The organism is Acinetobacter sp. A22 (assembly GCF_030913345.1).
Taxonomy (GTDB): Bacteria; Pseudomonadota; Gammaproteobacteria; order Pseudomonadales; family Moraxellaceae; genus Acinetobacter; species Acinetobacter junii.
This window is the reverse complement of the sequence record NZ_CP133162.1, coordinates 634,031-691,701: the sequence shown is the minus strand read 5'-3', so window position 1 is coordinate 691,701 and position 57,671 is coordinate 634,031. Positions and strand designations below refer to the sequence as shown.

The following is a 57,671-nucleotide window of genomic DNA, read 5'->3' as shown; positions in this document are numbered from 1 at the left end:
TAAATTTTCTGATTCCAGAACTGATTGAAACGATTCAATATCATAAAGGTGCAACATCAATTGATGATGGTGATTTCGCTTCGGCTGGTACTGCGAAAATTTCAAGTATTCATTCATTAGATCGTTCCTATGTACAAATGACGCTAGGAAAAAATGATTTACTTAGAGTTTTAGGTGTCGGCAATCTGCAACTGCAGAATGGTGAAATTATTGCTGCAATTGAAAATTTCAATAACGATGGTCCATGGATAAATCCTGAGAATTTATCCAAACAGAATATATTTCTAAAATACTTTAGCGGAGACCACAGTAAAAATAAGTCCATCGCTTTTCAACATTACCAGTCTAAATGGGATGCAACTGATCAAATCCCCGAGCGTTTAATTGACAGTGGGGAGATTGATCGATTTGGCAGCCTAAATACTAGCGACGGTGGAAAATCCTCAAGAACTGCACTTTGGTACAATTCGAAGAATCATGATGAAAAAATATTCTCTGAACTTTCATCATATGCCGTCTATAACAAGCTGAACTTATTTTCTGATTTTAGTTATTTTCTTAATGATCCAATACGAGGGGATCAATTTGAACAAGCGGAGGAACGCACAACGCTTGGTGCAAAGTATCAGAAAGGTTGGGCTACGGTTTGGCAAGATAGAGACGTTTTAAATACATATGGCAGCTCTTTTAGATATGACTACATCGCGGATATCGGGCTTTATCAAACTGAAAACCGTCAACGCTTCTACACAATTCGCCAAGATGATATTCAAGAGTTTTCTTTTGGTATTTGGGGTCAAAATCAAACCAGTTGGCAACCTTGGTTAAAGACTATTTTCGGTGTACGTGGAGATTTTTATTCTTTTGATATTAATTCAGATCGCAAAGAAAATACGGGCAATGAAACTGACCACATTCTTAGCCCTAAACTGAGCATGGTTTTAGGTCCTTGGAAAAATGTTGAATATTATCTGAATTATGCTTATGGATTTCATAGCAATGATGCGAGAGGCACCACAACTCGCTTAAATATCGATCCAAGAGACAGTAACTATTTAAGTAAAATTGATTCTGTTTCGCCGTTAGTCAGAACCATCAATTCTGAAATTGGACTCAGAGCTAATTTTATTCCAGAACTGACGAGTACGATTGCTTTATGGCAACTTGATTCTGATTCAGAACTGGTATTTATTGGCGATGCAGGTACAACGGAGGCTAGTCGACCAAGTAAACGCCAAGGGATTGAAATTTCACAGTTCTATCAACCTACTGATGCGTGGATCATCGATTTAGATGCGGCATGGTCAAAAGCAAGATTTAAAAATCATAGTATTGAAGGAAACCACATACCAGGTGCGATCGAAAAGACTGTCGCTACTGGTTTTACATACCATTTTAATGACCAATTAAACTTTGGTGGTCGTTTACGTTATTTTGGTTCACGCCCACTGATTGAGGATAATTCAGTTCGTTCAGACTCTTCAACTTTGGTGAACTTGCAAGGCAGTTATCAATTTAATAAGAACTTCCAAGCACAACTTGAATTGTTCAACGTATTTGATCAAAAAATTAATGATATTGAATACTACTATGCTTCATGCGCTCGACAGGATTTAGGAGATTCGGCATGTTCGCCTAGCTCAACTGAACGCGAAGGTATTCTTGATAAACATGTCCATCCAACTGAGGGAAGAAACCTCAGAATGACCTTGCGATATTTATTCTGATTGATCAGATAAATGCTAAGGAGGAAAAATATGTGGACTCCAATAAAACTGAATGTTTCACAGAGCGCATTTCTCTTTAGCATCATCGCGCATGTTGTGATCCTCATCGTGCTCTTAAAACCTGATGCTGAAAATAGCTCTGATATTAGATCGACTATGAAAGTAACTTTTGTTTCGGCATCAGTTAAAACAAATAATGATACAGTACGAATATCTTCTGAGCCCTCCCCATCAACGGTCAATCAACTTCAGACTCAGAATTCAAAAAGATTGGATGCCTCCTCGACTGACAGCACCAATTTAGCAAATCAAGTCTCCGATTTTTTTGATCTCTCTCAAGATACACAAATGATAGAGGCTAATAACTTATATGATCCATTATTAGATGCACAAAACAGAGCAAAAAAAGCCATCAAAGATGCAAAGGATGTGTCTAATCTGTATCAAGCAAATATCAAACCGATGGATTCAAATTTTTTGGAAGATTATCAATTACCCATCTCGAAGTCTGAAACCGAATCATTGGGGTTATACAAGGTCGATGTCATTGATGATCCTAAAGATTTAGAGCTTTACTCTACTTTGATTGAGCTTAGTATGACATCGCCTTCAAAAGATGATGAATTACAAATAAATCAACTCACTCAACAAATCACAAAACTTTTACATGAAAATGATTTGAGTCTTATCAAAACGAAACCAACAACGATTGAATTTATGATAGATCCCGTCAATCTGATTGTGCTTATTAAACTTTCTGCTGACTCAATCAAAACACATCACAACCTCAAAACATTATTAGAAAACATGTCATTTGACGCGATTTTTATAAATAGCAATCTGAACGAAAGACCTTATTCTTTTACGGTCGAAGTTTAAAAACTTAAATGCTCAACGATCTGAATTTGATTAAAAAATAATAACCACACGAAAATGGTGAAAGTATTAAGAAATTTTCAAAAAGCGCTTAACTAAAGTCGAAACCCATAGAAAGAGCAAAGCGACTATTTTTAAATTAATAACCGCTTTTCCACCAATATTATCTTGATGTGTGCTGATAAAAATGGATTAGATTTTAAAACACCGAATCAAATGGCAGAGAACTTTTACAAATTATTTGCATAGAAACTTCCAAGTGAAAGTTTCCTGTAGTTTCGATACACATCATCAATTACGAAGCACATTACAGATTCCTTGTACTGCAAGAAATCGTTAAATTCAACGAGTATCTGAACCTTTTTGAATTATTCTTATTTAGATTTTTACAATCCAAAATTTTATGTGGGGTAAGTTGAGGGGTAAACGCATAGATAAAAAAAAGCCCTTGTAAAAACAAGGGTTTTTAGATATTTGGCGGAAGCGGTGAGATTCGAACTCACGGAGGACTCACACCCTCGTCGGTTTTCAAGACCGGTGCATTAAACCGCTCTGCCACGCTTCCATGTGCGTAAGAATACAAAGCTTGATTCTTTTATTCAAGAAAAATTTAACTGCAATGTATTCAAATGCATAATGTTTCATCAATTATCAAAGTTTTGCTGCTAATTCAGCACCATCACGAATCGCACGTTTTGCATCAAGCTCAGCAGCGAGCTTTGCACCACCAATAATATGATAATTGGCAAAGGTATTCTCACCTTCTTTTGGCATCAAATCTTTTACAGATTCTTGACCAGCACACACCACGATCGTATCAACACGCAATAACTGATCATGACCATTGTGCTCGATCCACAATCCTTCATCAGTCACAGATTTATATTGAACGCCCCTTAACATACGTACTGCATGTTTTTTGAGTTGTGCTCGATGAACCCAACCAGATGTTTTACCTAAACCAATACCAAGAGGTGTCGTTTTACGTTGTAATAAATAAATTTGGCGAACTGGCATTTCCACTTCAGGACGTTGAGTTCCACCTTCAGAAATATAGTCTGGATTTGGATCAACACCCCATTCACGCTGCCATTCAGCTAAAGGTTGTGGTTGAGGCTGATGCGGTGGTTTTAACAAAAATTCAGACACATCGAAACCAATACCACCCGCGCCGATAACTGCGACTTTATGCCCAACTTCAGCGCCTCTTAAAACTTCAGCATAAGATAAAACTTGTGGAGCAGTACTGCCCTGAATTTTTAAAGCACGAGGAACAACACCTGTTGCCACGATAACTTCATCAAAACCTTCACGTTCAAGTTGTTCACGATTTACGCGAGTGTTCAAACGTAAATCAACTCCAGTTTGTTTAAGTTGAACTTTAAAGTAACGAATCGTCTCATGGAATTCTTCTTTTCCTGGGACAACTTTCGCTAAGTTAAATTGACCACCAACGTCATCACTTGCTTCAAACAGTGTCACTGCATGACCACGACTTGCAGCAACTGTAGCCGCTGACATTCCAGCAACACCACCACCTACAACAGCAATACGTTTTGGTTTTTTAGTCTTGATATAAACCAATTCAGTTTCATAACACGCTTGTGGGTTAACTAAACAACTCACACGTTGATTTTTAAACGCATGATCTAAACATGCTTGGTTACACGCGATACAGGTATTAATCTCATCTACACGATTGGTTGCAGTTTTATTTACCCAGTATGGATCAGCTAAAAATGGTCTTGCCATTTGCACCATATCTGCTTTACCTGAAGCAATAATTTCTTCTGCAACATCAGGCATATTAATACGGTTTGAAGCAATGATTGGAACAGAAACATGCTGTTTAACATGAGCTGTATAGTCTACAAATGCAGCGCGAGGCACAGAAGTGACAATCGTTGGGATACGTGCTTCATGCCAGCCAATCCCCGTGTTTAATAAAGTCACGCCTGCTTTTTCAAGTGCCTTTGCTACTACAATCACTTCCTGCATTGTATTTCCGTCATGCACGAGATCCAGCATGGATAAACGGAAGCAGATAATGAACTTCTCACCCACTTTGGCACGGATTGCTTTTACAATTTCCACAGGAAAACGCATACGGTTTTCAATATCACCACCCCAGCGATCTGTGCGCTTGTTCACGTGGCTGCTAAGGAATTGATTGATTAAATATCCCTCTGAACCCATGATTTCAACACCGTCATACCCTGCTTTTTTAGCTAGGCTTGCACAGCGTGCATAGTCATCAATTGTAGCCAGAATTTGTGAATCTGACATTTGTCGTGGTTTAAATGGGTTAATTGGTGCTTGAATTGGCGAAGAAGAAACTGAAAATGGATGATATCCATAACGACCAGAATGCAAAATCTGCATAAGAATTTTTGAACCATGCTTATGCACAGCGTGAGTAACAAGACGGTGATGAGGAATATCCACCAAACTATTCATCGTACCACCCGCTGGCAATAACCAACCTTGACGGTTTGGAGAAATACCACCAGTGATAATAAGACCTACGCCCCCTTTTGCGCGCTCACCAAAATAAGCTGCAAGTTTAGGATAATTAAAAAAACGGTCTTCTAAACCAGAGTGCATTGAACCCATCACAACACGGTTTTTAATGGTCGTAAAACCCAAATGTAATGGTTTTAAGATATTTGCATAGCTAGTCATGGTATTCCTTCTATATTTATTGGCTTTGCAACTTGTTGCATAGTACTTTAACTGAATTTTTATACGTGTTTATGACTTTTTTTAAGAAAATGCTGACACTAAAGTCAAAACAAATGTAACCGTTATGATTTACATCTTAAAAATTCAATATTCCACATGAAAGCACACATAATTTTTCTGCTTAGTTTTTCTTTGAGGAAAACAAGCTCAATGAAAAGTGTTACAATAGCTCCGATTTTTTATTCTCAAGACCACCTATTCGGGGTCTTTACTAATAAACGTTAGGACAAGCAATGACTGATAATGCAACTATCTTGCAGCACGTACCTGTAGGCAAAAAAGTTGGGATTGCCTTTTCTGGTGGTCTCGATACTTCAGCAGCTTTATTGTGGATGAAGCAAAAAGGTGCGGAACCTTATGCTTATACAGCAAACTTAGGTCAACCTGATGAAGATGACTATGATGCTATTCCAAAGAAAGCTGAACAATACGGTGCAGTCAAAGCTCGATTAATCGATTGTCGTTTACAACTTGCTCTTGAAGGTATTGCTGCAATTCAATGTGGTGCCTTTCATATTAGCACTGGCGGTGTACCTTATTTCAACACAACACCTTTAGGTCGTGCAGTAACAGGTACTATGCTTGTGACAGCAATGAAAGAAGATGATGCGAACATCTGGGGTGATGGTTCTACTTATAAAGGTAACGATATTGAACGTTTCTATCGTTATGGCTTATTGACCAATCCAGCTCTAAAAATCTACAAACCGTGGTTAGACCAAACCTTTATTGATGAGTTAGGCGGTCGTGCGGAAATGTCACAGTTCCTCATCGACAACGGTTTTGACTATAAAATGTCAAAGGAAAAAGCGTATTCAACTGACTCTAATATGTTGGGTGCTACTCACGAAGCTAAGGATTTAGAATATCTCGATGCAGGTATTAAAATCGTAGACCCAATTATGGGCGTTGCTTTCTGGAAAGAAGATGTAAAAATTGATGCAGAAGAAGTATCAATTACTTTTGAAGAAGGTTTCCCTGTTGCATTAAATGGTCAACGTATCGAAGATCCTGTTGAGCTGATCTTAGAAGCTAACCGTATCGGTGGTCGTCATGGTCTTGGTATGTCTGACCAAATTGAAAACCGTATCATCGAAGCAAAATCTCGTGGTATTTATGAAGCGCCTGGTATGGCTCTATTACATATCGCTTATGAGCGCTTAGTTACAGGTATTCATAACGAAGACACGATTGAACAATATCGTATCAACGGTTTACGTTTAGGCCGTCTACTTTACCAAGGTCGTTGGTTCGATTCTCAAGCGCTTATGCTTCGTGAAACAGCACAACGTTGGGTAGCTAAAGCGATTACTGGTACTGTCACTTTAGAATTACGTCGTGGTAATGATTATACGATTATGAATACCGAATCTCCTAACCTCACTTATGAAGCTGAGCGTTTAACAATGGAGAAAGGTGATTCAATGTTTACACCAATGGATCGTATCGGTCAGTTAACGATGCGTAACCTCGACATTACGGATACACGTGCAAAACTTGGTATCTACACTGAAACAGGTTTACTTGCTGTTGGTCAAGGTTCTGCAATTCCTCAATTGGAAAGCAAATCAAAGTAAGCGATTGATAAGTAAATTATCTTACAGAAAAGGCTGAATATATATTCAGCCTTTTTTAATATCTTAATAAGAGTCCATGGTAAACAATCATTCCACAAATAGAACAATATGTCGCAATTAAAGACTATTTATAACCATTATGAATCGATATTATTACTATCAAGCAAAACATAAGAATTAGGAGATGAAAGATGAATGCTTATCTACATCGTAGTGAAAATCGCGGTCATGTAAAAGCTGGCTGGTTAGATACTTACCATAGTTTCTCATTTGGTAGCTGGTACAATCCGAAATACATGGGTGTGAGTGCATTACGTGTAATTAATGACGATACGATTGCAGCACATAATGGTTTTGGTACGCATCCGCATGACAATATGGAAATTCTAACCTGTGTACTAGATGGCACCATTTCTCATAAAGATAGTATGGGTAATGAAGGTCAAATTAATGCAGGTGAATGGCAATTAATGAGTGCGGGTACAGGTGTAACCCATAGTGAAATGAATAAGCATGATAAAGCAGTACATCTATTACAGATTTGGATTCAACCAAATGTTCAAGATGCTGCACCGACTTATCAGCAAATTCAGCTCAACCCAAAGGATCATCCTAACCAATGGCATCTAATCGCAGGCGATGAATCTGCACCAATGTTGATTCGTCAAAATGCTGAAGTAAAAACAGCTGTACTTGAGAAAGATCAACAATTAGAAATCACAGCAACGAAAAAAGTGAACTATGTTCACGTGGTTTCTGGTGAAGTTATGATTGCTGATCATCATGTAAAAGCTGGCGATGCTTTACTGTTTGATGAGAGTGCAACAATCAAGGGTCTTGAAGATGCCCAAATGATTTGGTTTGACCTACCATAAGTCGAAGTTTAACTCGTATCTCTCCCTCTGAGGTACGAGTTTTTTTAATCATGGTTACTACTATCACAACTGTTAGTATCCGAATTTGATTCATCACTAGAACGACATTCATCAGAATGCCTATCGTCATGTTCCTGATATGAATTAGATGCGGAAGTTGTCGAAGAATATGAATGACTATAATCAGCATTGTCCTGTATAGACTTAACTTTCTTCGCTAATAAGATTAATAAAACCAAACCAATGGTAAAGACTAAAATAATCAATATCAGCACCACAATCCCCTATTCCTACTCTAATTTTTGTTCCTAAATATAGCTTAGATTTTCTTTTAAAAATTGACATTAAAAAAGCCCGATTAACGGGCTTTTCTACAACCTTGAACATTTTTAAAAACAATCAAAATTGTTTCGTTCGTTGTTAGCTGTGTATACAGGTTGTCATATCTTTGTTCATTTAGGAAAGATTTCTCTTAAATCCTAAATAGTATATGACTTCCTTGTTGATTAAATTATCACCAATACCAATCTCGGTCAAGTAGCATAAAATGACAAAATCTAGGGTTAAATGCTTTGCAATTTTAACTAAGCGTAATCATAGTTATTTTCAATTAATAGATTAAATGGCATGTTCTTTGAATCTATAAAATATTTTATCTTTTATAACTTTATATTTGCGATTGAGATATAGTTCAAAAGCTTTACACAGATGTTCTACCTACTCATCCTTCTTTGTATTTAAAATAATAATTATTTCCAAGTATATGATTTTTAAAATAAATTCAATTTTTATTTTTTCAACCCAAGAAGAATATTGAAACTTACAGAGTTTCAGACTCTAGAATTGCTAAGCTTTTTAGCAAAGTATCACTCTGCCCTGAATTACAACTCCAAACGTTGAAGAACATCTGATTATTCACATTTTCTATACCAGTTGGTTGCTATTTATAAATAGATAAACAGCACTATCAATTGACTTGAGGGTATATTGGAAACCGTAAAATTTTGGAAATTTCCCATAAAATTTTTTAAGACAGGAAACTTCATGATTACATTACATCACTTAGACCAATCACGCTCTTTCCGCATTTTGTGGTTACTTGAAGAAATCAAACAACCGTATGAATTGCAACGCTATTACCGTGACAAAGTTACTCATTTGGCACCTGAGTCACTAAAAAACATGCATCCTCTAGGAAAATCTCCTGTGATTGAATGGCAAGGTAAAGTTATTGCGGAATCAGGAGCTATCGTAGAGTTACTGATTCAAAGACTTGCACCACATCTAGCACCAGATACAAATGAAGCTAATTATGCAGATTACCTACAATGGATTCATTTCGCAGAAAGCTCTGCGATGGTGCCATTTTTATTAAAAACGTTTAATCAGATAGAAACTAAACACGGCACAAAATTAGTATTTCTAAAAAACTATACTCAAATCGAGTTTGATAAAGTTTTTGGTTATTTAAATGATTATTTAAAAGATAAATTATTTTTGGTGGGCGATCGTTTAACTGGCGCCGATTTTATGATGGGATTTGCCCTTCACGGATTAATTCACCATATGAAACAAGGTGAAAAATTCCCACATATCAGAAGCTATGTCGAACTAAAAGATGTCTACAAAATTAGTGGCTATTCAGATTGCTGGTATCTCAATAGCGACAAAGAGTCTAATATCTTGCCCAAAAATCACCTTATCGTATTTCCATGCTAAATAACTACGTTTAAACAAGTTAATCAGAGTTTGTTTTAAGGTATCTTTTTAGTCCATCGAAATACCCAAAGGTTATGCTCAGGCATTAGCTGGTCATGCGACTGAAAAAATGACGGATCACTACCTACAAGGGCATGAAGAATCGAAGCCGCAACGTGTCAGTTTTAGGTGATTTTTTAAGTTCAAAATACGGCGATTTATTGTACTTATTCACATTAAAACCGAACGGAGTTCCCCGAAAAGTCCCCTAAAATAAAAAGCCCACTTTTGAGTGGGCTTTAATATACTGATTTAACATAGAATCTTGGTAGGTATATCCAGACTCGAACTGGAGACCTCTACGATGTCAACGTAGCGCTCTAACCAACTGAGCTATACACCTAGAATGAAAAGCATGATATTCATTTTTTATAAGCTTCACAAGTTTTTTTGAACCTGTTTTAGTGTAATCGCACAGTCTTTAAGCAAACGCTTAAAGAGCATGAGATTATTTTCATCCTTTTGTTCCTTAAAAATAATTTTTTGATATAACACAATAAGTTGTTCAAATGATTGATGACCATTAGCCTGTTCAGATAAACGATGAATCCACATCTGAAATGTCTCAGAATGTCTTTTTCGCAAATGAATGGGCAACTTTTTCTGAAACTTTTGTATTTCACGGTCGTAAGACGTTTGTTTGGATCTTTGCACCCACCAATAATAAGCCGCATACAAAATTAGAATTGATCCAAATCCTCCGATTAAAATAATCACATAGGCATAACTTGAATTTAATCCTAAACGTGATAACCAATTCTTTTGCTTTTCTACATCATATCCAACGACTTTACTCTGCCATTGATAACTTAAATAATCACTCCAAATTCGCATGTTTTTTAGCATTTTAAATTGCTGTAAACGCCAAGCTTCTGATTGCTGATCACCCCAGATTGTTTCATCTTGAGCTAAATAATTTTGCATGCCTGTGTCAATTCTTTGCGGCGCAATCATCGCTGTTGGATCAATTCTTTGCCATTTACCATTTAGATAAACTTCACTCCATGCATGTGCATCTAATTGTCTTACTTCCCAACTCTGATTATCAGGTCCTAGTTGCCCCCCCTGATAACCTGTTACCACACGGGCAGGAATACCTGCATAACGCATTAACATTACAAAACTAGATGCATAGTGCTCACAAAACCCTTTACGACTTGAAAATAAAAACTGGTCTATGCGGTTTCCACCCAAAGTTCCAGGAGTTAATGTGTATACAAAACCATTTTTGCGATACCAAGCTAAGACACTTCGGATATATTGGTTCAGTTGATGCTGGCTTTGATCCAATAATGTTTCTGCGAGTTTCTGTGCTTTTGGATCTAATCCTTCAATATACCGAGTGTTTATTTCTATTTGTTTTGTATTCAACACTTCTGATTGGGCAGTTATTCTGCCTAACCACAACATTTGTATTGGTTGATTTCGCTTTAACAATTTTGATGGGCGAATACTATCATCCTGATAAACCTGTAAATATCGTTCTTGAGGAACTGAATATTCAAGCCCCATGATCCAATTGGATTGTTCATCAGCTGATAAATATTGGTATTTAACTTGTTTTTGAGTAGCGTAATCCACTCGCTTCAAACTTTGATTTGAATAATGACTGGTCCAAGTTGAACCATCATACATATCCAATACCAATGCTCTCCAATATAAATCATTTCGACTCGGCAACTGATTCATATTTGCCACAATACGAAATGCTAGAGCTGATGATTGCGACAGCTCCGCAATATCACCAGGAGACATACGATCACTAATCCCCGTCGTCGCACGATCTTGTTGAATTGGAATCGCCCACAATGGGGGTAAACGCGGGAAGAAAATAAATAATAAAATAAAAAATGGGGCCGCTACTGCTACAAATTTAAATATCTGCTTTAAATCACGTCTGAACTGGTTTGATGCTGTTTTTTGCTGAAAAAGTGCGGTTTGAATGCGATATAACCCAACCATACACATGATAAATGCAGAAAATACAACTAGCGCCATCCAGAATGCTTGACTGTGCAATAACAGACTAGCACTGACAAATAATGCGAAGTTAAATACAACCAATAGATCTCGAGTATTTTTAACTTCCATTGTCTTTGCAATTAAACAGGTACAAAGAAATGCAACTCCTGCCTCCACACCAAACAAGCTTCGGTATTGTAGTAAGATCAAGGCAATAGAAACTATCGTAAATGGAACAAGGATCCAATTCGAAAATGCTGTGATTTTGTTCTTTAAATATTGCCAAACCAAAACCAACAACACGACAGCCCATAGACCACTCAAAGTAAATGGAATAAACGGGATTTGTCCAATTAGTATTAAGACTAGCGCAACTAAAATACAGAAATAAATTTGTTTATTCATCATCAAGCCTGCGCCAGCAAAAGTTTAGCCTTGATTAACTGTGATTGACCTTGTCCACTTTCTAATCGTGCATGAGGCAATATCACAGCATAGTCATCGCCCAATAGTTCGCATTGCTCAATTAAACCCATCATAAAACTCAGTTTTTGTTCATGCCCTTGTGCAGGTATTTGTTGATAATCTATTTCTAAATATTGATGATTGGCTTGAGTTTCGAACATTTTAATAAAAAATCCTTGTCCTCTTGCAACCTGTTTCCAAGCTACATTTTGATAGGAATCACCATGTTGAAATGCTCTTAGCTCTTTAAACTCATCTAAGCTGTCTTGAGCATTGGTAGGTTGGCTTTTATGTTCTTTTTGCCAATCGTGAGCTTTGGGAGCAATCCACACCTTATACTTAGGATATAAATAAGTCCATGCACGCACTAAACCGAATGGGTAAGTAGAATATATTTTTATGGGTGAAAAATCGTATTGTCCTCGAGCATTTGGATAAAATGGCAACTCAAAAATTTGTTGAGTATGCTCAAAGCAGAAAAAATGTTCTTTCTCTTCACTAATAATTCTGAGATATCGAGTAAAAATACTTTTTTGTTTAAACATTATTTTTAGTGTAAATGAGTTATCCACTTGCCCTATTTCAGGAAAGACAAGCTCTATATCCAGCCGATGTAACTGCTTAAAAGTAAGATAAAAACTAATCCATAAAATTGCACTAATTAAAAAACAAAAACCTAGAATTAAGTTATTTGCGTAGTTAATACCTGCAATAAACGTAATCAAAATTAGCACAAGATATAGAAAACCTTGCCTATATAAAAAGATCAAAATATCTTTTTGTGTAAGTCGCTTCTTTTCATCAATTTGGAATCGTTTTGCAATCCAGTTTTGTAGTGGATGCTTGAATAATTTTTGCATATCCCACTCTCAACTAGAATGCCTCTACCGATTCTAAAATTTTTCTTACTTCATTTTCACCCAAACTGAGACGATGTGAAACTACAGATATAAACACCATCTGCACGTCGTCTGTCGTTACAAAAGCTCGCCCTTCTACTAATGCATAAGCTTGGGATGCAGCTTTTAATGCCAATACTCCACGTGTTGATAAACCATGACGTTGCTTACGTGTTTCAGCGGCCAAATCTAAAATATAGTTAAGTACAGCATCACTTAAAAAAACTTGTTTAGCGAGTTCACGTAAATGCAAAATATCCGCTTGATTAAATACAGAATCCAATTGATGAATAAGAAGCTGACGTGAACTTTGTTGAAGTAAAAGTTTTTCAGCTTGGCGAGATGGATAGCCCAAAGACAAACGCATTAAAAAACGATCTAGTTGAGACTCAGGCAAAGCATAGGTTCCACTTTGAAAGAGTGGGTTTTGCGTAGCCAGTACCCAAAAAGGCTGAGGTAATTCATAGTGAATACCATCAACTGTGACAGCCCCTTCTTCCATTGCTTCGAGCAACGCGCTTTGCGTTTTAGGGCTACAACGATTAATTTCATCCGCAAGTAAAATTTGAGTAAAGACAGGGCCTTTTTTAAATTCAAAAATATGTTCTTTTTGATTAAAAATATTGATACCAATCACATCACTCGCCAGCATATCATTGGTAAATTGGATTCGTTGAAAATGCAGTCCCGCCAAACGAGCTAAAGCACTGGCTAATGTTGTTTTACCCAAGCCTGGTAAATCTTCAAATAGCACATGACCGCCAGCCAACAAACAAGTCAGCGCAAGTTTAGTTTGTTGCGGCTTATCTAAGATCAGCTCATTAACTTGGATAAGGAAACTTTCTATTTTATGGCTAAAGCTTTTAATATCTTGTTCTAGTTGCTGATTTTGTATTTTTTTTTCTTGAACAGAAGCTTTTTCCATGCCCCACATAATTCTATCCCCAAAATCAAAACAGTGTATGCATCAACATACACTGTTTTGATTTTTTTTCAAAGAAATCAAATGACTTCTAGCAAGGACATTTTTTCATATTCCCGCCTGACGATGGATAACGCGCATCGACACAGTGACGATAAAAAGTCTTCGCATCCATCGGTGTCAAATCTGGATGATGCTGTTGCATATGTCTGAGATAGTTTTCGTAATCTGGTACTCCAACCATTAAACGGAAACTTTTTTGCAAGTTCTGCCATAGAAGTGCGATACGAGACCAATTTCTTGGTGAAAAAATCAGGTGTTTTTGCGACATAATAGTGAATTTAATAATCTTCACGATTAAGGAACCACCTTCTTTCGCAATTTTGAAATCCATGCTTATTCTCCCTTCACGCTATTCGCAGTCATCGGTACATCTGAATAAACAGCAGGTGCCTCATTCACAGTAGGCGTTGAACTTGCTAATGCTTTGCGAATTGCTCCAATAGATGCAATTACCATTACGATAGCAACAATCATAAAGAATCCACACAACACCGCGTTGATTTGATTGGACATCACAATTGTTTGCATCTCTGCTACTGTTTTCGCCGGAGCGAGTAGCTCCCCACGTGCAATCGCATCAGAAAAACGGTTCGCTTGAGCAAGGAAACCAATCTTCGGATTCTCATGGAAGATTTTTTGCCAACCTGCAGTCATAGAAGTGATAAATAAGAAAACTGTTGGGACGATTGTGACCCATACATATTTCTCTTTCTTCATCTTGAATAAAATCACCGTACCCAAGATTAATGCCATTGATGCAAGAATTTGGTTACCAATACCAAAGAGTGGCCATAACGAATTAATGCCACCTAGAGGATCAACGACACCTTGATAAACGAAGAAGCCCCAGCCAGCAACCGCAACAAAAGTTCCAACTAAGTTTCCAAAAAAAGAGCTAGATTGTTTAACCGCAGGTACAACTATCCCGACCGTATCTTGCACCATAAAACGACAAGCACGTGTTCCTGCATCCACCGCGGTTAAAATAAATAATGCTTCAAACAGGATCGCGAAGTGATACCAAAAAGCCATCATTGAACGACTATTGAAAATTTCAGAAATGATATGTGCCATACCAATCGCAAAAGTCGGTGCACCTCCTGTGCGAGATAAAATAGAGCTCTCACCCACTTCTTGTGCGAGTACAGTTAACATTTCTGGTGTAACGATAAAACCTAAATTACGAACAGCTTCAGCAGCTGTATCAACAGTTGTACCCAGCACTGCTGCAGGAGCATTGATCGCAAAATAGATTCCTGGATCAAGTACAGTCGCACAAATCATTGCCATAATGCCGACAAAAGATTCCATCAACATTCCACCATAACCGATCATACGAATATTTACTTCGTTATCGACGAGCTTAGGTGTTGTACCAGAAGAAACTAGCGCATGGAAACCAGAAATGGCACCACAAGCAATCGTAATAAATAGAAATGGAAATAATGTCCCTGCGAAAACAGGTCCTGTACCATCCACAAAATGCGTTACCGCAGGCATTTTCAAATCAGGCATTGCAAAGACAATACCGATTGCTAAGCCAGCAATAACACCAATTTTAAGAAATGTTGATAAATAATCACGTGGTGCTAACAGTAACCAAACTGGTAAGACTGATGCAATAAATCCATAAATGATTAATGCCCATGTCAATTGCGTTCCACTTAAGGTAAATAACTGTCCCCAATACGGATCTTTTGCGACATCACCACCAAAAAAAATCGCGGCCATCATTAAGACGAAACCAATGATAGAGACTTCTGCAATTTTACCTGGGCGAAGATAACGCATGTACACGCCCATAAATAATGCAATAGGAATCGTTGCAGCAATACTAAATACACCCCAAGGGCTATGAGCTAATGCTTTAACCACAACCAGAGCAAGTACCGCAAGAATAATGACCATCACGCCCAATGTACCGAGCATGACGATAACACCAGCAAAAGTACCCAATTCCTGCTTTGCCATTTCACCTAATGAACGACCATCACGACGTGTGGAGATAAACAGCACAAGAAAATCTTGAACTGCACCTGCAATCACAACACCGACGAGCAACCAAATTGTTCCAGGTAAATAACCCATCTGAGCCGCTAGAATTGGTCCCACTAAAGGACCAGCACCAGCAATCGCCGCAAAATGATGCCCAAATAATACGTATTTATTGGTAGGAACATAATCCAAACCATCGTTTAAACGATGAGCTGGGGTTAATCGCCTTGGGTTTAATTCAAAAACCTTGTTTGCGATAAATAAACTGTAGAACCGATATGCAATGCTATATACACAGACAGCAGCGAGAACCAACCAAACTGCATTTACATGCTCACCGCGACTCACCGCCAATATCCCAAAAGAAATTGCCCCGATAATGGCAACTAAACTCCATAGAATCTTAGAGGAAAGCGATGTTTTTGCTTGTGTTATCTCCATTCAAAACCTCTCAAATATTTCACTTTTGGTGATTTGGATTTCCATTCCTATATTTTCTTTAGAAAATATCTTCGTGAGTTTATCGTTTATTAAAATAGATTTATCTAATACTTTGGCATAAAAAAAGGGATGATTCTTTATCATCCCTTCGATAATCGTATACTTTATGTTTAACGATTACGCACGCTCTAGGTAGTCACCAGTACGAGTATCTACACGAACGCTTTCTTCTTGCTGAACAAATAATGGAACACGTACCACAGCACCTGTTTCAAGTTTCGCTGGCTTACCGCCACCGCCAGAAGTATCACCACGTACACCTGGATCAGTCTCAACGATTTTGAGCACAACAAAGTTAGGTGGGCTTACAGTTAAAGGTACACCATTAAATAACATGATTGTACATTTTTCATTTGAATCATCTTTTAACCATTTTGCAGCGTCGCCCATTGCTGTTTTATCAGCAGCGATTTGTTCAAAAGTTACTGGATCCATAAAGTTCCACATTTCGCCATCGTTGTAGAGGTATTCCATTTCTACTTCTACGATATCAGCAGCTTCTAAAGAATCACCTGATTTGAATGTTTTTTCTAATACTTTACCAGAGCGAAGGTTACGTAATTTTACGCGGTTAAACGCCTGACCCTTACCTGGTTTTACATATTCATTTTCCATGATTGAACATGGGTTACCATCCAGCATGACCTTAAGGCCAGCTTTAAAATCATTTGTAGAATAATAGGCCATGAAAGGCGCACTCCAACTTAAAACTCAAATCTATTAATGCTAGACTAGGCCAATAGCCTTTAGGCTAACACTATTTTAACGTATGGCATGATAAACTATTTACATCAAGAGAAAAACTGGCAATCACAACTCAGTGATCTAATTACTGATCCTTTAGAGTTGTTAAATCTGCTTGAGTTATCCACTGAACAGTTATTATCAGGGGCAATCCTTGCCTCTGAACAGTTCAAATTACGTGTTCCACGCGCATTCGTCGGAAAAATGAGCATTGGAGATCCTTTTGATCCCTTATTGCTACAAGTTTTACCCCATCATTTAGAACTTGAAGACCATCCAGAATTTGTTACTGACCCACTTGGTGAAGAAGCAGCTAATCAAATGGCTGGAGTTCTACATAAATATCAATCACGTTTTTTACTGACTTTAACGGGTGCATGTGCGATTCATTGTCGTTATTGTTTCCGTCGCCATTTCCCCTATCAAGAAAACCTACCCAAAAATGATGATTGGATTAATATCAAACAGTATATTGAGCAAAATCCTCAAATTAATGAAGTAATTTTGAGTGGCGGAGATCCTCTAACTTTATCAAATCGAAAATTAGCACTTTGGTTGGAACGTCTAGCATCTCTCCCTCAGATTAAGATTCTGAGAATTCATTCACGTGTTCCCGTCGTTATTCCAAATCGAATCGATGAAGAGCTGATTTCTATATTAAAAAACAGTAGGCTACGCATTGTAGTAGTGATACACTCAAATCACGCAGCTGAACTTGACGACTTTACTTGCTCAAAGTTATTACAGTTATCAGAACACCATATTACAGTGCTAAATCAAGCAGTTTTACTCAAAGGTGTGAATGATTCTGCAGAAATTTTGAATAATTTAAGTTTGCGTTTATTTGACGCGCGTGTAATGCCTTATTATCTTCATGTATTAGATAAAGTAAAAGGCGCTCAACATTTTGATTTAAGGTCTTCAGAGATAGATCATATATATACTGATGTTTTAGCGAGTTTACCTGGATATCTTGTCCCTAAACTCGTAAGGGAAATTGCGGGCGAAAAAAATAAAACACCGCTTTTTGGGGTTCAAACGTTCTGAGATTGATTACAATGATGGATAATGCATTTTCGGATATTTTTCAAATTCCCACTGTTTTAAGAAGGGATAAACTCAGTTTTTGTGATTCAAACACTAAAAGCTTGAACGAATGGATTTCAACACTTGCCATAATGCAATTGGGTGATACCTCTAGAGCATTATTCTCAGCTTTACTTGAGCTAAGTGAATTAGAATGCTCAGAAACTTTGCGTTTTGATTTAATACAGACACTACACCCTACCATCGAAAATGTTTTAGGTAGTCTAGAAAAGAATTTTTTTAATCAAGGTGTCATCACCTCTGATCGTAATGAACACATTATAGAACTAGCAATGCTTTTGCGTTGTTACTTCGCAGCGATTTATATCAATATTGTTCGCCGAAGTAGCGATCAACTTGAGCATCAAAAATTCTCTTTTTTTGCATTAAATCAAAAGAAAAATCTCCAGACTGCAAGAACCTTAGCGACTTTCCAAGCATTGCAACAACTCACTCAACTCCTGTATCAGCAACATATGCTTTATAGTGAACCTGTTGCAGGACAATGGCTGATTGCTCACCAATTGTATGATGCAGCTGTAACTCATAAATATCATCACACCACTTTGGAACAACCAGCAGGCAAACCAAGTCTCAATAATGTTGCTCAAGCTTATGCGCAACTTATCCTAATGGATATTTTTAACACCAATCAAATTCGCCAATCTGAAATTCAAGCTTTATTCCAATGCAGCTTTGACTGGGCGAAAATGCTGCAACTATTACCAAAAGAAACTGAGTTAACCAAATATGTAGTTGATACCAGTAAAGATCACCCACCTATTTATAACAAGAAACAGAGTTCAGGATTTAATCCAAATATTTTCATCAGCACCAATAGTCTTTTAGATCATGTCACTGCAACACTTCACAAAAATGCAGAATATATTTCTAAAAATGAAAAAATCTATTTAACACCTGCGCTGAAGTTTCATGTTCAAACTATTCTTGGCACCACTGCAGAACGACGTCACGAGCGTTATGAGTACTCTGCGCAGTTGCATATTTGTTTTGGATTACTCACTGCTCACTTCTATCTATCTAAAGCAAAGAACTTCGCTGAAACTCTTCAACTTGAACATAGTTATGGATTACAAAGCGAATCTCGCTTTTTGTCATCGTGGGATAAAAAAGAATCTTCTGACAATCAAGAATCTTCCATCCAACGTTTAAGCCGTGAAAGTAAAGCAGTTTATCAAGCAGATATTCTTGATATTAGCGTAAATGGATATCGTATTAAATGGACGACTGAAGCACCTAAAAACCTTCGGACTGGCGAATATATCTTGGTGAAAGAAACCTCACATGGTCATTGGCGAGGAGGTGTTATTCGTTGGCTTAAACAATCTAGTGAAAAAAGCCTTGAACTCGGTTTAGAGGTTTTAGCACAAGATATTTTCCCATGTGCAGTACGTATTCAATCTGACCGCCATGTGAGTAATTACCACCCTGCACTTATTTTAAAAAATCAGAATCTGGATGAAACAAAAACAACAATCATATTGCCAGGTTCGCAAATTTTCAGAGAACAGCAAGCTGTTCATTTACGATTGGGGAAAGAGGAAGTAAAAGTGTACTTATTAACAGCACAGTTAATTACCCAAAGTTTTGTCCAGTTTGATTTCGAATTGCTCAATGAAGAAGATGAACCTAGTCTTCAAAAATTTATGGCACAAAAGAATATGGATACAAATGATCAAGATTTATGGGAAGCATTGAAGTGAGAAATTCTTTACTCTCTAAAAAGTTAAAACGTACTGAAACACGCTTATTAATTATTGATGATAACCAACTTCGTTATAATCAAATTTTGCAATTATTTTCTGCACAAGAACATCAAGTCCAAGCTTGTCTATTGGATGATTTTAAAACATTTGAAAAGCAACTGAATCTACCTTGGGATATGGTGATTTTCGGTCGAGCTTATGATTTAAAAATCGAACAAACTCTCTCTTTGATTCAAGCATCATCACAACCTAATTTGCCCGTTTTATTGCTTGAACCAGAAGACTTCGATGCGCAACAGTATCAAAACTATATTCATAAAGGCATCTATGATGTTCTTAGTTTAAAATCCCCTGATCATTTTTATATCAGCATCATTCGTGCATTATCATATAGCCGATTGGTACAAGCTGAACATCGTCTATTGAATGAATTAGAAGCCGCACAAACACAAGCACAATCTTTAGTTGCAGAAACTCATAAAGCGGTCGCAGTATTACAAGAAGGAATTCATTTCAGTGCCAACAAAGAGTATGCGACTCTTTTTGGTTTCGAGAATGAAGATGATTTGATTGGTTTACCATTACTAGATGTTTTACAACCTGAAGATTTGGCTCAATTTAAACTACGCTTCAAGAAGATTTCTCAAGGTCAATTTGAACATGCTCGCTTTGAGATCAAAACACTCAATTCAAATGTAAAAAACAATCCATTACATGTAGAGTTTTTACCATCTGGAAATGATGATGAAATTCAACTCAATATCGAATGTCCTACTCAAGCCACACAAAAATCCGAACCAACTACAGTCACGCCTACTGTAACGATTGCTCCAGCAGAAAAACTTTCAAGTTTAAATTCATCTTTACAACAAATTAATCGCCATCTTAACAATCATCCTGCAAATGTGAATGCCTTAGTTTTATTTGGCTTAAATCATTGTCCAAATGAAGTTTTTCAATCTGATTGGCGTGGAACAAAGTCTTATTTTTCAAATATTCAAAATTTCATTAAAGAACAAGTCAACGTCCCAATTCATAAAATTGAAACAGCACTCTATGCTGGCTTAATCCAAGCTGAATCCAAAGAAGTATTAAACTCATTATTGATTGGTTTAAATGGTCTACAAAAACCTCAACTTCTTGTGACAGATAATCACACCTTTCCACTCCAATTAAAATTAGGCTATTGTGAGTTAAATCAACCAATTCCAAATGAATCTGCTTTTGAACAATTACTCTCAAAAGCTTTTTCTACCCCACTTCCTGTTTTCAATAGTCAAAAGATAGATGCCGATATCGGTCTTACAACCGAACATATTCAAACCTCTGTTAAATTAACCTTATTACAAGAGTTAAAACAGAAACTAGATGCTGGATCCATCCAATTAAAATATCAACAACTATATGATAAGCAGGATCAACATACTCATACCTATGAGGTTACAGCAGGATTTATTCATGATAATCAATGGATTGATTTAAGTGATCTAGCCGATTTAAAAGATGATCCTGAGTTATCTGTACAACTTGACCGCTGGATTCTTGTAGAAGCGTGTAAACAACTACACAACTTTATTACCCAATATCCAAAAGCTAAACTAATCGTTAATTTGAACCATCACATTCTAATTAATGATAAAAAATTACCTGAATTGGTCGCAAAACTTCTTACGATTATTGGAAGCAAACAAGCTCATCCGCTTATTGTCCAATTCTCAGAGCATAGTCTGCAACAAAATCTGTCTCAAGCTCAACAGCAAGTCGCTCTGCTGCGTCAATACGGTGCTGAAATTTCAATACGCAATTTTGGTGATTCACTTTATAGCGAATCTATTCTTACGCAAATTGATACCCAATATTTATGCCTACATAGCAAACTTTCCAAGATGTTAGCTAGCGAGAAAGACATGGCAAAATTACAGGAAAAAATTCTGAATTTCATCGGTATGAAATCTGTAGAAATTTTACTAACTGATTTAAATGACATGAATTTATTCGCAAATGCTTGGAATGTTGAAGCGCGCTTCTTACAAGGCAACTACTTCCAAAAGAAACTTGATCGTTTAACTGACGTACAAGATCAATAGAAATCTAGTAGCCTCTACTTTTACAAAGGAGAGGCTTTAGAGACAACAAAAAACGGGCATATAGCCCGTTTTTTGTTTTTCTTGATATTAACGTTTGATAGAACGTGACATACCAGAGAAACGTTGTTTGAACTTGTCGATACGACCACCAGTATCTACATTCTTTTGTTTACCAGTATAGAATGGGTGGCAAGCTGAACATACGTCAAGATAAAGAGTTTCTTTACCAAGTGCAGAACGAGTTTCGATTACGTTACCGCATGAGCAAGTAGCAACTAATTTTTCGTATTTAGGGTGAATATCGGCGCGCATGGTCGATGCTCCTATTTAGTAAGAAAGGCTTAAGCTGTTATCGCAATTGATCACTCTCAAGATGAGGAAAGCAGAGTTTTAATACTCGCAGATCAATACCACAACAGACCATTTCTTTTGACTCACCGAGACATCTTAGGTCAGAGCAAAGCCAACAAGTGGCATAGATTATACGCGAATAAATTATATTTTGCGAACTATTCCTGCATTGATTTTGACCAATGATTCGCAATTACCCCACAGACCATCAACTGAATTTGATGAAAAATCATGATGGGTAATACAATCATCCCCAAAGGCTGCCAAATAAAAAGAATTTGAGCCATTGGAACACCACTCGCTAAAGTTTTTTTAGAACTACAAAAGAAAATCGTAATTTGATCCGCCTGATTGAATCCCAACCATTTAGGCAAATACAATGCAAGTAACATTACTACGGTAAGTAAAACTGAACATGCCAGTGTTAAATAAATCAATGTAATTCCGCTTACTTGTTGCCATAGACCAGCGACAACTGCGCTACTAAATGCGCCATAAACAACCATGAGGATTGAACCCTGATCAAAAACCTTTACAACGCTCGGAAATTTACGCATTTGTGGGAAAATAAATGGTCTTAATAATTGACCTAAAATAAATGGCACAAGCAGCAATAATGTAATTTGTACAATTGATTTTGTCGGGTCAAAATCATGTTGACTTTGCCCTAAGATAAAATAGCTGACCAAAATCGGTGTGATAAACATGCCTATAATATTAGAAAAGGAAGCACTGCACACTGCACCCGCTACATTCCCTTTAGCCATAGACGTAAATGCAATCGAAGACTGAACCGTGGAAGGTAAGAAACACATAAACAAGAAGCCCCAATATAACTGTTGCCCCAATACTGGTTCTAAAACAGGTCTCGACAAAAGTCCAATCAATGGGAAAATCAAAAAAGTAAAAATAAAGACTAAGGCATGCATTCTCCAATGCAACATTCCCTCTATGACAGCTTCACGTGATAATTTTGCACCATGTAAAAAGAAAAGAACGGCTATTGCGACTGTCGTTAAAATATTAAAATAATAAGCAAACTGACCTGCCAGGTAACAATGTGGCTAATAAGACCATGAGTACCAATAAAATCGTAAAGCGATCTAGTGCTAATAACTTCAACATAATTCTTTCCCTGACCTACCCTGAAAATAATAAAAAAGCCCAATATGATATTGTTGACCATTTGATCAAACCATCATACTGAGCTCTATAAATAAATCTAGTTTTTAAATAATTAGACCTCAGTCTAACTCATTAAAACTAATTATTTCTTGCATTCTGATCTTGTTGAATAAGTTCAACTTTGTAGCCATCGGGATCTTCAACAAAAGCAATGACCGTCACACCACCTTTCATTGGCCCAGCTTCACGGACGATCTTACCGCCACGAGCTTTAATCTCTTCACATGCTTTATAAGCATCATCAACACCAATTGCGATATGACCATAAGCATTGCCTAAATCATAACTAGATGTATCCCAATTATGAGTTAATTCAAGAACCGTATTGTTCTGCTCATCACCGTAACCCACAAATGCGAGTGTAAAACGTCCTTCTTCGTAATCGCGTTTGCGAAGTAATTGCATACCAAGCACTTCAGTATAGAACTTGAGAGATTGTTCTAAATTACCGACTCGTAGCATTGTATGTAACATGCGCATAGTTATTCACCTGTCTGTTGTGTTGTTTGGTTTCGTTCATGATCACGTAATAATTTCGCAACCCAAACTACTAAAATTAGAATCGGTATACCGATTAAAGTCGTCATTAAAAAGAAATTTGGATAACCAATATTACTCACGATTGTTCCTGAATAACCACCCAATAGTTTTGGCGTTAATGTCATTAAAGAACTAAAAATTGCGTATTGAACCGCTGTAAATGAAACACTGGTTAAACTTGATAAAAAAGCAATAAATGCTGCACCAGCCAATCCAGATGCTAAATTATCCATAATAATCGCCAAATATAACCATAAGGTACTGTAGCTTTTAATGACTTTACCAGAAAGTTCAACTGAGCTTTTTTGATCTGGTTGGATTACTTGCACTGGTTGAACATCCATATCTAAAGCGGACTCTGGATGTGTTGCTGTATCAATAAAATAAGGTCTACTTGTAGCTAATTCAGTTTGGTTGTTGTTTTTAAAATTAACGGAAGCTTTAACTAACTTCGTTGGAGAGTTTAATAAAACCTTCCCATCAACTGCTCCAGTGAATATTCCATGAGGATCAACTTTAGCTACAATTTCTTTATCGTCAACCATAATGACAACTGGACGCTCTGTGTCTAATGTATCAACATTTACGCCAGCAAGCTGACCTTTAATAACTAAACTTTGCTTTAAGTCATTTGAGCTAAGTTGATCATTACCACTCATTGGTAATAATTGAATCTGAGGCTTTTGTGATGCAATGAGATATGGAACTGTTAATTGAAACTTTGAGTCCGCTTCTTGCTGATATTGACTAGTGACTTGGATATCTTTTGCTTTTAATAACTGTTCACTTGGTACAGATAATTTCCAATACCCCACCTCATCCGTATCTACTTGATAATGCTTATCTGCGATTTGTACCTCAACCTGAGCTAAAGGTTTGCCTGAGTTTACCAAGCCGATAAAAATCAAATTGGTAGAACTGGCTAAAACAGCACCAACAAACATTAACTTCATAATGTTCATTCGCTGTGCCAACAAGCCCCCAAGAAAGCCACCGACAAGGCTAAATAAAACACCATATATTTTTACTGCTTCAGCAATTTGCTCTTTAGTAAAATTCAAGTCCTGATAAAAAACATTTGAAATGACGCCAGCAATAATGTCTGAAATTCTAAAAAAACCAATAAGCAGTAATAATACTAAAGCGAGTTTTAGACCGTAGCGTTTGAAGAAATCAAGAATCGGCGCAACCCATGTTTCTTTCGCCATCTGCTGATTTACGACACCAGCTTTTACTAACCCAGAACCAATCAATAATGCGACTGCAGTTGCGGTCAAAAAGCGAAGCGCTTCTAAACCAAATAAAGCTGAGGTATCTTTAATCTCAGCCGAAGTGGTGATGTAATTTGTGAGATTACCTGAATAGATATAGCTCACGACAAAACTTGCAACAGCAACAAAAAATACCAATACCAAACGATAATAATCTGTCTTTTTATAATCTTTATAAATTCGATTTACTTGTGGTTCACGAATACTTAGAGTAGTGATGATACCAACACTCATGACTGCTGCCATGGCTAAGTAAGTATACTTCCAAGCTTCGTAGATATAATTCCCCTTGGCAGTTCCTAAGTAAGCCGCAAGAAATAATGCACCAGCACCAGCAACAATCATTCCGATGCGATAACCTGCATTGTATGTCGATGCTAAGACAGTTTGCATTTCTGTTTCAGCTAACTCGATACGATAGGCATCAATCACAATATCTTGCGTAGCTGCGGAAAAGCCAAGTAATACTGCCCCAACCGCCATTTGAATAATATAACTTTGACCAAGAGCTGGGTCTGAAAATGCCATGATACAAATCGCACATATAATTAAACACTGTGCAATTAACAGCCATGCTCGACGTCGCCCTAATGTGCGTGTTAGAAATGGGACAGGCAACTCATCAATTAATGGTGCCCAAACAAATTTAAAAGAATAGCCTAATGCAGCCCAACTAAAAAAAGTTACTGCACTTTTTTCAATTCCTGCCTCACCTAGCCATAAAGATAAGCTAGAAAAAATGAGTAAAATCGGTATCCCCGCTGAGAAACCTAAAAATAACATAATCAAAGCACGGCGATCTAAAAATGCTTTAAATGCAGATGCCCAACCTGTGGTTTGTGTTGTCATTGGTTATTATTTTCCATGAACATGCCTGAATGTGCCTATTCAATCGTTTCTTGTGTTCGCTTGCAAGTTGCTTTGTGCAACCATTGTTTTGTTTTGTCGATAAAAAACACAAGTTCGCTTGATCTTTAGACCTAAAACTGTATACCTTTAACAGAAGTTATAAATACTTCTAAACATCTGCGAAATCTAACCAAATTGACACCGAATGTTAAATGATGAATCACACCATTTATGTTTGTTCGCAAGTCATGAGATATGTTTAGATGCATCTATAGCTCTAATTTCAATTATCGTTTATTTGTTGGATATCAATAGTGACCCAAAAACTTGATCAAATGACTGCAACCGCACTTTCTTTAACACCAACAAACACAACTACAGCAAATTTAAATACCTTTCCAAGCGCTTTTGACCAGACGGATATACAAGAAACATTAAAAAGAACCTCGCTAGCTTCGGAACAACTCACTCATGTTCCAGACCTAGTCAAAATTCCGAATTCGACGAAACGAATCAAACCGCTCAACAATTTTTTAGGGCAAGATCGAGCACGTGCCTCTGTTGAAGCTGGAATCTCTCTGCCTTATTCAGGTTACAATATTTTTGCTGTCGGAACTGCTGGACTTGGTAAACGAACGATGATCAAACGTTTACTGCAACAGCATGCCAAAACGATGCCAACACCTGATGACTGGGTGTATGTCAATAATTTTAAAAATCCTAGACAACCTATCGCACTACGCTTCCCTGCTGGACAGGGCGTAAAGTTCCAAGCAGCACTTCAACAAACTTGGCAAACCATTCTTAAACAATTAGAACGTCGCTTTAGTGCAGAGACCTATCACAATCGAATTGAACGTATTCGTCAAGACACGGGTGATGTACAACAACAAGCACTGTCCGAATTAACCAAAGAAGGCGCAGAACTCGACTTAAAACTCATTTCAAGAAATGACAAGCATGTTTTCGTGCCGATGCAATTAATCGACAATGAATATCAAGAATTAACACAGCATGATATTGATGCTTTAAGCCAAAAAGAACGTTCTGAACTAAGCTCTAATATCCGCTACATGGAGAAAAAGTTAGAGCGTTTAGGCTTACATCTAGGCGATCTTGAAGACGATGCTCGAGATAAAGTTTCACTTTTAAATAGAGATATCGCAGCACAAGTTGTTCTACCTCGCATGGAGCAAATTTTAAATAAAAATAAAGACGTTAAAGGTTTAGAAGAATATTTAAAGCATTATGCCGAAGATGTTATAGAAAACGTTGAACTGATCTTAGAACAAGAGGAAGATGATTTCACGCCTGCTTTGTTCAATCGCGTTCCTTCAAGATATCAAGCCAATGTCATTATTGCCAATAAACCGAATAGTGGTGCTCCTGTTATTTTTGAAGACTTCCCAACCCATTACAACTTACTTGGGCATGTCGAGCAGCTTACTCACAACGGCACAATTACGACAGATTTTACATTAATTCGTCCAGGCTCTTTACACCATGCAAATGGTGGTTTCCTTATGCTTGAAGCTGAGCAATTGCTAGAACAACCCTACGCTTGGCAAGGTTTAAAACGCGCATTAAAGTCAGGGCAACTCAAACTATCGTCTTTGGAACATATGCTGACATTGACAGGTAGTATTTCGATTGAACCTGCCGCTGTTCCACTAGATATTAAAGTCGTATTACTGGCTGAACCTGAAATTTATTATGAAATTTTAGAAGTAGAACCAGAACTTGGTAGCGTATTTAAAATTCGTGCTGATTTTACAGACACATTACAACGTAATGACAGCAATGAACAAGCATATATGCAGCTTATTGCTGATTATGTTCAAGCCGATAAACTTTTACCTTTTGATCGTTCTGCCCTCGCTGCACTGTTAACTGACTCTAGTCGTCAAGCTGAAGATCAAAGCTCTTTGTCACTGCATGCTTCGACACTGGGTGATTTGATTCGTGAAGCACATCATCACGCTTTTAAGAGTGGTGATAAAATCGTAACAGATCAACACGTCAATCAAGCATTACATCATCGCCAATACCGTTTGGGTTATTTACGAGAGCTTTATTGGCAAGACTTATCACGAGGTACTCAATTAATTGAGACTTCGGGGCATCGCTTAGGTCAAATTAATGCCCTCTCTGTTATTCATTATGCTGATGTTGAGTTTGGTCTCCCATCACGTTTGACTGCTTCTGTCTATCAAGGCGGTGGGGATATTCTTGATATTGAGCGAAGTGTAGAACTTGGCGGTTCTCTACACGCAAAAGGCGTGCTGCTCATGGCTAGTTTCCTTAAAGCTCATTTTGGTCGTGAACAAATCCTACACTTCTCTGCTGCTCTTGCATTCGAACAAAGTTATGGACAAGTTGATGGTGACAGCGCAACAGTTGCCGAACTTTCTGCTTTGATTTCGGCTATTTGTCAAATTCCAATTGATCAATCTTGGGCAATCACAGGCTCTATGAACCAACTTGGACAAGTACAACCTATCGGCGGCGTAAATGCCAAAATTGAAGGTTTTTATGATGCTTGTAAATTGCAGGGATTAACAGGAAAGCAAGGGGTTATTATCCCTCGTCAAAACATGCAACATCTAATGCTACGCCAAGATGTTATTGATGCTGTTAATAGTGGTCAATTCCATGTTCATGCAATTGATACGATTGACCAAGCTTTAGAAATCCTGATGGCTCGTCCTGTTGGAACACTCGATAAAAAAGGTCGATATAGCAAAAACTCAATCTATGCTGCTGTGATGGAACAACTTGAGTATTGGCAAGCGATTGAAGATGGTGAAGCAGTTGAAGATGATGAACCAAAGAAAAAGAAAAAGCGTAAAAAAACCAAAAAAGATGAAGTAGATTCAAAAGCAGCTGAAGAATCAACCGCACAAGCGAAAAACTTAAAATCGCTGCGTAAACACAAGAAAAAATAAGATGAAAAAAGCCATGTTCTGATGAGAACATGGCTTTTTTATTTAGGCCACGCCCTGCAAGGAACGCCCACCAGGAAGCTGAGCAAAATATTGTTTTAAGGCATCTATACAGCGATGGACTTTCATTGGATATTGTTCACGTTTCGAGGTCAATGCATGTAAGGTATATGCTGGCATATTCCAATCAGGTAATACCTCAACTAAAGACCCATTCACTAACTCTTTTTGAATATCCATGTATAGAATACGCGCGATCCCATGCCCTTGCTGGCACAAAGATTTTGCAACAAACACATTATTTGTACTTAAGCGTGTTTTCATATCGATATTTACCACTTCCCCACTTAAACCATGACGAAATGAGAAATGCTGATAATTTTGCATTAAAGTCACTGGCAACAATTCATGATGACGTAAATCTTCTGGTCTCGAAATCGGAGGAGCTTGATTTAGATAACTTGGTGAAGCAACAAGTACCTGATCAACTCGTGCTAATGGCACTGCTGTTAACTGATGATCATCAATTTTGAGACTCATGCGGATTGCAATATCAATTCGCTCTTCAATTAAATCAATATAACGATGATCGGCTTCAAAATGGATTGCAAGTGCTTTGTGTGCAGACATCCAGTGAGAAAGTGCTGGAATAACATGAAGCGCACCGAGTTCTGGTGTCGTTGCAATACGTAAGTCACCGACTAAATCATCGCGCAATTCATTGATGCGAATTTTGCCACGCTCTGCTGCTGCAAGCATTTCTTGACAGCTTAAAAAGAATGCTTGACCCGCTTCTGTAAGGCTTAATTTTCGTGTAGAACGATGAAGCAAAGTCACATCCATATCTTGTTCTAAAGAACGGATTTGTTGACTGACTGCGCTTGTTGTAATTCCCAGTTCTCTAGCAGCACCGCTAAATGAACTTTTTTCAACAACGCACGCAAAAACCCCCATTGCACGCAACTGATCTAGCATAGACTTCCCTCTCAAATTATTAATATGCTTATTGTTCTAATTAAAGCAATCAATATGAGTATACAGAGAAGTCTACTCCTAGACTAGAGATTCTTAACAATTTGTTGAAAGTTTGTTAAACAAATAATGATGTATATTTAGTTAGGTAAAACAGTGGTTGGATTAACAGGTTTACCATCTAATCTAACTTGGAATTCCAGCATGACTCTAGTCGCTCCTGAAGAACCCATTTCAGCAATCTTTTGACCAGCTGTCACATTGTCACCGCTTTTCACCAACATTTTACTGTTATGTGCATAAGCAGTAATGTAACCATCAATGTGCTTGATCAGAACCAAGTTGCCGTATTCTTTTAGACCATCCGCTGCATATACAACTTGACCATTTGCTGCTGCATAGACTGGATCACCCTCATTTCCACCATAACGGGTCCCTTTGACATTACTTGCCAGATTAAAACCTTGAATCACAGGACCGTTGCTAGGTTTTACCCAGCGTAAACCCGATGCTAAAGTTGAAGCAGTTGGTGGATTGACAGGTGTTGGCGTAATAACAGGTGTTTTTGGTACAACTGGCTGTTGAGTCGGTAAATTAATCGTTTGACGTTGGATAGGAGTTGCTTGAGTGATCGCCTGCGTCGACGTAGTACGCTGACTGACTGAGCCTTTAAGTCTTAGTGACTGATTCACATAAATTCGATACGGAGCTGCAATATCATTCAGTGCAGCAATATCTAAGTAGTTCAAACCATAGCGGTTTGCGATCCCACTCAGTGTATCCCCTGAACGCACTGTATAGTAATTAGGTGCATTCACGTAGCGTGCGCCACCTTTATATTGCGGTTTAGATGCACACCCCGTCACAATTACTGTCGTTGCTACTGATAAAGACAATAGGATTGTTTTAATCATTTTCTTTGTTAGAAAAATCGAGACTTGGTTTGAATGCATCTTCACCCTCATCGAAACCTGAATTATATTTGCGCCTAAGAGTATCAAAAAAGTGAAAAAAAACGAGTTCTCACTTTCTATATTCACAAAGTTATAACATAGCAACCGCTAACCATTAACAAGAACATGTAAATTATCTAAAATCGCGTAGTTCGTTGCATCCATTTGAATTGGAGTAACACTGACATAACCATTCGACACTGCAAAAAAATCTGATTGAATATTGCTAGAAACAGCCTGAGGATCAGTTACTGCCTCTCCAGCTAATCCAATCCAATAAACTTGTCTTCCTCGGGGGTCAACATGACTACTTACAGGTTTAGATTGCGCTCTTCGCCCTTGATACGTCACTTTTGTACCTTGGATTTGAGCCACATCTGGAATATTAATATTAAAAATATGACGAGGTGGTAAAATAGGTAATCCATTTGCAATAAAGTCATGGACCCATTGTGCTGCTTGCGCATAATGCTGAGGGTGTTCATATGATCGAACATTTGAACCTGCCAAAGAAACAGCAATCGCAGGATGTTTCATTAACCGTCCTTCAAATGCAGCTCCTACCGTACCTGAGTACAATACATCATCACCAAGATTTGCACCGCTATTGATACCACTCACAACCAGATCAAATTCAAAATCAAATAGACCATTCATTGACAAATAAACACAGTCCGCAGGCGTTCCATTCACTGCCCAGACGTCTTCAGAGATTTGAACTGGTCGCAAAGGACGATCTAATGTCAAAGCACTAGAATAACCACTCCGCTCACTTTCAGGTGCAACCACAACCACTCGACCTAATGGCTTCAAGGCCTGCGCTAAAGCTTGTAGTCCTGGGGCAAAAACACCATCATCATTTGCAATCAAAATATTCACTAAATTCCAGTCTCTTCAAATATTACTAGGGAGTTTTTTCAATTGAATTATTCATTGAATTATATATATTTATAACTTCTTAGTATTAGAAATTTACATTGCCATGAGACATTTATCTAATTTTATTCGATTTTTTGGGGTGAGTTTCACACTTGTAGCAGCATCTGTAGCATTTGCTGACGAAGCGGTTTCAGTCAAAGAAGCAGATGCATTAATCAAAGATGATATTGCAAATGCACAAGTACTTATCGAAATGTGTCCAAACCTCATCGGTAAGAATGCTAAATTTGACCAAAACATTAAAAAGATGGTCGGTTCTTATTTAAGTAACTACTCGGACAAGACTGCATCTATAGACAGCTTACAAAAAGATGCTGAATTTCAAAGTCTGCTCAAAGATGCACGTTCTGCTGCAACAGAAGTTGAGAAATCAGAACAGAAATCAGTATGTGAAGATGTCCTTAATTTCGAAGAATAAGTTTTGATATAGGTAAATGTGGTTTTATTTCTCAGATTTAAGATCACATTTTCTCCATTGTTTCTACAGCAAAGATACAAATTTCAATCCCAGTTATGCTATAAGTTATTCAAATTCTTTAAGTCTTGTTTTTGAGTTTGATTTCTTATGACTAAAAATGTTTTAAAAACACTGGGTTTATCATTTCTCTTAGCGTCTACTGCATTTTCTGCAACCACTTATGCAGCAGAAAAAAAATCAGAAACCGAAAAAATTGAAGTTACTCCGACCTCAGAAAATGTCACTCAACAAGAGTTAGCTGCAATTTATGTGCTTTCTGAAATTTGCCCTCCATTAATCGGCAAAGATCTTAAGTTTAATAAAGCCTACGACAATCTTGTTAAAGCCTATTTAGATAATGATCCAAAAGCTGTTGATGTACTCAATAAGCGCGCAAAAAGTAAAGATTTTCAGGCTGCTTTGACAGAAGCACGTAATGATGCAAAAGCCGCATCTGATGAAGATAATCGCCAAATTTGCGACGATGTTCGAAATTATTATTCTAAGTAACCGATTCGTTACAATACTGTGTTAAAAAGCCGACTTCCCCCATAGAAGTCGGCTTTGCTTTGTCCTAAAATGCTAGGCTCTTCTGCTTCACACAAGATATTGGAACGATCTAGAATGAATCAAAAAAGCGCTCTTGCTGCATTATTACTTTTGCCAAGCTTTTCATATGCAGCAACTGTCCTATCTGCTCCACCAGAACTAAATAATAAATCCTATGTATTAATGGATTATGAGACAGGACAGATTCTCGCTGCAAAAAATGAAAATGAAAAACTTGCACCTGCTTCAATGACTAAAATGATGACAAGCTACATCATTGAGCAGAAACTTTTGAAGGGGGAATTGACTGAAAACGAACAAGTACGCATGAATGAATCTGCGTGGTGTCGTGGAAGTAGTACAGAATCATGTATGTATGTACCGCTTAATGGAACAGCAACTGTTCTAGAAATGCTTCGCGGTATTATCATCCAATCAGGTAATGATGCTTCTAAAGCAATGGCTGAACATATTGCGGGCAATGAAGGTACATTCGCCCACATGATGAACCAAGAAGCTAAACGCGTTGGAATGGTAAATACACACTTTATCAACTCAACAGGTATGCCTGCTGATGGTCATTACTCAACTGCAAAAGATATGGCAGTTCTTGCTCAGCATATTATTAAAGATAGCTCAAAGTATTACCCAATTTACTCTGAAAAAGAATTTACATTTAACGGTATCAAACAAGGTAACCGTAATGCCCTTCTCTATACAGACCCAAGTGTAGATGGTTTAAAAACAGGTCATACTGAAGAAGCTGGTTACTGTTTAACAACATCAAGCAAACGTGGTCCTATGCGTTTGATTTCTGTGATTTTTGGTACACCAAGCATGAATGAACGTGCGAGCCAAACTCGTACATTATTGGCTTGGGGTTTTGCAAACTTTGAAACTGCTAATGTTCAACCAGCAAATCAAGTTTTAGCAAAAGCAAAAGTATGGTTTGGTAAAGAAGATGAAGTTCAAATCGGTTTGGCTGAAAACTTCAACGTAACTATGCCTAAAGGTCAAGCTGACAAAATCAAAACTCAAATCGTCGTTCAACCAAAACTGAATGCACCTTTGGCTAAAGGTCAAGTTGTAGGTAAATTAGTTGCGAGTCTTGATGGAAAAGTGATTGCTGAAAAACCACTAGTTGCATTAAAACCTGTTGAAGAAGCAGGCTTCTTTGCCCGTATGATCGACCATATCAAACAGTTCCTTAGCAACTTATTCTAATTCTTAGAATAAACAAGCTAATCAAGCATTCATGCTATTTAGTATGAATGCTTTTTTATTTTATAATTCATGCAAATTATTTATTGTATTTTCTCATGGCTAAAAATATTCGTCCTTATTTAGATCATTACCCTGATATTGATACGAGTTGTTATATTGATGAAATGTCAGTAGTCATCGGGGATGTCAAGTTAGCTGAGAATGTTTCAGTTTGGCCTTTTGCCGTTATTCGCGGTGATGTCAATTCGATTCAGATTGGTAGAAATAGTAATGTACAAGATCATTGTATGTTACATGTCAGTCATAAAAATCAATCTAAACCTAATGGTTCACCTTTAATAATTGGTGATGATGTGACTGTAGGTCATCATGTGACCTTGCATGGTTGTACTATTGGCAATCGTGTTTTGATCGGTATTAATACCGTTGTTTTAGATGACGTGATTATTGAAGACGATGTAATGATTGGTGCTGGTAGTCTTGTGCCACCACGTAAAGTCTTAAAAAGTGGTTATTTGTATGTAGGTAGCCCAGTCCAGCAAGTCCGCCCTCTCACAGATAAAGAAAAAGCATTTTTACCTTATTCGGCGCAAAACTATGTGAAAGTGAAGAATGATTATAAACAAAACTAATTTATTAATTCTGTTTATAATATTAACGAAAACTACGGAAGATTATGAATAAAACAACAATATATTTGGGTTTATGTATATTAACTATTAATATCTTAACAGCATGCTCTCACTATAAATCTGATAGTAAAATCATGAGTACCGACTCTTATTATGCAACAGCTGAAGCAGCTTCATTGAGTTTCATAGCAAGTGATTTAAAGCATCATCAAGTTTTTACTAATAATTTAAATAAATGCCCAGCCTATACATCTCCATCTCAACAAACTCCTCTATCAAATTCATACAGAGATATAATATCTACTTGTGAAAACAATAAATTTAAATGCTATCAATCTTGTGTGGAAAGTGATGCTGTGGCCTGTTATTTAGTGGCGTTATCATTACAAGAAGCAAATTATAAACTTCCAGCCGAACAAGTATTTCAAAGAAGTTGTGAGTTAGGCATCGCCTCTGGTTGTACCAATAGGGCTGCTGGAATGTTGAACTTCACAGAACACTTAACCACTGAACAAAAAAAGTGTATTTTTTCAACATTTGAGAAAACTTGTGACTGGCGTGATCCTTGGGGATGCACCATGTTTGCAGACCAATTAATTTCTGAGGAAAATACTGAACCTAACTATAAAAAAGCTTTAAATGTTCTCAATTATAGTTGTAAATATGGTGATACTGATCCAGCATGCCAATCGGCAAAGAAACTACGAAAATTTATTAATAGTAAAATTAAACCTGATTAAAGCAGTTAGTGGCTAAATCTATGATTCAGCCACCATAGCCAAAAACTCTCAAATTTTGTAGAATACGTTTTTTAAAATCATGGTGCTTTCTATGACCGCTTGGACACCTCATGTCACAGTCGCCACTGTAGTTGAAAAAGACGGACGTTTTCTGTTTGTTGAAGAACACAGCGAAGGCTTTGTACATACCGTGTTTAATCAACCTGCTGGTCATGTCGAATGCGGTGAAACGATTATTGAAGCAGCGATCCGTGAAACCTTAGAAGAAACAGGTCATCATGTAGAAATAGATCATTTGCTTGGTATCTATACCTATACCCCTCCCATGTTTCCAGATCGCACATATTATCGTTTTTGCTTCTTGGCACATGTCACCTCGGTTGAGGGAAATGCACAACTAGATACCGATATTGTCGGTGCAGTTTGGATGAGTTTAGAAGAGCTGCAAGAATCCGCTCGTGCGCGAAGCCCATTAGTTTTAAAAGTAATTGAAGATGCCCTCGCTGGTAAGAAATATCCTTTATCGCTTATTTATGAGCACCCTTTCTCTCCCTCATTAACTTCTCATTTGGATGCTTAATTAGATGCAACAACGTGTCATCGTCGGTATGTCTGGTGGTGTAGACTCCTCTGTTTCTGCCGCGCTTTTACTTCAACAAGGATATCAAGTTGAAGGTCTTTTCATGAAAAACTGGGAAGAAGATGATGGTACGGAATACTGCACAGCCCTTGAAGATTTAGCAGATGCGCAAGCCGTTGCAGACAAGATTGGAATTAAACTGCACACCGCAAACTTTGCCATGGAATATTGGGATCGTGTGTTTGAGCATTTCTTAGCTGAATATGCAGCAGGTCGTACTCCCAACCCAGATATTCTATGTAATAAAGAGATTAAGTTCCGTGCGTTCCTCGACCATGCTATGACTTTGGGTGCAGACTTTATTGCAACAGGTCACTATGCACGTCGTGGTGTAAGCACGCAAAACTCTCGTGGTGAAACCTATGCACCATTATTACGTGGTGTGGATAATAATAAAGACCAGACTTATTTCTTACATGCAGTGCATGGTCGTGAAATCAATAAGACGCTGTTCCCTGTCGGTGAAATCGAAAAGCCAGAAGTTCGTCGCATTGCTGAACAACTTGATTTAGCAACAGCGAAGAAAAAGGACTCAACTGGTATTTGCTTTATTGGTGAACGTCGATTTACCGACTTTCTTAAACAATATCTTCCTGCTCAAGCTGGAAAAATTGTCTTAGACAACGGCAAAGAAGTTGGTGAACATCACGGCTTAATGTACTATACGCTCGGTCAACGCGGTGGCATCGGTATCGGTGGTATGAAAGGTGCGCAAGAAGGTGCATGGTTCGTACTTCACAAAGACATTGCCAACAATCGTCTCGTCATTGGACAAGGTCATGAGCATCCACTTATGCAAAGTAAACAACTTTGGAGTGAAGCGATTGATTGGGTTGCAGGTGAACAAGAGATCCCAACTACGGGTTTCCGATGCACAGCAAAAACTCGTTATCGTCAGCCTGACCAAGCGTGTACAATTTATCGTGACGAACATACAGAAAATGGTATTCGAGTTGAGTTTGATGAACCACAACGTGCTGTAACTCCAGGGCAAAGTGTGGTGTTTTACTCAGGAGAGGTATGCTTAGGCGGTGGTGTCATTCACCATACTGATGCACCTCAACCAGATTTTATTTAAGGATATTGGAATCGAAGCATGGCGGAGTTACCCTTTCAGCACACCCAAGCGTTGAATGTAAGACAAAACCGTGCTTTAGCATTGGCTGCTGTCTTCCAAGCAACTCAGCTGACCCATATGACTGCGATGGCGGGACAGCAGAGTATTGGAGATAGTGGTAATTTTTATTTTGAACTACTGATCAAAGCAAGTTTAAATATTCGTCCAGCGACCAACAATGCGACTCAAACTTTAGATTTCTTTAATCAACTGGCTGATATTTCACTAGGTTTAAAAACATTAGAAGGTTGTATTACTCAACCATTTAATACTGCACCAAAATCCCGAGTTCCTAAACTTTCGACAGCTAAACTTCCAATGTCCTATGCTATGGCATTATTGCAGTTGGAAAAGAAAGTTTATAGCAATCCTGAATACGTCAAAATTATCGAAACGGCTCAACAAAAAATCCTAAAACAGTTATCTTTTTTCGATAATAACTATTTGCACCCAAGTATTATTGCCAATTTAGCTCAGACCTATGTTGAAACTGCTGGGCAAATTAATCCACGTATCCTTGTCCGTGGTAACGCTGAAGCTTTTAAAGATATGAATCATACAAATCGAATCCGTGCTTGCCTCTTTACAGGTCTACAACTTGCGCATTTATGGCGACAACTAGGCGGTAGTTCATGGAGTATGATCTTTAGTAAACGTAAGCTTTTACAAGATATTCAAGCTCTTGCTCGTTTGCAGTATCAGGTCGTTTAAACCGATGCTAGAGCAAATTTTTTATACCGTTTTACAACCTCTATAAATCTCTCTTGAGGAATAAATAAAGTTCTGCAAGAGAGACAAACTTTAAGGAATCTGTATGAATGCTTTAACCGCACTCTCACCACTTGATGGACGTTATGCGAGCAAATGCGATGCGCTACGCCCTTTTTTGTCTGAGTTTGGTTTAATCCACGCTCGTGTCACTGTTGAAGTGCGTTGGTTACAAGCACTTGCAAATCGTGCAGAAATCATCGAAGTACCTGCATTCTCTGCTGAAACGAATGCTGCTTTAGATGCGATTGTGACGAATTTTTCTGAAGAAGATGCAAACCGCATTAAAGAAATTGAACGTACAACTAACCATGATGTAAAAGCAGTTGAATATTTCCTTAAAGAAAAAATTGCCAATATTGATGAATTAAAAAATGCGGGCGAATTCATTCATTTTGCATGTACATCTGAAGACATCAACAACTTGTCTCATGCATTAATGCTTAAAAATGGTCGTGAAGTTCTTGTTACAAGCATGAAGCAAATTCTGAACGCAATTTCTGCTTTGGCAACAACGCATGCAGAACAGCCAATGTTATCCCGTACTCATGGTCAAACTGCTAGCCCAACAACTTTGGGTAAAGAAATGGCGAACGTTGCTTATCGTTTAGCGCGCCAAATCAAGCAATTTGAAAATGTTGAATTATTGGGCAAAATCAATGGTGCAGTAGGTAACTACAATGCTCACCTTTCTGCTTATCCAGAAATTGATTGGGCTGCACATGCACAAGCATTTGTTGAATCTTTAGGTCTAAGCTTCAACCCATACACCACTCAAATCGAGCCACATGATTACATGGCTGAATTGTTTGATGCATTACGTCGTTATAACACGATCTTGATCGACTTTAACCGTGATGTTTGGGGCTATATCTCTCTTGGTTACTTCAAGCAAAAATTAAAAGACGGTGAAGTTGGTTCTTCAACAATGCCTCATAAAGTAAACCCTATCGACTTCGAAAACTCAGAAGGTAACCTAGGTATCGCAAATGCGGTATTAGGTCACTTAGGTGAAAAACTTCCAGTTTCTCGTTGGCAGCGTGACTTAACTGACTCAACTGTTCTTCGTAACATGGGTGTTGGTTTTGCACAAAGCTTGATTGCTTTTGATGCTTGCTTAAAAGGTATTGGTAAACTTGAACTCAATGCTAACCGTTTAAATGAAGATTTAGACCAAGCACAAGAAGTTCTTGCTGAACCGATCCAAACAGTAATGCGTCGTTATAATGTTGAAAAACCTTACGAAAAACTAAAAGCACTTACTCGTGGTCAAGCAATGACACGTGAAATGATGGTGAACTTCGTTAATGGTGATGAACTTCTTCAAGTTCCAGCTGATGAACGTGCTCGTTTAGCAGAGCTTACTCCTGCTACATATACAGGTAATGCTGCTGAACAAGCAAAACAAATCAATGATTTGATTAGCAAAATCTAAGCTGATCATTCAATCATAAAAAAGCAAAGCCTCGGCTTTGCTTTTTTATTTAAATCAATAAATTAAAAATTATCGAGCCATTTTGAAATATTTGCAAAGCCTAATATTTGTGCACCAAATTTTTGGCTAGTTCTAACAATTTCTAGAAGTTGAGATGCAACTGCTATATCAGCAATCGTCTGCTGATCTCCAACCAACCAACCTGTCTGATTTAAAACCAACTCAATACGTTTTAAGTGTCTAGTAAATTCAGCTTCAATATCGGCTTGAGCCATACGACCTGTACCTTGCATCTTTACTTGAAAACCCAATGCCGATTTCAGTAATGGCTTCATTAAATGCTTTTCAAATGCAGGACGACCTTCTGAGCTGATTTCAACAACTTGATTGAACGCTTTTTTATCACTTACACGAAAATGCACTTCATAAAAATACAAGACTTCATCCGCCCAATCTTCCCAAAGCTCTGCGTAAGCACATTGCATAGGATCTTCAGGATAAAGTCGAGGAAGCTCGGGAAAGTGTTGATCTAAATAACGTGCAATTCGAGTGCTATCTTGAACTCGTTCGCCATTAATATCCACGACAGGTAACTTGCCGACTTTACTCAGCAAAGGGACTTTGCTACCCAGTAAGCCGTTGTAATTTATTGTTTCAAAAGGAATACCTTTAAACTTCAACATCCGTGAAACTTTTTGACAAAAAGGTGAAATTTCCCACTGATGTAGAACAATAGAGTTTGACATTTTTATATCTCATTTGAATGAACTGAACATATTTTTATGATGTTTCACATGGCTATCATAACAAGTTCAAGTCCATTCAAAACAATAATCTTAAAATCACGCTGAACGACGAATAATCATATTTGTTGCAGTTGCATGTGCATACAATTTTCCATCCTCATCGCGAATATAACCCTCTGAAATCACAAGATTACGCCCAACATTGATGACTTTTCCTTCTGCAATCAACGGAGTATTAAATGGAATCGGACGACACATTTTAATATTAAGGTCTGTTGTTCCATATGACTCACCAGCAGTCAATACTGTATGTGTTGCACAACCTGTGACTGAATCCAAAATTGTTGCTGCAAAACCACCATGCACACCGCCTAATGGATTGGTATGTCGTTCATCAGCAATCGCACTAAATACGATTCGTCCCTGTTCAACTTCTACAGGTTTCATCGGCATTGTCTTTGCAATTCCTGGCTCAGGAAAATGACCTTGAGCAAATGCTTGCATGATTTCCAAACCTGTCATTTTTAATGGATTCATTGAAGTTTCCCTTTTAAGAGTAAATCGTACATTTACGACTGCAACAACATTGGTTCTAATTTAGAACTTATTAACAATACCTTATCTATGCTAAGATAATTTGTCAACGTTATGATTATCTACGTTCAATTACAGTCATAGCGATCTGCTTATCTCAAAGCGAATCAATAGAGGTTAAACATGAAATGGCATGAATTGGGTGAAATGAGTTGCCCTATTGCGCGTAGCTTATCGATTTTCGGTGATCGATGGACACTCTTGATTATCCGCAATGCTTTTCTTCGCACACGTCGTTTTGATGATTTTCAAAAGCAGCTCGGTATCACACGGCACTTACTCACTGAGCGTTTGAATCGCTTAGTTGAAAATAAAATTTTTGAAAAAGTGTTATATCAAGAAGCACCAAAACGTTACGAGTACAAACTTACAGACAAAGGTTTAGCCCTCTATCCAATTATTATGGCAGTCACGACATGGGGCAATTATTGGCATAATGAAGATAATAAATATCCAATTTTGGAATATTTGCATAAAGACTGTGGTCATAAGACCAAAGCAACCATGACATGTCAGCACTGTCATGGTGAGTTAACTGCGAAAAACACCCTAGCCTATTATGATTCGATGGAAATGGATCAGGTTGTAGAGAACGCTATAAATAAATAGGTAGGTATTCAAAACTGTTCTGCTTATTAAATAATGAAGAGTAATGATGATTACTCTTCATTTGAGCGTAGAACTAGAAACTAAAACCAATATTCAAATTGATGCGATAAAGCCATTTATCACTATTTGGCGAAACCGTAGACGTAAAACCTGTGGCATTGGTAGCTCCACCGATAATATTCGAGTTTTTCCCCCAAGTGTAATCCGCCCATACCATGAAAGGTGAAGCAATAAACATCATCCCCGTAGTATTCATCTGTGAGTTAGACCAATCCTCACGTTTTTTATCTAAATAACTATAATCATTGTAAAAACGGATTGCTTTTAGTTTGCCCATATCTTGCACAGGTAATGTGTATGCGAGGTTTAAACTCGCAATAGTTCCTTCGGAAGCAATGAAATATGCTGGCGTTAAACCATTGGCACCCATCAAGGTCATATCATCATTTACACCATCTGGATTTTTTGCGTCATATTGATAATGAATCACTGAGCTTTGGATATTGAAACGCTTGTAATTATTATCAGTATGCAAACCCACTGCATAATATTTGCCGTTGTCATCCGTGATTTTATTATGCAATTGAGCAATTGCACCTGATACACCAACTTCTTGCTTACCAAATTCAGTTTCTAACTTACGAACAATCCGAGTATTCACTTGATGACGCTTTTCATTTTGATAGGCTTTTTGTGTTGGAAATGCATTTTCAGCCAAATCATCATAAGTCGCACTTTCAGGTGAATATCGAAGATTAGTTGCTAGCATCTCAGGATAATAGCCTAACTTCACATCCCAATCTTTGTTGTTGAAATTCCAGTTCAAACCTGGAGCGATGTTATTCCCAGAACCCAAAAAGAATGGAATATGATAAGTCCATCCATTTTGCGGATAGGGATAAATTGCAAAGGGTTTATAAACAAAACCAGCCTCTATGCTATTATGTTCATCCAAATGATATCCCACATAGGCTTTTTCAATTGAGCGCTTCTCTTGATCTTGGAAAAGGTAGCTGGCATTGAAATAGGCATCATCAAACTTGCCTTTCAGATCAACTCGAAAAATATCAAAATAGAGTTTTCCAAAACCTCCATTTGGCCCCTCCCAATTTTCATAACGTTGATTCAAACGCACCACTCCACCAAGCTTGACAGAATCCGTTCCATCCTCACTTTTCCATTCCAGTGCTGAACTTTGTGCGTATACATTTGATACCGCGCTTATCGACAGTGCTGCAAGCATCATGACTAATGTCTTTTTCATATCATATTCCTTCGCTTCGATACCAACCGTCCTGTTGGCTTGGATTATTGTTTTACCTGTAAAACATAGTTTTTATTGTTTTGTAGGCAAAAAAATTTGCCTACAAATTTTCTAACATCAGTCATCTCAACCAATGTTTAAATTACTCAGTACAATTTCTTTTGTGGTGGACCTGCAAAGTTCAGAGGTCCAATTGAATGCATATCTAGCTCAATCACACTTGGCCCTTGGAAATCAACTGCCTGCTGAATTACTGTTCTAAACTCTTCTGCACTACCGACTTTCCAACTTTTCACGCCCATCGCCTCACCCAAAGCTTGGTAATCAGGTGTGTGTAATTCGTTGAAATACTGGCGTCCTCCGAAGTAATTATTTTGAATACCACGCATGACCCCATAGCCACCATCATTCATGATCATCAGTACCATATTGGTATTTTCTTGCGCCATCGTCGCAATCTCACCAATCCCGAGCATCAAACCACCATCACCGACTAAACCAATCACTTTTTTGTCAGGATTGGCAATTGAGGCACCAATTGCGGTAGCTAAACCTAGACCTATCGCCCCTGCTAAAGAGTGAATATTTTGATTTGGTGCTTGTACTGGGAATAAACGACTGCCCCACGTACTTCCTGACATCGTAATATCACGAACAAAAATGCCATCTTGTGGTAGTGCTGCACGAAGGTGATCACAGATCAACGCATATTGGTCAAGCTGTGTACGTAAGGCATTGATTGCTGCCTGTTTCGCATCAACAACTGCTGCATCATACTCAGTATCTATTTTAGATACGCCTGCTAAACCTGTGAGAACACGTTGCAACACATCTTTGGCATCACCACAAATGAAATTACGAATTTTGTAATTACGTTGTTGTGCAACAGGATTAGCATCGACCTGAATAATATTTTCAGGGAACTGCACTGAATAGGTTTTGGTTTCGTTACTACGCAAACGCGACCCGACTACAACCAATAAATCAGCATTTTTTAAAAGTTGCTCAACACCTGCTGAGTTATGGAATGCACCTAGGCTACGTGGATGGTTATCTGCTAGCACACCACGCGCATGGGTTGAAGACACTACTGGAATACCAAGATCAGCAATGGCTTTGACTTCATCCACACTATTGAGCGTACCACCGCCGATCCAAAAAATTGGACGTTTGGCTTTTTTGATTTCATCAATGATCAAATCAACTCCAACTTGATCTGCCTGAGGTAATTCCAGTGCTTTGACTGGACCTAGATTCAGGGGTAAATCAATTTCTGCTGCCTGTACATCAATCGGCAACTCGACACTGACTGGCCCCATCGGTACCGTCGTGGCGACACGAATCGCTTCACGAATCACGCCCACTGCATTGTCAGGACTGGTGATACGAAATGCCGCTTTGCTAGATGCACGCAAGAAAGTTAGCTGATCTTTGGTTTCATGAATAAAACTTGCATCACGATCTAAATATTCACGTTCAACTTGACCTGTTAAATGCAACACTGGACTGCCCGCATTCATCGCTTCAATCAATGAACCCACAGCATTTCCTGCACCTGCACCGGTACTGGTTAAGGCAACACCCAAACCTTTAAAGCGTGAATGACCATCTGCCATCGTCACTGCACCTGCTTCACCACGCGCCGCGACAAAGCGAATTTTTTCACGGCGACCTACTGCATCAGCAATTGGTAAATTATGAATTGAAATGACGCCGTAGATACTATCAACTTGATGCGCCTCTAAAACACGAGCGATTGCTTCGCCTACATTTACACGTTCTGTCATTACTATATTCCTCAAAAACTTGTTCTATCCATGAATTTATTAATCGCACCAAGGATTTGGCTGTTCGCTTAATCCCATATAAATGCTTTTTTGTTGCATATACGCCAAGATGCCTAAACGCCCCTTTTCACGTCCAATTCCACTTTCTTTGAAACCACCAAAAGGTGCAGAAATCGAGAATTTTTTATAGGTATTGATCCAGACTGTTCCTACTTCTAGAGCACGTGCAAGTTGCCAAGCTTTACGATAGTTTTCAGTCCAAATCCCAGCGGCTAAACCAAAACAACTGTCATTGGCTTGTGCAATTAAATCTGCTTCATCGTCATATCTCATCACCACCAATACAGGACCAAAGATTTCTTCCTGACAGGTTTGAGCTGAGTTATCGAGGCCTGTGATAATGGTCGGTAAATAGAAACTACCTTTTGCCAATTCACCATCCGTCAATGCCTGACCACCAACTAGAACTTGTCCACCTTCTTTTTTGGCCAATTGAACATAAGCATCCACAGAAGCTAAATGCTTAGGATTGATCAAAGACCCTAAATGGACGCCTGCGGTTTCAGGATGTCCAACGCGCAAGCCTTTAGTAATTTCAACCAGACGCGTTAAGAATTGATCATAAATACTGCGATGTACAAATAAACGTGATCCTGCAATACATGCTTGTCCTGCAGAACTGAAAATGCCATAAGCCACACCTTTAGCTGCAAGCTCAATATCGGCATCTTGCATGACGATAGTTGGTGATTTTCCACCAAGTTCTAAAGATGTGGTAATCAACTTGTCAGCGGCAATATGTGCTAAATGACGCCCTGTACTCGTTCCACCTGTAAATGAAATTTTGCGTACTAATGGATGTTTTACGATTGCATCACCAATCACCGAACCACGTCCAACCAGTACACTCAATAAACCTTTAGGTAAACCGGCTTCTTCAAAGATTTTTGCTGATTCAAGTGCGATCAAAGAAGTCACTTCCGCCGGTTTTAAAATGACTGCATTACCACCTGCTAATGCAGGTGCTAACTTCTGCACTTCACTGGCTATTGGTGAATTCCATGGTGTAATCGCTGCCACAACCCCAACAGGTTCATGCACACTCATGGTCATAAAATCTGGCGCACGTTATGTCGTCAACTCCATTTAAGGTTTCGCACGCCGCTGCGACATAACGTGCAGTTGCAGCCGCACTCATTGTTAAGGCACGCGTCTCAGCCAGTGGTTTACCGTTGTCTCTGGTTTGTAGCTTTGAAAGTTCATCAACACGCGCTTCAATAATGTCAGCCACTTTATACAAAATCCGAGCACGTTCATGCGGCATACTGTTGCGCCACTCCGCCTTACGCCATGCCAGATCAGCTTTTTCAATCGCTTCATTGACATCATCCAAACTCGCCGTTGAAATCTCAGCATTCACAGATTGATCTGCTGGAAACAAACTTTGTATCGTGTCACCTCGACCTAATCGCCATTCTCCAGCGATATAAATTTCCTTTACCATGATCAAATCCTTTAAATCTGAATTGCTTGAACACTATTGCGACAGGCACGAATCACACTGAGTGCAGCCAATGTCGATGTTTTCGGGTTACTCGCCAGAGGTACCCCCACCAACTCAATTGTCATTTCACCGAACACACCTTCTGCCACTATGGTGTGCTTGTTTTTATTGATGTTTGGATCAACTGTGAGTTCCACCATAGTTTCATCCATACCCAAACCTGCAAGCGCAATCGTCGCTGCAACATTGGCATTGGCTGGAAACTTCAATGCAGCTTCACGAGCCGTACCACGGAAAAAAACCATTGCTTCGCTCACCTGATCTAAATCAACCAATTGCTCTGCATAGCTACCACGCCAACTTTTTGGACTTTTGCAGCCCTTATAAGTGACCTTTTCCAAACCACCTTCTTTAGCCGCTGAGATTCCATCAATTCCAGCAATCGCACCTGCCAAAAGATGTAAGTGGGCATCATGTTGTTCAGCCGTTTTTTTTAGCTGAATCAAAAACTCGTTATCAGCCAAAGTTCCAACCGAGATCAACCCAATAGTCCAACCTTTTTCCAATACCTTTTTCGCATGCTCTTTCACCGCAGCTTGACCCGCAACTTCAATCACATAATCAGGTGTACCCTGACATTCATCAATCGAGCTAATCACTTGTACTTCAGATGAAACTTGCGCCTGAACTTTTTCAACACTCCGTGCTGGTACCACAATCCATTTAAGTTGTAAGTCTTGCGGCATATGGGCATACACTTCTGCTGCCATCGCGCCAAAACCAATCATCATCAACTGTTTCATGTGCACACCTTATAAATGCTTATTGAATCCGCCAGAGACATCAAGAGTTGAACCTATGGTATAGGATGCTAAAGGCGATGCGAGAAAGACCAAGGCACGTGCAGGTTCTTCGGGCTTACCTAAACGTTGCATCGGAATACCACGATTTTTAGCAATATTGCCTGTCCATTGTTCCCATGACAGATTTGGGTCTGAACGTGTTTCAAAACGGCGTTTCCACTGTGCTGACTCCACCATACCCAAAAGAATTGAGTTAACACGGACACCATATTGAGTAAATTCATGTGCCAGTGAATGCGTTAAATTTAGTAGCGCAGCACGTGCAGATGATGTTGCAATCATGTGCGGTTCAGGTTGCAACGCTAACAATGAGTTCACATTGGTGATTGAGCCACATGCTGAATCTTTTAAATCATTTAAAAATGCGCGAACGGGATGTAATTCACTGAAATATTTCAGTTCAATTTCTTTCATCCAATCTTCGTCTTGGGTATTTTCGAAATTCGACACACGACCTTGACCCGCGTTATTGATCAACATGTCGACATTACCTAAGTTTTGCTTTACATCTCGTGCAAATCGTTTAACGTCTTCTTTATCCAAAACATTGCAGGTACTGGTGTAAATATTGGCGTGTGGGTATTTCTCTAAAATATAAAGTTTCGATGCGGCTAAACGCGCTTCATCTCGACCACACCACGCGACCTTTGCACCTTCTGCAACTAAAATTTCCACAGCAGCCAAACCAATGCCTGACGAGCCACCTGTTACAACTACTACTTTTCCTTCAACTTGGAAGCTCATATCCATATCTCTCTAATTAATTTGCCGATAAAACAATGTCGTTAAACTGATCAGGTTGATCGACACAACTCAGATGACCTGCATCTGTAATGAGATGACATCGGCTCAATTGCATTTCTATCGCCAATTACATGATGGTTTGAGCAGGCGTGATTTCATCTTTATCACCCGCAATCACCACACAAGGAACTTTGAGATCTGTTAAATAATTTCTAATCTCGTCATACGCCAACAAATATGATGCTCGCGTAAAACCGTCTAAAGTAAGCTGCCCCATCACCTCACTGACCAATGCCAGTGCTTGAGGGTCTTGTTTATAAATTAAATGTGGACCACGGCTTGCCGCCATCCCCGCATTGCCCAAGCTTTTCAACATATTTGGGCGTTTCAGATAAACCTGTGCTTTGGTATCCTCATCCGAGCGTTGATAACCCTGCGCCGCATTGGCAATGATTAGGGTTTCAACTCGTTCAGGGTAAAGATGGGCAAAAGCACTTGCCTGTAATGCACCTAATGAATGACCTATAATGATGAATTTAGAAATCGCCAATGCATCCATAATCGCTAGTACTCGCTGAGCATAATTGGTTGCATTTGGCTGCTCCGTATCTAAGTTCTCAGATAAGCCATAACCTGGCGCATCCCAAGCAATCACATGAAAATGATGACTGAGTACAGCAAGCTGATTGACCCATGAAGCAGAACCTGAGCTGATACCATGTAAAAGAATCAGTGCTTGTCCGTGTCCAGCTTCGCGATAGGCTTGTACCTGACCATCAATCTCAATGGTTTTCACTGGGTATTGGGCTAAAGTGTCAATCAAAGTCATCATTTCATTCCTTTGTTATATTTAATCGCTTTGATTAACGTTTGATTTGAGACAATGGATGCTCAGGTGGATAGTTTGGAATAGTTGGTTTTCCAGCACCTAACATCACACACATCAAGGCATCTTCCTGACCTGGATTAAACAAACCACGATAAATACCCGGTGGAATTGAAATCAGATCACGCTCTTTCAATTTGGTTTGAAATTTCTCACCGTTATGCTCAATGAACAGATCAATCTCACCACGTAACATGAAAAACACTTCTTCCACATCGTGGTGGATATGCAATGGACCTTCGCATTGCGCAGGTAACACCATGGTTGAAAAGGTAAAGTTTTCGGCTGGAACTGTATTGCCATCATTGACTACGCCTGTTGCTCCAGTTCCCATATAACGCATTTGCGCACGACGATATTTCGGGTCGTAATCTGCTTGGAACTTCAACGCATCGAAGTCATATTTACGTGTTTCAAAACGCGCAATACGTGTGTTTAGCCAACCCAGTTTCGCCTTATCTTCAGCAATTCCCATTGCACCCTGAAAGTGTGGGTCTGCAAATAGAACCGCAATACTAATCTTGTCGAAAAATGCGAGAACAACACATACCATCAGGACAAAAGCAGGAACCCAATGCTTAAATCCACTTTTCTCTTCATTACTCATACTTCATTCCTTCGATTGAGTTATGAACCGGAATTAAATGTTTATGGTTTTAATTTCATGACATTAAATTTAGGGTCTGCTAATAATTTTGGGTCTAATACGGTATTGGACTGCATCCAACGTTTAGCCAGTTTGATTAATTTTGAATCATTGATTGCAATCATATTGATTAAGCAATTTTGATGATCTAAATACAGATAACTACATTGATCATCTGCACTTTTTCTCACCACAATCTGTTCTGTTCTTTCAGGTTGGTAACTACCTAGTATTTGAATATTGAAGTGGTACTGATCTGACCATAACCAAGGAATATCGGTATATTCTGTTTCCATGCCCAACATCGATTTTGCAGCTGCAATTGCTTGGTTCTGCGCATTTGCCCATGACTGAATGCAATAACCTAAACTTGGATGGATTGCGACATCAATCCAGAACTCGCCACCTGGACCAAAATCTTTGCGATAAGGAATCGAGAGACGTAACCAGCTTGCACCAGTATTGGCATATGTCGTCTTGCTGACAAACTGAGATCCAACTCATCCTTGCATCCTCACCTGTTTTATATATAAAACATTATTTGATATAACAAACCTTAATAAAGAATACTCCTATGATGTTTTTTTTGTAAAACTATATATTGTTTAAAATCATAAGCTTGATATTTATTACACATTCATTTACGTTTTACTTAGAAAATTTTGTTTTATATATAAAACTATCTTTTAACTCTACTTTGCAGTTAGAATAGATTCTTAAGAAAATTAAATTTGTAATGCTTTGCGTTTTTATAGGAAAATTAAGCTGATGAACCAAACGATAGAAACAGACTCTCAAGAATCTGAACTCACAAAAAATGATGATCGCTATTTAGTACCCGGTTTGGTACGAGGCTTAGCAATTTTGCAGGCATTTGATCAACAAACCCAAGAAATGACGATCACTGAGATCGCTGAAATTTTGGATGTAAATCGTTCTAGTGCTTTCCGTCTGATTTACACATTAGAATCATGTGGCTTCCTTAGAAAAGCATCTCAAAAAACCTATGCACTTGATTCAAAGGTGATGGAACTCGGCTTCAACAGTTTGTCTAAACAATCTCTTTTAGATTTAGCAACACCGTTGATGAAGGAACTACGCGATCAAACTAAACTTGCAGTACATTTGTCCATTTTAGAAGGTACACATATTGTCTTTATCAACAATGTGCAATCGAATGGAACATTTACCAGCAATATAGGTCTAGGCACTCGCTGGCCTGCCCATGCGACTGTGATTGGACAAATGCTATTAGCAGACTTATCTGAAACTGAAATCCGTGATCGCTATAAAAATTTCAATCAATGGGAAACTTTTTCTGAACTCACCCCAAAAAATCTTAAAGAGCTACTTCAACGCCTGAATTTTGTTAAAACACAGCGATCTATGGTCAGTTGGGGACATTACAATCATGATATGGCAGCTTGTGGCGCTCCAATTTTCAAACAATCTACAGGAAAAATGACTGCTGTATTGTCTGTAAGTTGCCCTTTAGCAACCTATGAAGAACACTATTTTAAAAATGAAATTGCAGAGATGGTTATCCAAACAGCGGATAAAATTTCTAAATTTATTTATTAGACTAAGGTTAAGTTCATTTTTCTAAAATATTTAGACATTGAGTGTATTCATTAAAATTTTTAGTGAATACTCATCAAAGTAAATTAATTTCAAAATACTCCGAAATAAAAAAGCCCTTGTATCAAACAAGGGCTTTTTTATTAATTTGGCAGAGGATCAAGGACTCGAACCTTGACGAACGGTTTTGGAGACCGTCATGCTACCATTACACCAATCCTCTATAACAGCTTGATTAACTTATTTAGTCGTTAATCACTAAAAAGTAAAAGATTACTTTTTAAAATTTGGTGGGGGCGAAGAGACTCGAACTCTTACACCTTGCGGCGCTGGAACCTAAATCCAGTGCGTCTACCAATTTCGCCACGCCCCCGATGGATGTGTATATTAGTGATAAACTTTCTTGCTGACAAGCCTTTTTTATAAAAAAACCATGCATCTGAAAGCTAATGCTTTTTTCATGAGCAAACGAAATTTTTAACCAAATAAAAAAGCCCTTGTATTTAACAAAGGCTTTTTATTAATTTGGCAGAGGATCAAGGACTCGAACCTTGACGAACGGTTTTGGAGACCGTCATGCTACCATTACACCAATCCTCTATAACCGCATGATTAATTCATTTCTGATTTAACCATAAAAAAAGCAAGATAACCTTGCTTCTTAAATTTGGTGGGGGCGAAGAGACTCGAACTCTTACACCTTGCGGCGCTGGAACCTAAATCCAGTGCGTCTACCAATTTCGCCACGCCCCCGATGGGTATGCATATTAGTGACAAAGCGGCTTTATGACAAGACTTTCTGATAAAAAACCAATTCAAGTGAACATATAATATTCAAATCAAAGATTTATGTTTATTTTTACAACAAATTTATTGTTCGAATCGCATTTTTTAGCTCTGTAACTGAGCCAAAGCGTTCATCAATTTTTTTCTTTAATAAACCATCAAGTATCGGCAAAAAGCACTTTAGTGAATCTGGAAGTTTGATCTGCAACTCTTGGCAATGCAGTATTGCCCAATCATGATAGGTTTTTGCAGATAATCTCGATTGACAGAGCCATTCATATAGAATAATTCCAAAAGCGTATAAGTCACTTTGTACAGACTTGGGTTGACCATGAAACAGTTCAGGTGCCATGTAATGCGGTGTCGCGGTCAATAATTTCTTCGGACTAATAATTCGTTGACTCTGCTCAAAATCAATCAATCTACAAGTATCTAAATAACGCCTAAAATGCTCTGATTTCAGATCACCATGTATCCAACCACTTTGATGAAGTGCTTCAAGGGCATTTAAAGCAAGTAAAATTTGTTTTCTGATCTCATGCAGATCATTTTCAGGATTAAATTTTATAAAAAAATCGTTCGTATCTAACGTTAATAGTCCTTCTCCACTTTGCCTCATTTCATTTAAAAAATTCAGATTGGATAAATCAATAACCCTATAAGGGACTAAAAAATCCGAACTAGCAATCTTATTTTGGCGATAAAACTCTAATTCGGCGTTAAATGAATCTTCTAAAACTTGGTTGTGTTGCTCAACATGAAACTTTAGCCAATATTTTTTATGACCTTGAGTTAATGTATATAAACGCCGTCCATATGAATGGCTTTTTTGTTTGGTCTGCAACGCTATCTCATCAAACGAATGATCTAAGTCAGAGATCAACATAATAGAATTCATTCTGCTGCTTATTTTCTTGCTTACGTAATGATGCCAAACAATGTTCTATTGTTTTACCGATCCGCGCATGCGTTTCTATTGAGGTGATTTTTGGCCATGTTGCTCGCTCACCTTCTTGCTGCAAAATCTTGAAAATCCTAGGTCGAGGATTTTTTAACATATAGTTATAGTGGCGCAAACCATATTTAGCGATGATATTTACATCACCATAATAACGCTGTCCAAGTATGCCATAGCCATGATCAAGTACTCGACGGATTGGGAAAAAACCTCCCATATAGTTTCGTGTTAAATCCATCACTTCCATCGCAATCGCTTTCCCTTGATGACGGACAATGCGTTGAGGCCAACTTAATACATCTCTACGAAAACGATCTGAGTCGCTCTGCATAAATGGCACAATATGAGGATTCACCTGACTGGCGATGGTGTAGTTAATATTATAAAGACGCGCCATTTTTTCCTGAGGAAAATCACTACGCATACTCCCATCCACCCATTTTGTCTTTGCCATATAGGGTGTGTGTTGTCCATCGTAACGCTTACTGGTTAGATGCACAGGCGGAAATAATACAGGTACGGCACAAGATGCTAACACTGCGCTCCAAACCAAAACATTAGGTGCAGTTAATGCATTCATAATTCTAGGATTTTGAGCAGTATTATGCGGTGCTACGACAATATTAATATGTCGTTTAGATTGTTGATATGCCTCAGCAAAAGTTAAATCACCCAAATTATTCATTAAGAATTTTTTGAGATACATCACATCAGCCAAACCACCATGCCCCTTAATTAGCTCAGTCACGGTGCGAAAACGGAATGCATCACTAAAAAAATGCTGTCCACCAAGCAACTCAGGGATCTTATCGTTCTTTGAAACACCAAGCATACCTGTCATAATCGCTCCAGCACTCGACCCAGACAGAACACTTGGCATCAAATCTTGCTCAAATAATGCTTTACACACGCCTGTATGAAACAAACCCAAAGTTGCCCCTCCAGAAAACATGAGGGCTGGTTGTCCATAGGCTTTTTGGCATTCTTCAAAGAATTGAATTTTCTCTTTTAATTGAAAAGTTATACATTCGCTCGAGGCAAGATATTGAAAACAATCACTCACAAGTTCTACATAGTTTTCAATAATTTTTTTTGTTCCTACATATGTTTCAGCAAATAACATCGGATGACCAATATTTGCAAAATCATAAGATAATCCTTCACGGAGAACATAAATTAAATCGAGTGTTCGATGTTGAGTACGATATTTTTTTAATAAGGTGTATCGATTTGATAATGCTTCGGCATCAAAATAGGGCGACTGATTATCGTACTTCCACTCCTCTCTGCCAGATTCCTCATCCAGTTTTAGCGCGATTTCCTTCCATTGTTGATAACTTCTAGCATGCTGCAAATCCTCTTTTAGGACATCAACCCGATGTTTTTGATAGCTATTTTTCTTTTCTCTTACTTTGTTTAGCATCGTCTGTCCTATCCCGTCTTCATTTTTCTATTCATGCACTTATACAATGCAAAAACCTACTTAAACAATCAAGTATAAATTCTTGTTATTGTGCATCGTTTTGATGATATTTCCTTTATTTTCGTGCAAGCAGTGCTAGTATCAATCTTCATTAATCACTGAGTTTTGTGTGTTTTTATGGCTATCTTAGACTTACCAGAATCTATTCTTGCATCTTTGTCGAATGTTTTGACTCAATTACAGCATGTTCTGCCACAACCGAAGCAACCGACTGATTTTTCTGCAATCGCATTTAAATGGGAAAATCAAGAACTGATCGCCATACAACAACCTAAAAAAATGTATCTGGAAGATCTAAAAGGAATAGAGCGTCAAAAAGATAAAATCATTCAAAACACCTTGCAATTTTTAAATGGTCTACCTGCCAATGATGTTTTATTAACAGGTTCTCGTGGCACAGGAAAATCCTCAATTGTTCGTGCTTTACTAACTGAATACTCTGATCAAGGACTACGTTTAATTGAAATAGAACGCGATGATTTATCCGATTTACCCAAAATTCAAAAACTCATTGAACAACGTCCTGAGAAATTTATTGTTTATTGTGATGATTTAGCATTCAACGCAGAAGATGAAAATTATCGAAGTTTGAAAAGCGTGCTAGATGGTTCTCTTCAATCAGGTTCGAGCAATTTTATTATTTATGCGACGAGTAATCGTCGTCACCTTTTACCTGAATTTATGCATGAAAATACCCCAGTACGGAAAGTAGACGTACCTCAATACACTGAATTACATCCACAAGAAGCGATTGAAGAAAAAATATCTCTTTCAGATCGTTTTGGAATGTGGCTTTCATTCTACCCAATGGACCAGCAACTATATTTGCAAATCGTTGAACATTACATTGTTAAAGCAGGCTTAGAATATAACGATATTGTTCGAGGCGAAAGCTTGAAATGGTGTCAAGCACGAGGGCAACGTTCTGGTCGTGCAGCATACCAATTTTCTAAACACTGGATTGGTTCAAAAAATTTAGAAAAGTTAGCGAATAAAGATCAAACATAAACGCCTCAGATACTTAACTTGCTTCTTAATAGCACTCGCAATTGTTTCTTCTTCATTAAATTTTATAAAAACTAGGAAACAATTGCGTTGTCAAAGAACTCTGATGTCAATTAGAAAAACCATATAAATTTCATGTGACTATAAAACAACACCACCTGGTAAGTCAGCATACTTCTCTTTCTAACATTTCCGATAATCATCTAAAACAAACAAATTTCGCTAGCAGATTAGTTTACTTTTCTATAATATTAGGTAGATCGGTATACCCAATACAAAACCATGAGCACAAAGTCAGCCAAACAAAAGATATTAGATGCAGCATCTATCCTGTTTTATAACGATGGGATTACCAATACTGGCATTAATAGCATTACAGACAAAGCGCAAGTGGCGAAAATGTCGCTCTATAATAATTTCCCCACGAAATCAGATTTGATTAGCTGCTACATCGAAGCCCGTCATCAAGAATGGTTAGAATTATTTGAAAAAAGGAAAGTTCAAATTCACTCACCTATTGATGGCATTCTCGCTATTTTTGATGCTTACCATGATCATGCAGAGTTTGCCTATGAAAAAGGGTTTAGGGGCTGCGGCTTGTTAAATGCAGCAGCTGAGTTTCCTGCTCATAGTCCTGAGCGTCTAGCAGTCAAAAAGCATAAAGATGAAATTGAAAACATTGTTGCTGGGTATCTAATGCAACAATTTGAAGATTCCAACAAAGTCCAAGAACTTGCTCTTTTAATTTCTTTTATTTTAGAAGGCTCAATTGCTAGAGCTGGTTTAGAAAGCTCAAGCATCAAAGTATTTGCAGCGAAGCAAATGGTTCAACGATTATTAGAACAAGAGATTAAAAATTGAATAGCAAAACTTCAAACCTCAGCTCCCACTCTGGTTTTATTGCAGTTTTGATTGCCTCAATTTTATGGGGTACTACTGGAACTGCGGCATCTTATGCGCCTAATTTAAGCCCTCTTGCAATAGGAGCGATTGCAATGGGTGGTGGTGGATTACTACAAGCCTTGCTCGCTCATAAAAAGATTTTAGATCATCTACCACAAATCAAGTTTTACTACCCTTTGCTTCTGATTGGAATGATTTCAGTAGCCATTTATCCTCTCGCTTTTTACAGCTCAATGCGTATGGCTGGAATTACGATTGGAACGGTAGTCTCAATTGGGTCAGCACCATTATTTACAGCTTTGTTAGAAAAATTTTTCGATAAAAAAGCACTTTCATTGAAATGGTTTATTAGTTTTATTTTTGGTGTTATCGGAGTATTACTTTTATCTGTGGGTGAAACACACTCTCATGGATCAACACAAAGCATTTCGACAGATCAAAAAACCATTGGAATCATTCTCGGATTGATTGCAGCTCTCACCTATTCACTATACTCATGGGCTGCTAAAAAAATGATTGATCGAGGTGTAGATTCAAAAGCATCAATGGGTTTAATTTTTGGTTTTGGCGCTTTAATCTTATTACCAACATTATTTTTTACGGGTTCAAACCTCTTTGATGAGTCTGTAAATCTTTATGTTGTTGCCTATATGATGTTGATTCCAATGTTTCTTGGCTATCTACTATTTGGGTATGCGCTAAAAACAATCTCCGCAAGCACAGCAACTACGCTTACTTTATTCGAGCCACTCGTTGCTGCTTTATTCGCAGTTCTTTTAGTCGGTGAGCAATTAGCACCGATTGGTTGGGTTGGCATGGTTTTGATTTTTGTTTGTTTAGCCGTGTTGTCTAAAACAGACCGTCCAAAATAATTTCGAGTTTCAACCAATATTAAATAGCATAGAGCTATGATCAATAATTCAATATAAAAATTTAAATCGCAGATGCAGAAAATAAACTTTCTCTGCATCTGTTTTTTCTAATACGTTAGTTACTTAGATCAATATTCTTGCGCTAATTTTTCCAAAGTAAATAACATTTTTTTCACCACACTTCTTTTATGCTGCAACATATTTTTGATATTCGCTGGATTGAAACCAGTTAATTTCGCAATACCACGACTGGTCATATATTCACCAGTTTTCTCAAAATGCTTTTCACTCAAAAGTGTTTTGGCATTCGAGAATCTAACCGCTAGCTTATAGTCGCTTAGTTCAGACCATGCACCTGTTTTATATTCTTGAAAATCAAATTCTTTCTTCTGTTGAGCTGGTTTATCTCGAAGAATATTACTCAAACGATTGATAATGATTTTTTCTTCACTTTGTTCAATTAATTGATAAAGTTCAGTTTCTTCAAATGAACGGCCCAAAGAAAGATCTTTTTTATATTGTTCAATCACTTTCTCTTTTGATGTCTCGTTCTCATCACCTTGTTGAATGAGGCATAGAATCTTATATAAAGATTCTAATCGACCACATGTAAAAATATAAGAAATCTTCAACTTGTACTCCGCTATGAGTTTTAGCTCATCAAAATAAATAATTTATTCGACACTTTAACACGATAGCTGTAGCTCCTGAGCTTCAAGCTACACATTAATCAATGATTTGATCTTTAAATGTCTTAACTTAGAACAGAAGATATTTAACCGACCAAATATCAGGTCGGTTCTAAGTCTGTCATCGGCCATCTAGGTGTAGTTGTGACCGCCAAACCATCTTGTTGCCCTGCTTTTAAACGTT

At 38.1% G+C, this 57,671-nt stretch carries 47 protein-coding genes, 6 tRNA genes and 5 pseudogenes (2 of these 58 running past the window's edge); 23 read left to right on the top strand and 35 right to left on the bottom strand.

Translation table 11 applies throughout. The features are described from left to right. Positions 1–1,727, top strand: the 3' portion of a protein-coding gene (locus Q9Q86_RS03540) for a TonB-dependent receptor (protein ID WP_112986141.1). It extends 391 nt beyond the left edge of the window; the window shows 1,727 of its 2,118 coding nt (coding positions 392–2,118); its start codon lies off the left edge, out of view; its stop codon occupies positions 1,725–1,727. A gap of 30 nt (positions 1,728–1,757) precedes the next feature. Beyond that, positions 1,758–2,606: a hypothetical protein gene (locus tag Q9Q86_RS03535; protein ID WP_112986142.1), complete on the top strand. Its 849-nt coding sequence runs from the start codon at positions 1,758–1,760 to the stop codon at positions 2,604–2,606. Positions 2,607–3,078: 472 nt separating this feature from the next. Here the strand turns inward: Q9Q86_RS03535 and Q9Q86_RS03530 are convergent. Together Q9Q86_RS03530 and Q9Q86_RS03525 are read right to left on the bottom strand one after the other, a co-directional pair. Further along, positions 3,079–3,168 (bottom strand) — tRNA-Ser (locus Q9Q86_RS03530). 86 nt (positions 3,169–3,254) lie between these two features. After that, a complete protein-coding gene (locus Q9Q86_RS03525) occupies positions 3,255–5,285 on the bottom strand; it encodes an NADPH-dependent 2,4-dienoyl-CoA reductase (protein ID WP_039048318.1) in 2,031 nt (676 codons plus the stop codon). 293 nt (positions 5,286–5,578) lie between these two features. On the opposite strand from Q9Q86_RS03525, the gene argG reads away from it, so the two are divergent. From argG to Q9Q86_RS03505, 3 genes are all read left to right on the top strand, one after another. After that, entirely contained in the window at positions 5,579–6,922 is a 1,344-nt protein-coding gene (gene argG / locus Q9Q86_RS03520) for an argininosuccinate synthase (RefSeq protein ID WP_112986143.1), read from the top strand. A gap of 191 nt (positions 6,923–7,113) precedes the next feature. Continuing rightward, positions 7,114–7,797: a pirin-like bicupin family protein gene (locus tag Q9Q86_RS03515; RefSeq protein ID WP_112986144.1), complete on the top strand. Its 684-nt coding sequence runs from the start codon at positions 7,114–7,116 to the stop codon at positions 7,795–7,797. A gap of 1,044 nt (positions 7,798–8,841) precedes the next feature. Beyond that, complete coding sequence (locus tag Q9Q86_RS03505; protein ID WP_227540269.1) at positions 8,842–9,516, top strand: glutathione S-transferase family protein; 675 nt, start codon at positions 8,842–8,844, stop codon at positions 9,514–9,516. 305 nt (positions 9,517–9,821) lie between these two features. Here the strand turns inward: Q9Q86_RS03505 and Q9Q86_RS03500 are convergent. The 7 genes from Q9Q86_RS03500 to efp form a co-directional block, all read right to left on the bottom strand. Beyond that, positions 9,822–9,898, bottom strand: a tRNA-Val gene (locus Q9Q86_RS03500). Positions 9,899–9,933: 35 nt separating this feature from the next. After that, positions 9,934–11,922, bottom strand: a complete 1,989-nt coding sequence (locus Q9Q86_RS03495) for a DUF3488 and transglutaminase-like domain-containing protein (protein ID WP_112986167.1) — start codon at positions 11,920–11,922, stop codon at positions 9,934–9,936. Between the two features lie 2 nt (positions 11,923–11,924). Beyond that, a complete protein-coding gene (locus tag Q9Q86_RS03490; RefSeq protein ID WP_112986147.1) occupies positions 11,925–12,842 on the bottom strand; it encodes a DUF58 domain-containing protein in 918 nt (305 codons plus the stop codon). Between the two features lie 13 nt (positions 12,843–12,855). Beyond that, positions 12,856–13,815, bottom strand: coding sequence for a MoxR family ATPase (locus Q9Q86_RS03485; RefSeq protein ID WP_004913090.1), 960 nt, complete (start codon positions 13,813–13,815; stop codon positions 12,856–12,858). A gap of 79 nt (positions 13,816–13,894) precedes the next feature. After that, positions 13,895–14,197, bottom strand: coding sequence for a YbdD/YjiX family protein (locus Q9Q86_RS03480; RefSeq protein WP_004913093.1), 303 nt, complete (start codon positions 14,195–14,197; stop codon positions 13,895–13,897). 2 nt (positions 14,198–14,199) lie between these two features. Then, the gene (locus Q9Q86_RS03475; RefSeq protein WP_112986148.1) at positions 14,200–16,302 is read right to left on the bottom strand and encodes a carbon starvation CstA family protein; all 2,103 of its coding nucleotides are present in this window, start codon (positions 16,300–16,302) and stop codon (positions 14,200–14,202) included. A 177-nt stretch (positions 16,303–16,479) separates the two neighbouring features. After that, positions 16,480–17,049, bottom strand: a complete 570-nt coding sequence (efp, locus tag Q9Q86_RS03470; RefSeq protein ID WP_004913097.1) for an elongation factor P — start codon at positions 17,047–17,049, stop codon at positions 16,480–16,482. A gap of 87 nt (positions 17,050–17,136) precedes the next feature. Between efp and epmB the strand changes: the two genes are divergently transcribed. The 3 genes from epmB to Q9Q86_RS03455 are packed head-to-tail and all read left to right on the top strand — an operon-like array spanning position 17,137 to position 22,006. Continuing rightward, positions 17,137–18,153: an EF-P beta-lysylation protein EpmB gene (gene epmB / locus Q9Q86_RS03465; RefSeq protein ID WP_004913100.1), complete on the top strand. Its 1,017-nt coding sequence runs from the start codon at positions 17,137–17,139 to the stop codon at positions 18,151–18,153. Positions 18,154–18,164: 11 nt separating this feature from the next. Continuing rightward, on the top strand, positions 18,165–19,916 hold the full coding sequence (locus Q9Q86_RS03460; RefSeq protein ID WP_112986168.1) for a GTPase: 1,752 nt from the start codon (positions 18,165–18,167) through the stop codon (positions 19,914–19,916). Continuing rightward, positions 19,898–22,006, top strand: a complete 2,109-nt coding sequence (locus Q9Q86_RS03455; protein WP_112986149.1) for an EAL domain-containing protein — start codon at positions 19,898–19,900, stop codon at positions 22,004–22,006. Before Q9Q86_RS03460 ends, Q9Q86_RS03455 begins: the two co-directional genes overlap by 19 nt. 87 nt (positions 22,007–22,093) lie before the next feature. Here Q9Q86_RS03455 and rpmE read toward each other — a convergent pair whose 3' ends face one another. The 4 genes and pseudogenes from rpmE to Q9Q86_RS03435 all read right to left on the bottom strand — a co-directional run bounded on the left by rpmE (position 22,094) and on the right by Q9Q86_RS03435 (position 26,202). Continuing rightward, on the bottom strand, positions 22,094–22,318 hold the full coding sequence (rpmE, locus tag Q9Q86_RS03450) for a 50S ribosomal protein L31 (protein WP_004662919.1): 225 nt from the start codon (positions 22,316–22,318) through the stop codon (positions 22,094–22,096). 197 nt (positions 22,319–22,515) lie between these two features. Then, a pseudogene (locus Q9Q86_RS03445) lies at positions 22,516–23,482 on the bottom strand (bile acid:sodium symporter family protein). Between the two features lie 138 nt (positions 23,483–23,620). After that, the gene (gloA, locus tag Q9Q86_RS03440) at positions 23,621–24,022 is read right to left on the bottom strand and encodes a lactoylglutathione lyase (protein ID WP_004953337.1); all 402 of its coding nucleotides are present in this window, start codon (positions 24,020–24,022) and stop codon (positions 23,621–23,623) included. A 2-nt stretch (positions 24,023–24,024) separates the two neighbouring features. Then, on the bottom strand, positions 24,025–26,202 hold the full coding sequence (locus tag Q9Q86_RS03435) for an MFS transporter (RefSeq protein ID WP_112986150.1): 2,178 nt from the start codon (positions 26,200–26,202) through the stop codon (positions 24,025–24,027). A 314-nt stretch (positions 26,203–26,516) separates the two neighbouring features. On the opposite strand from Q9Q86_RS03435, the gene Q9Q86_RS03430 reads away from it, so the two are divergent. Beyond that, positions 26,517–29,147, top strand: coding sequence for a Lon protease family protein (locus Q9Q86_RS03430; protein ID WP_005402832.1), 2,631 nt, complete (start codon positions 26,517–26,519; stop codon positions 29,145–29,147). Between the two features lie 42 nt (positions 29,148–29,189). On the opposite strand, the gene Q9Q86_RS03425 is transcribed toward Q9Q86_RS03430, so the two are convergent. The 3 genes from Q9Q86_RS03425 to surE form a co-directional block, all read right to left on the bottom strand. Further along, positions 29,190–30,119, bottom strand: coding sequence for a LysR family transcriptional regulator (locus Q9Q86_RS03425; RefSeq protein ID WP_004953334.1), 930 nt, complete (start codon positions 30,117–30,119; stop codon positions 29,190–29,192). A 137-nt stretch (positions 30,120–30,256) separates the two neighbouring features. After that, on the bottom strand, positions 30,257–31,069 hold the full coding sequence (locus Q9Q86_RS03420) for a peptidoglycan DD-metalloendopeptidase family protein (RefSeq protein ID WP_004913130.1): 813 nt from the start codon (positions 31,067–31,069) through the stop codon (positions 30,257–30,259). A gap of 108 nt (positions 31,070–31,177) precedes the next feature. Beyond that, entirely contained in the window at positions 31,178–31,948 is a 771-nt protein-coding gene (gene surE, locus Q9Q86_RS03415) for a 5'/3'-nucleotidase SurE (RefSeq protein WP_004913134.1), read from the bottom strand. Between the two features lie 103 nt (positions 31,949–32,051). Here surE and Q9Q86_RS03410 point away from each other — a divergent pair, with 103 nt between their 5' ends. From Q9Q86_RS03410 to purB, 9 genes are all read left to right on the top strand, one after another. After that, positions 32,052–32,426, top strand: a complete 375-nt coding sequence (locus Q9Q86_RS03410) for an MCR_0457 family protein (protein WP_005402906.1) — start codon at positions 32,052–32,054, stop codon at positions 32,424–32,426. A gap of 147 nt (positions 32,427–32,573) precedes the next feature. Further along, positions 32,574–32,975: an MCR_0457 family protein gene (locus tag Q9Q86_RS03405; RefSeq protein ID WP_004959481.1), complete on the top strand. Its 402-nt coding sequence runs from the start codon at positions 32,574–32,576 to the stop codon at positions 32,973–32,975. A gap of 114 nt (positions 32,976–33,089) precedes the next feature. Next, a complete protein-coding gene (dacC, locus tag Q9Q86_RS03400) occupies positions 33,090–34,238 on the top strand; it encodes a D-alanyl-D-alanine carboxypeptidase PBP5/6 (RefSeq protein ID WP_004913142.1) in 1,149 nt (382 codons plus the stop codon). 95 nt (positions 34,239–34,333) lie between these two features. Further along, complete coding sequence (locus tag Q9Q86_RS03395; protein WP_004959485.1) at positions 34,334–34,870, top strand: gamma carbonic anhydrase family protein; 537 nt, start codon at positions 34,334–34,336, stop codon at positions 34,868–34,870. A 44-nt stretch (positions 34,871–34,914) separates the two neighbouring features. Continuing rightward, entirely contained in the window at positions 34,915–35,610 is a 696-nt protein-coding gene (locus tag Q9Q86_RS03390) for a hypothetical protein (protein ID WP_112986151.1), read from the top strand. 91 nt (positions 35,611–35,701) lie between these two features. Next, positions 35,702–36,190 (top strand): NUDIX hydrolase, encoded by a 489-nt coding sequence (locus Q9Q86_RS03385; protein ID WP_099948415.1) that lies wholly within the window; start codon positions 35,702–35,704, stop codon positions 36,188–36,190. 4 nt (positions 36,191–36,194) lie between these two features. Next, positions 36,195–37,328, top strand: a complete 1,134-nt coding sequence (mnmA, locus tag Q9Q86_RS03380; protein WP_004913150.1) for a tRNA 2-thiouridine(34) synthase MnmA — start codon at positions 36,195–36,197, stop codon at positions 37,326–37,328. Positions 37,329–37,346: 18 nt separating this feature from the next. Continuing rightward, complete coding sequence (gene hflD / locus Q9Q86_RS03375; RefSeq protein WP_004913152.1) at positions 37,347–38,078, top strand: high frequency lysogenization protein HflD; 732 nt, start codon at positions 37,347–37,349, stop codon at positions 38,076–38,078. Positions 38,079–38,181: 103 nt separating this feature from the next. Further along, the gene (gene purB / locus Q9Q86_RS03370; RefSeq protein WP_112986152.1) at positions 38,182–39,570 is read left to right on the top strand and encodes an adenylosuccinate lyase; all 1,389 of its coding nucleotides are present in this window, start codon (positions 38,182–38,184) and stop codon (positions 39,568–39,570) included. Between the two features lie 62 nt (positions 39,571–39,632). Here the strand turns inward: purB and Q9Q86_RS03365 are convergent, their stop codons facing one another. Next, complete coding sequence (locus tag Q9Q86_RS03365) at positions 39,633–40,316, bottom strand: glutathione S-transferase family protein (RefSeq protein WP_004959502.1); 684 nt, start codon at positions 40,314–40,316, stop codon at positions 39,633–39,635. Positions 40,317–40,412: 96 nt separating this feature from the next. Further along, positions 40,413–40,853: a PaaI family thioesterase gene (locus tag Q9Q86_RS03360; RefSeq protein WP_112986153.1), complete on the bottom strand. Its 441-nt coding sequence runs from the start codon at positions 40,851–40,853 to the stop codon at positions 40,413–40,415. Between the two features lie 180 nt (positions 40,854–41,033). Between Q9Q86_RS03360 and Q9Q86_RS03355 the strand changes: the two genes are divergently transcribed. After that, entirely contained in the window at positions 41,034–41,519 is a 486-nt protein-coding gene (locus Q9Q86_RS03355) for a helix-turn-helix domain-containing protein (RefSeq protein WP_112986154.1), read from the top strand. Between the two features lie 73 nt (positions 41,520–41,592). On the opposite strand, the gene Q9Q86_RS03350 is transcribed toward Q9Q86_RS03355, so the two are convergent. From Q9Q86_RS03350 to Q9Q86_RS03305, 9 genes and pseudogenes are all read right to left on the bottom strand, one after another. Then, the gene (locus Q9Q86_RS03350) at positions 41,593–42,783 is read right to left on the bottom strand and encodes a hypothetical protein (RefSeq protein WP_112986155.1); all 1,191 of its coding nucleotides are present in this window, start codon (positions 42,781–42,783) and stop codon (positions 41,593–41,595) included. 146 nt (positions 42,784–42,929) lie between these two features. Next, entirely contained in the window at positions 42,930–44,570 is a 1,641-nt protein-coding gene (locus tag Q9Q86_RS03345; protein ID WP_112986156.1) for a thiamine pyrophosphate-binding protein, read from the bottom strand. Positions 44,571–44,609: 39 nt separating this feature from the next. After that, positions 44,610–46,074 (bottom strand): annotated as a pseudogene (locus Q9Q86_RS03340) (aldehyde dehydrogenase). An 11-nt stretch (positions 46,075–46,085) separates the two neighbouring features. After that, positions 46,086–46,877: an aspartate dehydrogenase gene (locus Q9Q86_RS03335; protein WP_112986157.1), complete on the bottom strand. Its 792-nt coding sequence runs from the start codon at positions 46,875–46,877 to the stop codon at positions 46,086–46,088. 9 nt (positions 46,878–46,886) lie between these two features. Beyond that, positions 46,887–47,681, bottom strand: a complete 795-nt coding sequence (locus tag Q9Q86_RS03330; RefSeq protein WP_004959529.1) for an SDR family oxidoreductase — start codon at positions 47,679–47,681, stop codon at positions 46,887–46,889. 16 nt (positions 47,682–47,697) lie between these two features. After that, positions 47,698–48,513: pseudogene (locus tag Q9Q86_RS03325) on the bottom strand (alpha/beta fold hydrolase). 31 nt (positions 48,514–48,544) lie between these two features. Continuing rightward, positions 48,545–49,042 (bottom strand): cupin domain-containing protein, encoded by a 498-nt coding sequence (locus Q9Q86_RS03320; protein WP_112986169.1) that lies wholly within the window; start codon positions 49,040–49,042, stop codon positions 48,545–48,547. A 173-nt stretch (positions 49,043–49,215) separates the two neighbouring features. Continuing rightward, positions 49,216–49,602: pseudogene (locus Q9Q86_RS03310) on the bottom strand (oxidoreductase C-terminal domain-containing protein); the annotation flags it as partial. Beyond that, positions 49,603–49,683, bottom strand: a pseudogene (locus tag Q9Q86_RS03305) (hypothetical protein); the annotation flags it as partial. Between the two features lie 298 nt (positions 49,684–49,981). Between Q9Q86_RS03305 and Q9Q86_RS03300 the strand changes: the two are divergent. Next, positions 49,982–50,794, top strand: coding sequence for an IclR family transcriptional regulator (locus tag Q9Q86_RS03300; protein WP_112986159.1), 813 nt, complete (start codon positions 49,982–49,984; stop codon positions 50,792–50,794). Between the two features lie 146 nt (positions 50,795–50,940). Here Q9Q86_RS03300 and Q9Q86_RS03295 read toward each other — a convergent pair. The 6 genes from Q9Q86_RS03295 to Q9Q86_RS03270 all read right to left on the bottom strand — a co-directional run bounded on the left by Q9Q86_RS03295 (position 50,941) and on the right by Q9Q86_RS03270 (position 53,958). Beyond that, positions 50,941–51,014: transfer RNA gene (locus Q9Q86_RS03295), tRNA-Trp, on the bottom strand. Positions 51,015–51,079: 65 nt separating this feature from the next. Beyond that, positions 51,080–51,164 (bottom strand) — tRNA-Leu (locus Q9Q86_RS03290). Between the two features lie 153 nt (positions 51,165–51,317). Next, positions 51,318–51,391 (bottom strand) — tRNA-Trp (locus Q9Q86_RS03285). Between the two features lie 68 nt (positions 51,392–51,459). After that, positions 51,460–51,544 (bottom strand) — tRNA-Leu (locus tag Q9Q86_RS03280). A gap of 106 nt (positions 51,545–51,650) precedes the next feature. Next, positions 51,651–52,475 (bottom strand): protein kinase, encoded by an 825-nt coding sequence (locus Q9Q86_RS03275; protein ID WP_112986160.1) that lies wholly within the window; start codon positions 52,473–52,475, stop codon positions 51,651–51,653. Continuing rightward, entirely contained in the window at positions 52,450–53,958 is a 1,509-nt protein-coding gene (locus Q9Q86_RS03270; RefSeq protein WP_112986161.1) for a DUF3336 domain-containing protein, read from the bottom strand. The genes Q9Q86_RS03275 and Q9Q86_RS03270 overlap by 26 nt, the downstream gene beginning before the upstream one ends. A gap of 177 nt (positions 53,959–54,135) precedes the next feature. On the opposite strand from Q9Q86_RS03270, the gene Q9Q86_RS03265 reads away from it, so the two are divergent. From Q9Q86_RS03265 to Q9Q86_RS03255, 3 genes are all read left to right on the top strand, one after another. Then, positions 54,136–55,026 (top strand): ATP-binding protein, encoded by an 891-nt coding sequence (locus Q9Q86_RS03265; RefSeq protein WP_004913187.1) that lies wholly within the window; start codon positions 54,136–54,138, stop codon positions 55,024–55,026. Positions 55,027–55,305: 279 nt separating this feature from the next. After that, entirely contained in the window at positions 55,306–55,884 is a 579-nt protein-coding gene (locus Q9Q86_RS03260) for a TetR/AcrR family transcriptional regulator (protein ID WP_112986162.1), read from the top strand. After that, positions 55,881–56,798 (top strand): DMT family transporter, encoded by a 918-nt coding sequence (locus Q9Q86_RS03255; RefSeq protein ID WP_112986163.1) that lies wholly within the window; start codon positions 55,881–55,883, stop codon positions 56,796–56,798. The genes Q9Q86_RS03260 and Q9Q86_RS03255 overlap by 4 nt, the downstream gene beginning before the upstream one ends. Before the next feature lie 128 nt (positions 56,799–56,926). On the opposite strand, the gene Q9Q86_RS03250 is transcribed toward Q9Q86_RS03255, so the two are convergent. Further along, on the bottom strand, positions 56,927–57,430 hold the full coding sequence (locus Q9Q86_RS03250; protein WP_004913191.1) for a hypothetical protein: 504 nt from the start codon (positions 57,428–57,430) through the stop codon (positions 56,927–56,929). Positions 57,431–57,588: 158 nt separating this feature from the next. Beyond that, positions 57,589–57,671: the 3' end of a tRNA (adenosine(37)-N6)-threonylcarbamoyltransferase complex transferase subunit TsaD gene (tsaD, locus tag Q9Q86_RS03245; RefSeq protein WP_005402918.1), read on the bottom strand. The gene runs 925 nt beyond the window's last position; only the last 83 of its 1,008 coding nucleotides appear in the window; the start codon falls outside the window, past its right edge — the gene reads right to left on this strand; it ends in the stop codon at positions 57,589–57,591.

What these genes read in the sequence shown, in the direction of transcription:
- Q9Q86_RS03535 (WP_112986142.1), top strand. Translation starts at nt 1,758, where the DNA reads ATGTGGACTCCAATAAAACTGAATGTTTCACAGAGCGCATTTCTCTTT.
- Q9Q86_RS03525 (WP_039048318.1), bottom strand. Translation starts at nt 5,285, where the DNA reads ATGACTAGCTATGCAAATATCTTAAAACCATTACATTTGGGTTTTACG.
- argG (WP_112986143.1), top strand. Translation starts at nt 5,579, where the DNA reads ATGACTGATAATGCAACTATCTTGCAGCACGTACCTGTAGGCAAAAAA.
- Q9Q86_RS03515 (WP_112986144.1), top strand. Translation starts at nt 7,114, where the DNA reads ATGAATGCTTATCTACATCGTAGTGAAAATCGCGGTCATGTAAAAGCT.
- Q9Q86_RS03505 (WP_227540269.1), top strand. Translation starts at nt 8,842, where the DNA reads ATGATTACATTACATCACTTAGACCAATCACGCTCTTTCCGCATTTTG.
- Q9Q86_RS03495 (WP_112986167.1), bottom strand. Translation starts at nt 11,922, where the DNA reads ATGAATAAACAAATTTATTTCTGTATTTTAGTTGCGCTAGTCTTAATA.
- Q9Q86_RS03490 (WP_112986147.1), bottom strand. Translation starts at nt 12,842, where the DNA reads ATGCAAAAATTATTCAAGCATCCACTACAAAACTGGATTGCAAAACGA.
- Q9Q86_RS03485 (WP_004913090.1), bottom strand. Translation starts at nt 13,815, where the DNA reads ATGTGGGGCATGGAAAAAGCTTCTGTTCAAGAAAAAAAAATACAAAAT.
- Q9Q86_RS03480 (WP_004913093.1), bottom strand. Translation starts at nt 14,197, where the DNA reads ATGGATTTCAAAATTGCGAAAGAAGGTGGTTCCTTAATCGTGAAGATT.
- Q9Q86_RS03475 (WP_112986148.1), bottom strand. Translation starts at nt 16,302, where the DNA reads ATGGAGATAACACAAGCAAAAACATCGCTTTCCTCTAAGATTCTATGG.
- efp (WP_004913097.1), bottom strand. Translation starts at nt 17,049, where the DNA reads ATGGCCTATTATTCTACAAATGATTTTAAAGCTGGCCTTAAGGTCATG.
- epmB (WP_004913100.1), top strand. Translation starts at nt 17,137, where the DNA reads ATGATAAACTATTTACATCAAGAGAAAAACTGGCAATCACAACTCAGT.
- Q9Q86_RS03460 (WP_112986168.1), top strand. Translation starts at nt 18,165, where the DNA reads ATGATGGATAATGCATTTTCGGATATTTTTCAAATTCCCACTGTTTTA.
- Q9Q86_RS03455 (WP_112986149.1), top strand. Translation starts at nt 19,898, where the DNA reads ATGGGAAGCATTGAAGTGAGAAATTCTTTACTCTCTAAAAAGTTAAAA.
- rpmE (WP_004662919.1), bottom strand. Translation starts at nt 22,318, where the DNA reads ATGCGCGCCGATATTCACCCTAAATACGAAAAATTAGTTGCTACTTGC.
- gloA (WP_004953337.1), bottom strand. Translation starts at nt 24,022, where the DNA reads ATGCGCATGTTACATACAATGCTACGAGTCGGTAATTTAGAACAATCT.
- Q9Q86_RS03435 (WP_112986150.1), bottom strand. Translation starts at nt 26,202, where the DNA reads ATGACAACACAAACCACAGGTTGGGCATCTGCATTTAAAGCATTTTTA.
- Q9Q86_RS03425 (WP_004953334.1), bottom strand. Translation starts at nt 30,119, where the DNA reads ATGCTAGATCAGTTGCGTGCAATGGGGGTTTTTGCGTGCGTTGTTGAA.
- Q9Q86_RS03420 (WP_004913130.1), bottom strand. Translation starts at nt 31,069, where the DNA reads ATGCATTCAAACCAAGTCTCGATTTTTCTAACAAAGAAAATGATTAAA.
- Q9Q86_RS03410 (WP_005402906.1), top strand. Translation starts at nt 32,052, where the DNA reads ATGAGACATTTATCTAATTTTATTCGATTTTTTGGGGTGAGTTTCACA.
- Q9Q86_RS03405 (WP_004959481.1), top strand. Translation starts at nt 32,574, where the DNA reads ATGACTAAAAATGTTTTAAAAACACTGGGTTTATCATTTCTCTTAGCG.
- dacC (WP_004913142.1), top strand. Translation starts at nt 33,090, where the DNA reads ATGAATCAAAAAAGCGCTCTTGCTGCATTATTACTTTTGCCAAGCTTT.
- Q9Q86_RS03395 (WP_004959485.1), top strand. Translation starts at nt 34,334, where the DNA reads ATGGCTAAAAATATTCGTCCTTATTTAGATCATTACCCTGATATTGAT.
- Q9Q86_RS03390 (WP_112986151.1), top strand. Translation starts at nt 34,915, where the DNA reads ATGAATAAAACAACAATATATTTGGGTTTATGTATATTAACTATTAAT.
- Q9Q86_RS03385 (WP_099948415.1), top strand. Translation starts at nt 35,702, where the DNA reads ATGACCGCTTGGACACCTCATGTCACAGTCGCCACTGTAGTTGAAAAA.
- mnmA (WP_004913150.1), top strand. Translation starts at nt 36,195, where the DNA reads ATGCAACAACGTGTCATCGTCGGTATGTCTGGTGGTGTAGACTCCTCT.
- hflD (WP_004913152.1), top strand. Translation starts at nt 37,347, where the DNA reads ATGGCGGAGTTACCCTTTCAGCACACCCAAGCGTTGAATGTAAGACAA.
- purB (WP_112986152.1), top strand. Translation starts at nt 38,182, where the DNA reads ATGAATGCTTTAACCGCACTCTCACCACTTGATGGACGTTATGCGAGC.
- Q9Q86_RS03365 (WP_004959502.1), bottom strand. Translation starts at nt 40,316, where the DNA reads ATGTCAAACTCTATTGTTCTACATCAGTGGGAAATTTCACCTTTTTGT.
- Q9Q86_RS03360 (WP_112986153.1), bottom strand. Translation starts at nt 40,853, where the DNA reads ATGAATCCATTAAAAATGACAGGTTTGGAAATCATGCAAGCATTTGCT.
- Q9Q86_RS03355 (WP_112986154.1), top strand. Translation starts at nt 41,034, where the DNA reads ATGAAATGGCATGAATTGGGTGAAATGAGTTGCCCTATTGCGCGTAGC.
- Q9Q86_RS03350 (WP_112986155.1), bottom strand. Translation starts at nt 42,783, where the DNA reads ATGAAAAAGACATTAGTCATGATGCTTGCAGCACTGTCGATAAGCGCG.
- Q9Q86_RS03345 (WP_112986156.1), bottom strand. Translation starts at nt 44,570, where the DNA reads ATGACAGAACGTGTAAATGTAGGCGAAGCAATCGCTCGTGTTTTAGAG.
- Q9Q86_RS03335 (WP_112986157.1), bottom strand. Translation starts at nt 46,877, where the DNA reads ATGAAACAGTTGATGATGATTGGTTTTGGCGCGATGGCAGCAGAAGTG.
- Q9Q86_RS03330 (WP_004959529.1), bottom strand. Translation starts at nt 47,681, where the DNA reads ATGAGCTTCCAAGTTGAAGGAAAAGTAGTAGTTGTAACAGGTGGCTCG.
- Q9Q86_RS03320 (WP_112986169.1), bottom strand. Translation starts at nt 49,042, where the DNA reads ATGGGAATTGCTGAAGATAAGGCGAAACTGGGTTGGCTAAACACACGT.
- Q9Q86_RS03300 (WP_112986159.1), top strand. Translation starts at nt 49,982, where the DNA reads ATGAACCAAACGATAGAAACAGACTCTCAAGAATCTGAACTCACAAAA.
- Q9Q86_RS03275 (WP_112986160.1), bottom strand. Translation starts at nt 52,475, where the DNA reads ATGAATTCTATTATGTTGATCTCTGACTTAGATCATTCGTTTGATGAG.
- Q9Q86_RS03270 (WP_112986161.1), bottom strand. Translation starts at nt 53,958, where the DNA reads ATGCTAAACAAAGTAAGAGAAAAGAAAAATAGCTATCAAAAACATCGG.
- Q9Q86_RS03265 (WP_004913187.1), top strand. Translation starts at nt 54,136, where the DNA reads ATGGCTATCTTAGACTTACCAGAATCTATTCTTGCATCTTTGTCGAAT.
- Q9Q86_RS03260 (WP_112986162.1), top strand. Translation starts at nt 55,306, where the DNA reads ATGAGCACAAAGTCAGCCAAACAAAAGATATTAGATGCAGCATCTATC.